47 protein-coding genes and 4 tRNA genes (2 of these 51 cut by a window edge) are annotated in these 57,671 nt (G+C 68.7%); 19 read left to right on the top strand and 32 right to left on the bottom strand.

Features of this window, described 5'->3' with window-relative positions; all coding sequences use genetic code 11:
• The 19 genes from rpoB to Strain318_RS03275 form a co-directional block, all read right to left on the bottom strand.
• Window positions 1–115, bottom strand: partial view of a DNA-directed RNA polymerase subunit beta gene (gene rpoB, locus Strain318_RS03365; RefSeq protein WP_367887118.1) — the beginning only. 4,454 nt of this gene lie to the left of the window's left edge; the window shows 115 of its 4,569 coding nt (coding positions 1–115); its start codon is at window positions 113–115; the stop codon falls past the left edge of the window.
• A gap of 196 nt (window positions 116–311) precedes the next feature.
• Window positions 312–704, bottom strand: a complete 393-nt coding sequence (gene rplL / locus Strain318_RS03360; protein ID WP_367887117.1) for a 50S ribosomal protein L7/L12 — start codon at window positions 702–704, stop codon at window positions 312–314.
• 72 nt (window positions 705–776) lie between these two features.
• Window positions 777–1,262 carry a 50S ribosomal protein L10 gene (rplJ, locus tag Strain318_RS03355; RefSeq protein WP_367887116.1) on the bottom strand — a complete coding sequence of 162 codons (486 nt, stop codon included), beginning with the start codon at window positions 1,260–1,262 and terminating at the stop codon, window positions 777–779.
• 7 nt (window positions 1,263–1,269) lie between these two features.
• Entirely contained in the window at window positions 1,270–1,959 is a 690-nt protein-coding gene (rplA, locus tag Strain318_RS03350) for a 50S ribosomal protein L1 (protein WP_367887115.1), read from the bottom strand.
• Window positions 1,956–2,378 carry a 50S ribosomal protein L11 gene (gene rplK / locus Strain318_RS03345; protein ID WP_367887114.1) on the bottom strand — a complete coding sequence of 141 codons (423 nt, stop codon included), beginning with the start codon at window positions 2,376–2,378 and terminating at the stop codon, window positions 1,956–1,958. Before rplK ends, rplA begins: the two co-directional genes overlap by 4 nt.
• A 249-nt stretch (window positions 2,379–2,627) precedes the next feature.
• Entirely contained in the window at window positions 2,628–3,173 is a 546-nt protein-coding gene (gene nusG / locus Strain318_RS03340; protein WP_367887113.1) for a transcription termination/antitermination protein NusG, read from the bottom strand.
• A gap of 2 nt (window positions 3,174–3,175) precedes the next feature.
• Window positions 3,176–3,409, bottom strand: a complete 234-nt coding sequence (gene secE, locus Strain318_RS03335; protein ID WP_367887112.1) for a preprotein translocase subunit SecE — start codon at window positions 3,407–3,409, stop codon at window positions 3,176–3,178.
• Window positions 3,410–3,562, bottom strand: coding sequence for a 50S ribosomal protein L33 (gene rpmG, locus Strain318_RS03330; RefSeq protein WP_367887111.1), 153 nt, complete (start codon window positions 3,560–3,562; stop codon window positions 3,410–3,412).
• 238 nt (window positions 3,563–3,800) lie between these two features.
• Window positions 3,801–3,873, bottom strand: a tRNA-Thr gene (locus tag Strain318_RS03325).
• 32 nt (window positions 3,874–3,905) lie between these two features.
• Window positions 3,906–3,978, bottom strand: a tRNA-Gly gene (locus Strain318_RS03320).
• A gap of 39 nt (window positions 3,979–4,017) precedes the next feature.
• Window positions 4,018–4,100, bottom strand: a tRNA-Tyr gene (locus Strain318_RS03315).
• Between the two features lie 30 nt (window positions 4,101–4,130).
• Window positions 4,131–4,203 (bottom strand) — tRNA-Thr (locus Strain318_RS03310).
• Between the two features lie 59 nt (window positions 4,204–4,262).
• The gene (gene cysS / locus Strain318_RS03305; protein ID WP_367887110.1) at window positions 4,263–5,675 is read right to left on the bottom strand and encodes a cysteine--tRNA ligase; all 1,413 of its coding nucleotides are present in this window, start codon (window positions 5,673–5,675) and stop codon (window positions 4,263–4,265) included.
• 9 nt (window positions 5,676–5,684) lie between these two features.
• On the bottom strand, window positions 5,685–6,578 hold the full coding sequence (locus tag Strain318_RS03300) for an ATP-binding cassette domain-containing protein (RefSeq protein ID WP_367887109.1): 894 nt from the start codon (window positions 6,576–6,578) through the stop codon (window positions 5,685–5,687).
• A gap of 196 nt (window positions 6,579–6,774) precedes the next feature.
• Window positions 6,775–7,536, bottom strand: coding sequence for a PspA/IM30 family protein (locus Strain318_RS03295; RefSeq protein WP_367887108.1), 762 nt, complete (start codon window positions 7,534–7,536; stop codon window positions 6,775–6,777).
• 2 nt (window positions 7,537–7,538) lie between these two features.
• Window positions 7,539–7,940, bottom strand: a complete 402-nt coding sequence (locus Strain318_RS03290) for a type III secretion system chaperone family protein (RefSeq protein WP_367887107.1) — start codon at window positions 7,938–7,940, stop codon at window positions 7,539–7,541.
• A 282-nt stretch (window positions 7,941–8,222) separates the two neighbouring features.
• A complete protein-coding gene (locus tag Strain318_RS03285) occupies window positions 8,223–9,530 on the bottom strand; it encodes a carboxypeptidase-like regulatory domain-containing protein (RefSeq protein WP_367887106.1) in 1,308 nt (435 codons plus the stop codon).
• Window positions 9,531–9,701: 171 nt separating this feature from the next.
• On the bottom strand, window positions 9,702–11,021 hold the full coding sequence (locus Strain318_RS03280; RefSeq protein WP_367887105.1) for a carboxypeptidase regulatory-like domain-containing protein: 1,320 nt from the start codon (window positions 11,019–11,021) through the stop codon (window positions 9,702–9,704).
• 154 nt (window positions 11,022–11,175) lie between these two features.
• Window positions 11,176–12,354 carry an NHL repeat-containing protein gene (locus tag Strain318_RS03275; protein ID WP_367887104.1) on the bottom strand — a complete coding sequence of 393 codons (1,179 nt, stop codon included), beginning with the start codon at window positions 12,352–12,354 and terminating at the stop codon, window positions 11,176–11,178.
• Window positions 12,355–12,422: 68 nt separating this feature from the next.
• On the opposite strand from Strain318_RS03275, the gene Strain318_RS03270 reads away from it, so the two are divergent.
• From Strain318_RS03270 to Strain318_RS03260, 3 genes are read left to right on the top strand one after another with little or no spacing between them, the layout of a single operon-like run.
• A complete protein-coding gene (locus Strain318_RS03270) occupies window positions 12,423–13,757 on the top strand; it encodes a HupE/UreJ family protein (RefSeq protein WP_367887103.1) in 1,335 nt (444 codons plus the stop codon).
• 3 nt (window positions 13,758–13,760) lie between these two features.
• A complete protein-coding gene (locus Strain318_RS03265; protein WP_367887102.1) occupies window positions 13,761–14,177 on the top strand; it encodes a c-type cytochrome in 417 nt (138 codons plus the stop codon).
• A 31-nt stretch (window positions 14,178–14,208) separates the two neighbouring features.
• Window positions 14,209–16,425, top strand: coding sequence for an outer membrane protein assembly factor BamB family protein (locus Strain318_RS03260; RefSeq protein WP_367887101.1), 2,217 nt, complete (start codon window positions 14,209–14,211; stop codon window positions 16,423–16,425).
• Here Strain318_RS03260 and Strain318_RS03255 read toward each other — a convergent pair.
• Complete coding sequence (locus tag Strain318_RS03255; protein WP_367887100.1) at window positions 16,422–17,489, bottom strand: NHL repeat-containing protein; 1,068 nt, start codon at window positions 17,487–17,489, stop codon at window positions 16,422–16,424. The genes Strain318_RS03260 and Strain318_RS03255 overlap by 4 nt on opposite strands.
• Entirely contained in the window at window positions 17,486–18,985 is a 1,500-nt protein-coding gene (locus Strain318_RS03250; RefSeq protein ID WP_367887874.1) for an FAD-dependent oxidoreductase, read from the bottom strand. Before Strain318_RS03250 ends, Strain318_RS03255 begins: the two co-directional genes overlap by 4 nt.
• A 53-nt stretch (window positions 18,986–19,038) precedes the next feature.
• On the opposite strand from Strain318_RS03250, the gene Strain318_RS03245 reads away from it, so the two are divergent.
• Together Strain318_RS03245 and Strain318_RS03240 are read left to right on the top strand one after the other, a co-directional pair.
• A complete protein-coding gene (locus Strain318_RS03245; protein WP_367887099.1) occupies window positions 19,039–19,485 on the top strand; it encodes a c-type cytochrome in 447 nt (148 codons plus the stop codon).
• Between the two features lies 1 nt (window position 19,486).
• On the top strand, window positions 19,487–19,924 hold the full coding sequence (locus tag Strain318_RS03240; protein ID WP_367887098.1) for a RidA family protein: 438 nt from the start codon (window positions 19,487–19,489) through the stop codon (window positions 19,922–19,924).
• 14 nt (window positions 19,925–19,938) lie between these two features.
• On the opposite strand, the gene sdaAA is transcribed toward Strain318_RS03240, so the two are convergent.
• Complete coding sequence (gene sdaAA / locus Strain318_RS03235; protein WP_367887974.1) at window positions 19,939–20,817, bottom strand: L-serine ammonia-lyase, iron-sulfur-dependent, subunit alpha; 879 nt, start codon at window positions 20,815–20,817, stop codon at window positions 19,939–19,941.
• Window positions 20,817–21,491, bottom strand: coding sequence for an L-serine ammonia-lyase, iron-sulfur-dependent subunit beta (gene sdaAB / locus Strain318_RS03230; RefSeq protein ID WP_367887096.1), 675 nt, complete (start codon window positions 21,489–21,491; stop codon window positions 20,817–20,819). The genes sdaAA and sdaAB overlap by 1 nt, the downstream gene beginning before the upstream one ends.
• A gap of 12 nt (window positions 21,492–21,503) precedes the next feature.
• On the opposite strand from sdaAB, the gene Strain318_RS03225 reads away from it, so the two are divergent.
• Complete coding sequence (locus Strain318_RS03225; RefSeq protein ID WP_367887095.1) at window positions 21,504–21,785, top strand: hypothetical protein; 282 nt, start codon at window positions 21,504–21,506, stop codon at window positions 21,783–21,785.
• 10 nt (window positions 21,786–21,795) lie between these two features.
• Here the strand turns inward: Strain318_RS03225 and Strain318_RS03220 are convergent, their stop codons facing one another.
• Both Strain318_RS03220 and Strain318_RS03215 read right to left on the bottom strand, forming a co-directional pair.
• Entirely contained in the window at window positions 21,796–23,115 is a 1,320-nt protein-coding gene (locus Strain318_RS03220) for a M20/M25/M40 family metallo-hydrolase (protein WP_367887094.1), read from the bottom strand.
• Complete coding sequence (locus tag Strain318_RS03215) at window positions 23,112–23,945, bottom strand: MBL fold metallo-hydrolase (protein ID WP_367887093.1); 834 nt, start codon at window positions 23,943–23,945, stop codon at window positions 23,112–23,114. The genes Strain318_RS03220 and Strain318_RS03215 overlap by 4 nt, the downstream gene beginning before the upstream one ends.
• Window positions 23,946–24,255: 310 nt before the next feature.
• Between Strain318_RS03215 and Strain318_RS03210 the strand changes: the two genes are divergently transcribed.
• Together Strain318_RS03210 and Strain318_RS03205 are read left to right on the top strand one after the other, a co-directional pair.
• Window positions 24,256–27,249 carry an amidohydrolase family protein gene (locus Strain318_RS03210; protein ID WP_367887092.1) on the top strand — a complete coding sequence of 998 codons (2,994 nt, stop codon included), beginning with the start codon at window positions 24,256–24,258 and terminating at the stop codon, window positions 27,247–27,249.
• 1 nt (window position 27,250) lies between these two features.
• The gene (locus Strain318_RS03205; RefSeq protein ID WP_367887091.1) at window positions 27,251–28,603 is read left to right on the top strand and encodes an amidohydrolase family protein; all 1,353 of its coding nucleotides are present in this window, start codon (window positions 27,251–27,253) and stop codon (window positions 28,601–28,603) included.
• A 93-nt stretch (window positions 28,604–28,696) separates the two neighbouring features.
• On the opposite strand, the gene Strain318_RS03200 is transcribed toward Strain318_RS03205, so the two are convergent.
• Window positions 28,697–30,976: a protein kinase domain-containing protein gene (locus Strain318_RS03200; RefSeq protein ID WP_367887090.1), complete on the bottom strand. Its 2,280-nt coding sequence runs from the start codon at window positions 30,974–30,976 to the stop codon at window positions 28,697–28,699.
• Window positions 30,977–31,235: 259 nt separating this feature from the next.
• Between Strain318_RS03200 and Strain318_RS03195 the strand changes: the two genes are divergently transcribed.
• A complete protein-coding gene (locus Strain318_RS03195) occupies window positions 31,236–33,884 on the top strand; it encodes a protein kinase domain-containing protein (protein WP_367887089.1) in 2,649 nt (882 codons plus the stop codon).
• Between the two features lie 16 nt (window positions 33,885–33,900).
• Here the strand turns inward: Strain318_RS03195 and Strain318_RS03190 are convergent, their stop codons facing one another.
• Both Strain318_RS03190 and Strain318_RS03185 read right to left on the bottom strand, forming a co-directional pair.
• Complete coding sequence (locus tag Strain318_RS03190) at window positions 33,901–36,573, bottom strand: protein kinase domain-containing protein (RefSeq protein WP_367887088.1); 2,673 nt, start codon at window positions 36,571–36,573, stop codon at window positions 33,901–33,903.
• Between the two features lie 12 nt (window positions 36,574–36,585).
• Entirely contained in the window at window positions 36,586–39,273 is a 2,688-nt protein-coding gene (locus Strain318_RS03185; RefSeq protein ID WP_367887087.1) for a protein kinase domain-containing protein, read from the bottom strand.
• A gap of 104 nt (window positions 39,274–39,377) precedes the next feature.
• Between Strain318_RS03185 and Strain318_RS03180 the strand changes: the two genes are divergently transcribed.
• The 3 genes from Strain318_RS03180 (at window position 39,378) to Strain318_RS03170 (ending at window position 46,086) form a co-directional block, all read left to right on the top strand.
• Complete coding sequence (locus tag Strain318_RS03180) at window positions 39,378–41,651, top strand: serine/threonine-protein kinase (protein ID WP_367887086.1); 2,274 nt, start codon at window positions 39,378–39,380, stop codon at window positions 41,649–41,651.
• 44 nt (window positions 41,652–41,695) lie between these two features.
• Window positions 41,696–43,369: a gamma-glutamyltransferase gene (gene ggt / locus Strain318_RS03175; protein WP_367887085.1), complete on the top strand. Its 1,674-nt coding sequence runs from the start codon at window positions 41,696–41,698 to the stop codon at window positions 43,367–43,369.
• 71 nt (window positions 43,370–43,440) lie between these two features.
• Window positions 43,441–46,086 carry a protein kinase domain-containing protein gene (locus tag Strain318_RS03170; protein WP_367887084.1) on the top strand — a complete coding sequence of 882 codons (2,646 nt, stop codon included), beginning with the start codon at window positions 43,441–43,443 and terminating at the stop codon, window positions 46,084–46,086.
• An 8-nt stretch (window positions 46,087–46,094) separates the two neighbouring features.
• Here Strain318_RS03170 and uvrA read toward each other — a convergent pair whose 3' ends face one another.
• Window positions 46,095–48,902 (bottom strand): excinuclease ABC subunit UvrA, encoded by a 2,808-nt coding sequence (gene uvrA / locus Strain318_RS03165; protein ID WP_367887083.1) that lies wholly within the window; start codon window positions 48,900–48,902, stop codon window positions 46,095–46,097.
• Between the two features lie 186 nt (window positions 48,903–49,088).
• Here uvrA and Strain318_RS03160 point away from each other — a divergent pair, with 186 nt between their 5' ends.
• Genes Strain318_RS03160 through Strain318_RS03135 form a run of 6 tightly spaced genes read left to right on the top strand, consistent with a single transcriptional unit; the run spans window position 49,089 to window position 54,985 of the window.
• Window positions 49,089–49,994, top strand: a complete 906-nt coding sequence (locus Strain318_RS03160) for a tetratricopeptide repeat protein (protein WP_367887082.1) — start codon at window positions 49,089–49,091, stop codon at window positions 49,992–49,994.
• Window positions 49,991–51,577, top strand: coding sequence for a transglutaminase-like domain-containing protein (locus Strain318_RS03155; RefSeq protein WP_367887081.1), 1,587 nt, complete (start codon window positions 49,991–49,993; stop codon window positions 51,575–51,577). Before Strain318_RS03160 ends, Strain318_RS03155 begins: the two co-directional genes overlap by 4 nt.
• A complete protein-coding gene (locus tag Strain318_RS03150) occupies window positions 51,574–52,332 on the top strand; it encodes an ABC transporter ATP-binding protein (RefSeq protein WP_367887080.1) in 759 nt (252 codons plus the stop codon). The genes Strain318_RS03155 and Strain318_RS03150 overlap by 4 nt, the downstream gene beginning before the upstream one ends.
• Window positions 52,333–52,344: 12 nt before the next feature.
• Window positions 52,345–54,093 (top strand): putative ABC transporter permease subunit, encoded by a 1,749-nt coding sequence (locus Strain318_RS03145; protein WP_367887079.1) that lies wholly within the window; start codon window positions 52,345–52,347, stop codon window positions 54,091–54,093.
• Entirely contained in the window at window positions 54,090–54,557 is a 468-nt protein-coding gene (locus Strain318_RS03140; RefSeq protein ID WP_367887078.1) for a GNAT family N-acetyltransferase, read from the top strand. Before Strain318_RS03145 ends, Strain318_RS03140 begins: the two co-directional genes overlap by 4 nt.
• Before the next feature lie 11 nt (window positions 54,558–54,568).
• Window positions 54,569–54,985: a hypothetical protein gene (locus Strain318_RS03135; protein ID WP_367887077.1), complete on the top strand. Its 417-nt coding sequence runs from the start codon at window positions 54,569–54,571 to the stop codon at window positions 54,983–54,985.
• Here Strain318_RS03135 and Strain318_RS03130 read toward each other — a convergent pair.
• A complete protein-coding gene (locus Strain318_RS03130) occupies window positions 54,956–55,675 on the bottom strand; it encodes a YIP1 family protein (RefSeq protein WP_367887076.1) in 720 nt (239 codons plus the stop codon). The two genes, Strain318_RS03135 and Strain318_RS03130, sit on opposite strands and share 30 nt — an antisense overlap.
• A 108-nt stretch (window positions 55,676–55,783) precedes the next feature.
• Entirely contained in the window at window positions 55,784–56,398 is a 615-nt protein-coding gene (locus Strain318_RS03125; protein WP_367887075.1) for a hypothetical protein, read from the bottom strand.
• A gap of 91 nt (window positions 56,399–56,489) precedes the next feature.
• Between Strain318_RS03125 and argJ the strand changes: the two genes are divergently transcribed.
• Window positions 56,490–57,659: a bifunctional glutamate N-acetyltransferase/amino-acid acetyltransferase ArgJ gene (gene argJ, locus Strain318_RS03120; protein ID WP_367887074.1), complete on the top strand. Its 1,170-nt coding sequence runs from the start codon at window positions 56,490–56,492 to the stop codon at window positions 57,657–57,659.
• A 7-nt stretch (window positions 57,660–57,666) separates the two neighbouring features.
• Here argJ and Strain318_RS03115 read toward each other — a convergent pair whose 3' ends face one another.
• A protein-coding gene (locus Strain318_RS03115) for a hypothetical protein (RefSeq protein WP_367887073.1) crosses the window boundary here: on the bottom strand, window positions 57,667–57,671 show its end. It continues 616 nt past the right edge of the window; only the last 5 of its 621 coding nucleotides appear in the window; its start codon lies off the right edge, out of view; its stop codon occupies window positions 57,667–57,669.

The raw sequence follows: 57,671 nt of genomic DNA, 5'->3' as shown, positions 1-57,671 counted from the left end.
CGTGCTTCGCGGCGTCGAGCTGGAGGAGCGACTGGAAGGCCTGCGTCTGGATGTCGAGCAGGTGCGGCATCTGCATGCCGTGCTCGAGCTTTCCGAAGGAGATCTGCGTGATCATGTCGACCCGGGCTGTGCCCGTTTACAGGCGAAAACCGCCCCGCCTCCGTCCGGTGGCACCGGACGGGGCGAGGCGAAAGGAGCTTCAGATGTTGAGCGAGAGGTACGTCAGGTGCATCGCAAGGCCGAGTAAGAGGGAGTGAGTCGCGGGCCGGGCGGCGGGAATCCCGCGCGCCCGGACCGGAAACCCATCCGCCTTACTTGACCTCGACCGCGGCGCCTTCGGCCTCGAGCTTGGCCTTGATCTGCGCGGCTTCGTCCTTCGAGACGCCGGCCTTCAGCGTCTGCGGGGCGCCGTCCACCATGTCCTTGGCTTCCTTGAGGCCAAGGCCGGTGAGCTCGCGCACCACCTTGATGACCTGGATCTTCTTCGCGCCCGCGTCCTTGAGCACGACGTCGAACTCGGTCTTCTCTTCGGCGGCGGCACCGCCGGCACCCGCGCCGCCGGCAGCCGGCGCGCCCGCGGCCACGGCCGCGATGGTGACGTTGAACTTCGTCTTGAACGCCTCGATCAGGTCGGTGAGCTCGATGACCGACATGTTGCCGATCGCTTCGAGGATCTCGTCCTTGGAAAGGGTCGCGTTAGCCATTTTGGTAATTCTCCAGAGTGTTCCCCCAGGTGATCCTGGGGCGTGTGTGATCAGGCAGACGCCTGGGGGATATCAGTTCGAACCTTCGAGCTGCGTCTTCTTGGCCTCGAGGGCCAAAGCGAACATCATGAGCACGCTGTTGAACGTGCCGACGAGGATCGACAGCGCCTCGTCGCGGGTCGGCATCGAGGCGAGCTTCTTGACCGTCGCCTCGTCCACCACCTTCCCTTCCCAGAGGCCGCCCTTGATGGACGGCTTGGCGTCGTTCTCCTTCGCGAAGTCGGACAGGAGCTTGGCCGCGGCGATGGCGTCCTTCGCCACCACGACGCCCGTCGGGCCCTTCAGCGTCTGGCCCGTCAGCCCCGCCTCGTTCACCGCGCGCAGCGCGAGGGTGTTCTTGATGACGACGTACTCCACGCCGGCCTTGCGGAAACGGCGGCGGAGGTTCGTCATGGACTTCACGTTCAAGCCGGTGAAGTCGGTATAGTAGACCGCAGCGGCGCCCTCGAGCTTGCCCTTCAGCTCGGCGACGAGCTGGTCCTTGTCGGATCGCTTCATCGTGGGATTACCGGTACGGGGTGGTATCGATGCGCACGCCAGGCCCCATCGTGGAGCTGACGGCGACGGTCTTCACATACACGCCCTTCGAGGCCGCGGGCTTGGAGCGGACGATCTGCTCCATGAACGCGCCGAAGTTCGTTTCCAGGGCCTCGAGCCCGAACGAGACCTTGCCGATCGCGGCCTGGACGTTGCCCGCCTTGTCGACACGGAACTCGATCTTGCCCGCCTTGGTTTCCTTCACGGCCTGCGCGACGTTGAACGTCACGGTGCCGGCCTTCGGGTTCGGCATGAGGCCACGGGGACCGAGCACGCGCCCCAGCTGACCGACCTGGCCCATCTGGTCCGGCGTCGCGATCATCACGTCGAAGTCCGTCCAGCCGTCCTTGATCTTCTGGATGAACTCCGTGCCGACGAAGTCGGCGCCGGCGGCCTCGGCTTCCTTCGCCTTGTCGCCGACCGCGATCACGCACACGCGGACCGTCTTGCCCGTGCCCGCCGGGAGGACCACCGTGCCACGGACCACCTGGTCCGCGTGGCGGGGATCGACGCCCAGGCGCACCGCGACTTCGACGGTCTCGTCGAACTTCGCGAACGCGGCGGTCTTGACGGCCTCGAGGGCCGCCTTCGGGGTGTGCAGCGTGCCCGCCTGGATCTTCTCCGCGGCGGCGCGATACTTCTTGCCGTGCGTCTTCATCCCTTCACCTCCACGCCCATCGACCGGGCCGCCCCGGCGACCATCGCCATCGCGGACTCCAGGTTGTCGGTGTTGAGGTCGGGCATCTTGAGTTCGGCGATCTTCCGGACCTGCGCCTTGGTGATCGAGCCGACCTTGTTGCGGTTCGGCTGACCCGAGCCCTTCTCGATACCAGCTTCCTTCTTCACGAGGAACGCCGCAGGCGGCGTCTTCAGGATGAAGGTGAAGGACTTGTCGGCATAAATCGTGATCTCAACCGGCAGGATCGAATCCTGGCCCTGTGTCTTTGCATTGAACTCCTTGCAAAAGGCCATGATGTTGATGCCCTGCGGACCGAGAGCCGTACCGACCGGCGGGGCCGGATTCGCCTTGCCTGCAGGAATCTGCAGCTTGACGAAACCGGTGACCTTCTTGGCCATCTCTCCCTCTGGGAAAACGTGAAGCGGGCCCGGGCGCCGTCCCTACGACGGGGCTGGCGAGGCACGCTGACTCCCACGTTGCTGTTTAAAGACGGTGTGGTGGTCCGTCTGGGCGCTCCTCGATGGCGACTGTGACCTCAGCCATCTGCCCCGCGCAAGGGCATCTACACACTGCCAACTGCAGTTACGAGTCGGGAGTTGTGAGTAGGGAGACTTCCAACTCACGACTTCCAACTCCCTACTGCAGTTCTAGTGCGCCTTCAGCTGCAGATAGTCGAGCTCCACCGAGGTGGGCCGCCCGAACAACGACACGCTGACCCGCACCTTCCCCTTATCCGCCATCACGTCCTCCACCGTCCCGTTGAAATCCGAGAACGGCCCGTCCGTGATCGCCACCGCCTGACCGACGAGGAACGGAATCTCCTCCTTCGGGGCGGCCACTTCCTCTTCGACCGCGATGCCCAGCAGTCGCTTCACCTCGTCGTCACGGAGCGGCTGCGGTTCGCGGTCCTTCGTCCCGACGAACTTGATCACGCCCTGGATGGCGTTGATCGTGTGCAGCGTCTCCTCCGAGATCGCCATCTCCACGAGCACGTAGCCCGGGTAGACCTTGCGATCCACGGTCACCTTCTTGCCGTTCTTGATCTCGACCACCTGCTCGGTCGGGACCAGCGCCTGCCGGATGCGCCGCTCCTCGGCCGCCGCCGGATCCGCGTCGATCTTCCGCTGGATCAGCGTGCGCACCTTGTTCTCGTGCCCGGAGGTCGTCTGGACCGCGTACCAGCGATGCGTCACGCTTACGCTCCGAAGAGCGCAGGAATGCCGCGCACCAGCACGCCCTGCAGGATCAGGTCGAGCAGCCAGATCACGCCGCCGACGAACAGCGACACGGCGATCACGCCCAGGGACATCTGGACGATCGTCGGGCGCTCCGGCCACGTCACCTTGCGCATCTCCGCGACCACGTCGTTCCAGAAGGTCACGACGCGCGTCACGAACGAGCCGCGCACCTCCACGGACACGCCGGCCACTTACTTCGTCTCCTTATGGAGCATGTGCTTGTTGCAGCGCGGGCAGTACTTCTTCCACTCGACGCGCTCCGGATGCAGGCGCTTGTTCTTCGTGGTGAAGTAGTTGCGGTTCTTGCACTCACTGCACGCGAGGATGATCTTGTCGCGCGGCATAAGTCACTCTCAGGTCAGGCGGTTACACGCATCCCCGCAGGGACGCGACAGGCCACCCTGCCCCCGGACTTGGGCGCATGGCGGCGAGCCTTGAAACGTAGACCCCGCCCGACCCGTGTGCAAGTCCCGAGCCAGCAGCGATTTGTGAGCTGCCGCGGATACCGAACAGAAGCCAAAAGGGGTGCCCCGAGCCAAGCCCGAGGCACCCCATGCTCCATCCATCCTCTCACCTGCCACAAGCACGCGACCGGGATTGAACCGGTGACCTCACCCTTACCAAGGGTGTGCTCTACCGACTGAGCTACGCGTGCAACCACTTCCAGCGTCCAGCTTAGAGCTTCAGAGCGGGAGACGGGGCTCGAACCCGCGACATCAAGCTTGGAAGGCTTGCGCTCTACCAGCTGAGCTACTCCCGCACTCTTCCGTCTTACATCTCACATCTTACATCTGCAGTATGGTGGGGGAAGGATTCGAACCTTCGAAGGCATAAGCCGGCAGATTTACAGTCTGCTCCCGTTGGCCACTTGGGTACCCCACCCGATTCCCGCGCGACCACCGAAAGCCGCGAAGCTGACGGCGAGGATCGAACTCGCGACCGCCCGATTACAAATCGGGTGCTCTACCAGCTGAGCTACGTCAGCGAACCCTGCATCCAGCGCAGACCGGGAAAAATAAGGAGCGAAGCGCGAGGAAGGAAGAGCTAGCGACTCTTCTTCCACTTGGTGCCCTGCGGCCCGTCCTCGATCACGATCCCCCGCGCATCGAGCGCCGCACGGATCGCGTCAGCCGCTGCGAAGTCCCGCCGACTCCGCGCGTCCTTCCGCGCCGCGATCTGCGCCTCCACCCACTCGGCGAGCTCCGTATCGACCGCCGCGGCGCCGGGGACCAAGTCGAGCACGCCGTCGACCATCCGGAACACCTCACGCGCACGCCGCAGCGCCGCCACGTCGGTGCCACCGGTGTCGAGTTCCTTGTTGGCCGCACGGATGAACTCAAAGAGCGCCGCCATCGCCTCCGGCGCATTCAAGTCGTCGAACAGCGCCGTGCGCACCGCCGTCTCCAGCCGGTCCGCCGCGTCCTCCAGCCCGCGCGTGCCGCCCTTCGCCGCCTGCAGCCGCTCGGCGAAATCGCCGATGCGACGCACCGCTTCCATGCTGCCCTCGAGCGCATCGCCGCTCAGGTTGAGCTGCTTGCGGTAGTGCGTGCTGAACACGAAGTGCCGCACCGCCGCGCCGCTGATGCCCGCCTCCTGCAGTCCCGCGACGTTCTGCACGTTGCCCACGCGCTTCGCCATCTTCGCGCCGTCCGTCAGCAGGAACTCGCCATGGCACCAGCAGCGCGCGAACTCCTTGCCCGTCGCCGCCTCGCTCTGGGCGATCTCGTCCTCGTGGTGCGGGAACACCAAGTCGATGCCGCCGCAGTGCAGGTCCAGCGTCTCGCCGAGGATGCTCATCGCCATCGCCGAGCACTCGAGGTGCCAGCCGGGCCGTCCGCGGCCCCACGGCGAATCCCAGGCCGCGCCGCAGGCCTCGTCCTCCGGCTTCGCCGACTTCCACAGCGCGAAGTCCTGGGCGTTCTCCTTCGAGTAGTCGTCCTGCGCCACGCGCGCGCCGCTCTGGATCTCGCGCGTGTCGAGCCGCGAGAGCTTGCCGTAGCCCGCGAACTTGTCGATCGCGAAATACACCGACTTGTCCTCGGCCACGTACGCCACGCCGTTTGCGATCAAGCGCTCGACCAGCGCGATCATCTGCGGGATGTACGCCGTCGCACGCGGATAATGCTCCGCATCCTCGATGCGCAGGTACTTGCGGTCGGCATGGAAGATCTCGACGATCGGGTCCGTCACTTCGCCGATGGTCTTTCCCTGCTCCGTCGCGCGCTTGATGATCTTGTCGTCGACGTCGGTCAGGTTCATCACCTGCTCGATCTTCCAGCCGCGCAGGCGGATCGTCCGCCGCATCAGGTCCTCGAACAGGAACGTGCGGAAGTTGCCGAGGTGGGCCGGATTGTAGACGGTCGGCCCGCAGGTGTAGAGGCGCACGGTCTCGCCGTCCGCCGGCGCGAACGGGGCGACCTCGCGGGTCATCGTGTTGTAGAGGCGGAACTCCGGCATGGCAGAAACCTATCGGGGCACCAGTTCCTCGGCTACGCGCGAGGCGCGCACCGCGACCCCCACGTCGCGGCAGAGTGCGAGCACCGACTCGGGCGAGGTACCGGCGCCCAAGGGCACGCGCAGCCGACGACCGCGTCGAGCGAGGCTCGGCAGCTGCGGCAGCAGGCGCCGCATCGCATCGTCGGGGCTCGGGACCGCCAACTCCAGCACGTTCCGGCGCGGCCTCGCGAGTCCGTCCACGCGGCCGGCCACCAAGCGCAGGACCTTGTCGGCCACGCCTTGCCCGCCGCAGGCATCGCCGTCGCGTCCCGCGACGATCACGCCGACACCGCCCGCGGCGATCGAGCGCAGCAACGACATCGCCACCGTGCGATCGGCCGGCCCGAGGTAGGCGAACGGCTCGTCGCAGCAGAGCAGGCGTGGCTGCGCGAGCAGCGCCTGCGCGACGACCACGCGGAACTGGTCCAGCGGCGTCAACGCGCCGAGCCGCACGCGCGACATGCCGTAGAGCCCGACGCGATGCATGAGCGGCAGGAGCCGCGACGGCGCGGGGATCGAATCGTCCGCGAGCGCGAGCACGTCGGCGTGGAAGGCGATCGCCTGGCGCACCGTGAGGAAGTGGTACTCCCAGGGCCGCGCCTTGATGAGCTGCGGACGCAGCGGGCGGTGGTCGCCGACGCCATTCCACCGGATCTCGCCGGCGCTGGGCCGCACGCTGCCGGCCGCGAGCAGCAGCAGCGTGCTCTTGCCCGCTCCTCCAGCCCCCGTGATGGCCATCACCTCGCCCGCGTGCAGCGTCAACGACGCATGCGAGACCGCAAGGATGTCGGTGTTCGTGCCGAGCACGCCGGTGCGCCAGCGGCGCGTGACTTGGCGGAACTCGAGGAGGGGCGTCGCTCGCATGGCGGCTACGGTAGCGGTGCGGCCCGTGACGCGTGGTATCGGTTCCGCGCCGAGCCGCACAATCGAGCGCAGGGCGCCCTCTCGCGCGCGCAGTACACGCTGAAGCGTCGGCGCGGCTTCATCGCGCCCGCCTATTGACGACGACGGCGTACCGCGCCTGGTGCGGTACGCCGTCGTGCCGTCGAACTCGCGACGACTACTTCTTCTCGTCGATCTCGGCGTCGACCGTGTCGCCGGCACCGATCTGCTTCGCCGGTCCACCGGACGCACCCGGTCCGAGCAGGCCCATCTTCTGCTTGAGCGCCAGCAGCTGCTGGTCCGCCGTCGCCGAGCCGACCGCCTTCTCGAGGCGCTTGAAGTCGCCGGCGAGGCGATCGCCCGAGAACTCCTCGTCGATCTCGGTGCTCGCCTTCAGCATGCGCTCGTTCTGATCGATTTTCTCTTCCATGCGCGCGAAGGCCTCGAAGGCGCTCTTCTCGCTCATCGACGACATCGTCTCCTGGATCTTCGCCTGCGCCTGCGCACGGCGCTGGCGGGCGAGGAGGAGGTTCTTCTTGCGCTTGGCTTCCTGGATCTTGTCGTTCAGGTCACGCAGCGAGTTCTTGAGCTTCTCGGTCTCGAGCACGTGCGCCTGCCACGTCGACTCGAGGGTGGTCGCGTGCTCATAGTGCTCCTGCTGCCGCACGAGGGCCTGCTTGGCGAGATCGTCGCGGCCTTCCTTGACCGCGAGCATCGCCTTCGCCTCCCAATCCTGCGACTGCTTGTACTCCGCCTCGAACTGGTCCTTGAGGCGCTTCTCGTCGGCGATCGCCGCCGCGACCTGTTGCTTGGCGCGGGCGAGTTGGTTCTGCATGTCCACGACGATCTGGTCGAGCATCTTCTCCGGATTCTCGGCGCGCGAGATCAGGTCGTTGATGTTCGACTTCAGCAGCGTGGCGAGGCGGTCAAAGATGCCCATGATCAGCGGGCCTCACGGAAAGTGGCGAGCTCGCGGAGATGGCCGGCGAGCGAGAGCGTGATGCTTTCGAACGAGGCGAGGAACTCCTCGTAATCGAGGTGGGAGAGCTCGAGCGCCTCGGTGAGGACGACCTCGTCGCCCTGGATGCCATAGGAGCCGTGGAGCAGGTCGGTGGCGTTGAGCTCGAGGAGCCGGCGGCAGAGCTTGTCGGCGTGGCCGTTCTTCGGGAGCTCCATCACCTTCACGCGCAGCACGACGACCGGCGGCGAGTGATGGACGACGACCGTGAGGTCGAGGGCACCACCGGGATGCACCTTCCAGAGGCCGGGTTCGATTTCCTCGTACGTAACGCCTTCGGAGGCGAGGCGGCCGAGGAAGCCATCAAGGATTTCGGGCGTGACCATGCGTGGGTCCCCAGGGGTGAGCATTCACCCCCGGTACGGGCGGGGTGTGTCGGAAAGTTTCACTGAGTGACGGGACTTCGGAAGGGCCGTCGCCCGTGCTCCGGCATCGGAGTGCTCACACGTGGGAGAAGGGAGACGAGGGTACGGGCGGAGATGGAGAGAGGGGAATGGGGGAGATGGGGGGCAGACGTCTCACGAACGTCCGGCGTCTCCCCCCCGTCTCCCGCATTCCCGCATCTCACCCCCCGCCCGTACCTCCGTCTCCCGTCGTCCTGCAGTCGCTCAGATGATCCAAAGCACCAGTGATCCGCATCCGTCGAAGTCGTTGAACTCCGGCGGCGCATTCGCCGCCCGATACATCTCGATGCGACGCGCGAACTGCAGCAGCGACTCGATCTCGTTGTCCGGCGTGCGGTTCCCCCAGTCGCTGCCGTCCACGAAGAGGCGCGGCTTGCATTCCACGCCGCCGTAGATGCTGGCGAGACCGCGGAAGAGGAGCCGCCCGTTGGCCGCGCGCACCCACGGCGCCGACATGCCGGCCACGGCATTCACGGTCGCACGCGGCAACTTCCGAAGGGTCTGTTCGTCGAGGAAGGCACCGATCTGCGTTCGGCGGCGCTGCTCGAACTCGAGTTCCTGCACCGTCAGCGGGGCGGCGCGAATGACCATCGTGTCGAGGACCGCGGACGCGGGCTGCAGCGCGACGTCGCCGATCTCCGTCATCGACTCGCCGGCGCGCACGTCGAGCAGTCGCGGCTGGAAGCCGAGCGCACGGATGACGACCTGGCGGCTGCCCTCCTCGAGCTGCAGCTCGAAGCGTCCGGTGGAGTCCGTGCGTTGGACGCCAGACCTCGACGCCGATGCCAGGATCTCGGCGCGCGTGACCGGTGCGCCATTGCCGTTCGTGACGCGCCCTCGCAGCCGGACGACCCGCGACGGCGCACCGATCACGAGGTCATGGGCCAAGACGCCGGGGTTCACCACCAGGACGACGGCTCCCGTGCTGCGCCCGTCGGGATGCCGAGCCCCGACCACGACCTCGGCGTTGTCGGGCATGCCGCAGAGCGCGTAGCGACCGTCTGCGCCAGTGGTGTCGACGGCGGCATACTCCTGCGGATCGGCGTCCGGTGCGCCGCCAACCACCAGCTCAGACCAGCGCGCGACGACGATGGCGCCCGCGAGCGGCACCGCCGAGACGTCACGCAGCTCGCCGACCACGAGCCCACGCCCGACGTCCATTGCACCGCCGCAGCGCTGCAGCGCCAACGCAGCGCGCGTGCCTGTGAGGACCGTGACGGCGGCGCTGCCGCGCGTACCCACGTCCAGTCCAGCCGACGCCGGTGCGACGCCGACGGAATCCAGCCACAGTGCCGCATAGGTGACGCGATACGCGCCTGCCGGGACGTCATCGAAGGCAAAGCGCCCGCGGTCGTCCGTCCGTGCGCGGCGACCACCGGGCATGAGCACCACGTCCGCGCCGGCGAGCGGTCCCATCGCGCGCAGCGAGTCGAGCAGCACACCGCGGATCGAGCCCTGAGCGTGCGCGGCCGTGGATGAGAGCATCAGGAGTGCAAGGATCAGGAGGCGCATCGGACTGGGAGAGGGGAGAGGGCGGTACGGGCGGAGATGGAGAGAGGGGAATGGGAGAGACGGGGGGGGAGACGTCAAACGTTCGTGAGACGTCTGCCCCGCGTCTCCCCTCTTCCGTCTCCCGTCGTCCCACCCCCGCCCCTACCTCCCTCTCCCCTCTCCCAGCCGGTCTCAGTACGTCCATATAACAATGGACCCACACCCATTGAAATCATTGAACTGCTGCGGCGCATTGTTCGCCGTATACATCTCGATGCGTTTCGCGACGCGGAGGAAGCTGTTCTCCTCATCCGCGGTGATGTCGCGGAAGTCGTAGCCGTCGATGAAAAATCGCGGGCGGCAGAACTCGCTGCCGCGGCGCATCATCATCATTGGGCCCTGACGTGTCTGCTGCACGGCGACGCGCGGGTTGAAGGTCGCGACGTTCGACGCGTTTGGCATGCCGAGCTTGCTGAGCTCGCCTTCGTCGACGAACACACCGCCGGAGGCCCGCGCGCGGCGCGTCTCGAATTGGGCCTGGGACGCCGTCATCGCCTGGCCGGTGACGGTCACGGTCGCGAGTTCGCGGGGCGCGACCTCCAACGCGATCTCATCGAGATCGAGCTCGGCGTCGAACGGGTCGATGGCGCGCACCACGGGCACGTAGCCCAGGGAACGCACGACGAGTTGGCTCGAGCGGCGCGCCATCGCCGGGATGGCGAATCGCCCCGAGCTGTCGCTGCGGACGGCAACGCTGCTGTCGCCGGCGACGAGGACCGTGGCGTCGGGAATCGGATCGCCATTCTGCTTCACGACGCGCCCGATCACGCGCAGGGTGGCGCCCGGCGCACCGACGACGATGTCGCGCCGCGCAATCGAGCCGCTGGCCTTCACGAGGAGCTCGCCGCTTCCGACGCCGTCGCGTCCAACAGCGCGGAGCGTAAACTCGGCGTCGAGCGGGACACCGCAGAGCACGAAACTGCCCGCCGCCGACGCGGTATCGGTCGCCGCCATCGTCCCCTGCGCCACCTCGTTGCCTTGGATGACCGTCTCCAGCCAACGGGCGTACACGCCGATCCCCGCTCCCGGGTTCCCCTCCCCATCGCGTACCTCACCGATGAGGATGCCCTGCTCGTCGGAGAGCACATCGCCGCAGACGGCGCGCTGCACCGTCGCACGCGACGGTGTCGAGAGCGTGATCGACTCCGTTCGCGACCCGCGCAGTTGGACCTGCCGCTGCAGCGCCGGCAATCCGAGCGAGTCCAGCCACGGCGCCCAGTAGGCGACGGTGTACTGGCCCGCAGGCAGATCCGTGAACTCGAATCGCCCGCCGCGCTCCGTCGTCACACGACGATTGGCGCCCATGAGCACAACGGACGCGCCTTCGACGGGGCCGCCGGTGCGCAGCGAATCGACCAGGACCCCGCGGAGTGTCGCCTGCGCTGCCAGCGGAACGAGAGGAGGCAGCGTGCCGCCGATGCACAGCGCTGCGAGGAGTGAGAAACGTCGCACGGGGACAGGGGCGGAGGTGGAGATATGGAGTTGGGGGAGATGGGGGGCAGACGTCACAGGACCGTCAATCTTCTACCCCACGTCTCCCCCATTCGCTTCTCCCTATCCCCGCCCGTACCGCCGTCTTCCCTCTCCCACCCGCCGGAAAGACGGTCTATCGGCTCGGCCAAGGCGGCCCTTGGTCTCGCCGCGTGACCGCCCGCACCCCCCGGAAGACGAAGCGCTGCACGCGCTTCCCTTCGTAGGTCTCGGTCGTGAAGATGTTGCCGCGCGAGTCCGTCGCAATCGAATGCACGGCGAAGAACTGGCCGGGCTGCCGTCCGCCGCCGCCGAAGCTCGTCAACACCGTCAGCGACTTCCGGTCCAGCACGTACACCCGCTCGTTCTTGCCGTCGGCGATGTACAGGTACCGCTGGTCGGCGTCGCGCGAGAACGCGATGTCCCACACGGCGCCGTCACCCAGCGTGCGCGGCGCGATGCGCACCTCATTCACGAACTCGCCGCTCTTCTGGAAGACTTGGATGCGGTTGTTCGGGCGGTCGCAGACGTACACGAGCCCATCGTTGGACGGCTCGGCGCAGTGCACGGGGTTGCGAAACTGCGGTGCGAGCGGTGCATCCGGATTGTAGGGCCCGAGGTTCGAGTCGCTGGGCACGTTGCCGTAGGCGCCCCAGAAGCGCTTGATGGCACCCGTGGACATGTCGAGCACCGCGACGCGCTTGTGGCCGTAGCCGTCGGCGACGAAGGCCTCGTTGGCGCTCGCATCGAAGGAGATCTTCGCGACGCGACCGAACCACTCGCGACTGTTGCTGTTCACGGGCCGGCCGGGGCTGCCGTGCTGCTTCACGAAGCGCCCGTCGCGGGTGAACTGCAGGATGTGCGAGTCGCCCTGACCGTTCCCGCCGATCCACACGTTGTCGCGATGGTCGATGGCGATGCCGTGGTTGGAGTTGGGCCACGTGTAGCCCTCGCCCGGACCGCCCCAGGCGCGCACCAGGTTCCCTTCGGGGTCGAACTCCAGCACCGGCGGCGCCGGCGCGCAGCACTCGCCCGTCGGCGGATCCTGCGCCGCGCCGATCTCGGTGCGCGCGTTCAGCGAGGCCTGCCGATGCACGATGTACACATGGTCGCGCGAATCCACGCCCACGCCGATCACCGAGCCGATGACCCATCCGTTGGGCAACGGCTTGGGCCAGAAGGGATCGACCTCGAAGTGCGGGGCCTGGACCGGCTGCTGGGCCAGCGACGCGCTGAGCTGCCGCTCGCCGATGCTGAGGGCGACGATGGCGAGCCCGAGGACGAGGGCGACGGCGGACTTCGAGCGCAGAGACATGCTGGATCCCGGCTGAGTTGGCGGATACGGGCTGTGGCCGCGTGCGCCAAATGCTATATCTCTCCGCGATGATGCACCAGCCACGCCGCTTGATCGTCGCGCTGCTCGCCGCGCTCGCCCTGTTCGGCGCGCCGCGACCACTCGACTCGCACGAGATTCCCGAGCGCGTCGCCCTGCGCGCCTGGGCGCTGCCGCGCGGCGATTCGCTCGTGCTGCTGCTCCGCGCGCCGCTGGAGTCCATGCGCGACCTCGACTTCCCCGAGCGCGCGGACGGCGCGCTCGACCTCGGGCGCGTGCGCCCACTGCTCGACGACGCGGCCCGCACCTGGCTCGCCCCGTTCGTCGTGCTCCGCGCGGATGGCACGGCGCTCGACGCGCCGCGCGTGGCGGCGGCGCGCATCGCGCTGCCGGACGACCGGAGCTTCGATGATGCGGCGAGCGCGGAGCGCGGATTCGGCGCGGCGCCCCTCGCCGATACCATCGCGATTCCCTGGCGACAGGCGCAGTTCGACGTCGCACTGGTCTTCGCGGTGCCGGACGCAGGCGCCGCGCTTGCGCTCGACCTGCGCCTCGCGCGGCTTGGGGTGCGCACCTACAGCGTGCTGCATCTCGTCGGCGCCGACGGCGGCGTGCGCACCCTCTCGTACGTCGGTGACCCCGGCAGCATCCCGCTCGAGCCGCGCTGGTGGGAGAACCTCTGGCGGTTCCTGTCGGAGGGATTCCGCCACATCCTCGGCGGCATCGATCACCTGCTCTTCGTATTCTGCCTCGTGCTGCCCCTGCGGCGCTGGCGGCCGTTGGTCGCGATCGTGACGGCGTTCACCGTGGCGCACTCGATCACGCTCGGCGCGGCGGCGCTCGGCGTCGTGCCGACCGCGCTGTGGTTCCCGCCGCTCATCGAGGCGGCGATCGCGCTGTCCATCCTCTGGCTGACGGTGGAGAACGTGCTGCTGCCCACGGCGCGGCTCGAAGGGCGCTGGCGCACCGCCTTCGCCTTCGGGTTGATCCATGGCTTCGGGTTCTCGTTCGCGCTGCGCGAGCAACTGCAGTTCGCCGGCGGCGATCTCGTCGTGGCATTGGCGGCCTTCAACCTCGGCGTCGAGGCCGGACAGCTCGCGGTCGTCGGCGTGGCATTGCTCGCGCTCGCCGCGCTGCGGCGGCAGATACCCGAGGAGCGGCAGCACCTGATCACCTGGGTCGGCAGTGCCTTCGTCGCCCACACGGCGTATCACTGGGCGGCTGCGCGCGTGGCGGACTTCTCGGCGCACGACGTGGCGCTGGCGTGGCCGAGCGTGGATGGGCCGTTCGTGCTCGCGTTGGTGCGGGCGGCGCTCGTGGCCTGCATCGCGCTAGCGGCCGCGCTGGGCCTGCGCCAGCTCTATGACCGCTTGCTGCGTAATTAGGCGATGCGAGTTCTCCTCATCTTGGCGACCGCGGGGCTCCTCGGTGCCGCCGCGACCCTCGACGATCCGACCACCGCCAACGGCGTGTACACGCGGCGCCAAGCGGATGAAGGCCGCGACCTCTTCGCGCTGGCCTGCCAGAACTGCCACGCGCCCACGCAACATGCGGGCAACGACTTTCGCAGCAAGTGGTTCGGCCGCTCGCTCGGCGAGTTGTTCGGCTACCTGCGCCGGGAGATGCCGAAGACCGATCCCGGCACGATGAGCGACGAGGAGTACGCGGCGCTCGTGGCGTACCTGATGCGCATCAACCGCATGCCGGCGGGCCAGAACCCCCTCGCGGCGGACTCCGCCGTGCTGCATCGTATCCGCATCGATTCGATTCCGTCGGCGCCGGTGCCGCACCCGGACACCCGCTGACGTCGCACCCGCCCCCACCCGGGAGTCGTCCGTGAAGCCTGTCGTCCTGCACCACGTCATCCGCGCCGCGTTGGTCGGCGCGCTCGCGCTCCGCGCCGTGGACGCACAGCATGTGCGGCCCAGCACCGCGCCAGGCGGCGTCGGACGCGTGGCACTGCCAGATGCCCGCGGCAACGTCGCCGGCGAGTGGCGCGTGTGGGGCGCCGACGCGTGGAGCTCGCGCTATTCGCCGCTCGACCAGATCAACGCGCAGAACTTCAATCGCCTCGAGCAGGCGTGGGAGTGGAGCGCCGCGCCCTTCGGCGCGGATGAGTACTACCGCACCACGCCGCTCTATGCGAACGGCCGGCTGTTCACCGTCGCGACCACGCGGCGCATTGCGGCGGCCATCGATCCCGAGACGGGCGAGACGCTGTGGTCGTACCGGCTGGAGGAAGGCATCCGCTGGCAGAAGGCGCCGCGGCAGTTCGCCGGCCGCGGGCTCACGTATTGGACCGACGGCACGATCGAGCGCATCATCCTCGTGACGCCGGGCTACCACATGGTGTCGCTCGATGCACGGACCGGCATTCCCGACCCGAACTTCGGCGTGAACGGCGTGGTCGACCTGCAGGCCGGCCTCGGCTTCCCGCTCGTGCCGCTTGCAGTGGATGACACCGGCTCGCTCGTGATTTCCGATGCGGCACCGCTGCGCCGCGCGCGGCCCGGCGAAGGGTGGGATCCCGTGAAGCGCATTGGCGCCGACGGCAGCGTCGGCATCGATCCCGTGCACGGCCAGATCGCCAACAGCTCGCCGGCCATCATGGTCAACGACGTCATCGTCGTCGGGAACTCGAGCATCCACGGCTACTACCCGATCCGCGTGCGCAACCTGCCGGGCTTCATCCGCGGCTATGACGTGCGCACCGGCCGTCAGCTGTGGAAGTTCAACCTCGTGCCGCAGCCGGGCGAGTTCGGCGCCGAGACCTGGGAGCGCGGCTCCAAGATCGGCGACGAAGGCGTCGGCAAGAACGACGCGTGGGCCACGTACTCGGCCGATCCGGCGCTGAATCTCGTGTACATCCCCGTCGGCATGCCGCTGATGGACGAATACGGCGGCCATCGCCCGGGCGACAATCTCTACGGCAACTCGCTGGTCGCGATCGATGCGAAGACCGGCCAGCGGAAGTGGCACTTCCAGATGGTGCACCACGACATCTGGGACTACGACAACCCGGTCGCGCCGAACCTCTTCGACGCGACGGTGAACGGTCGGCGTCGGCAGATGATCTCGCAGCCGACCAAGCAGGGCTGGCTGTATGTGTTCGACCGCGCTACCGGCGAGCCCATCTGGCCGATCGTCGAGCGTCCGGTGCCGCAGAGCAACGTGCCTGGCGAGAAGAGCTCGCCCACGCAGCCGATTCCGACGCGCCCCGCGCCGTACGCGCAGCAGGGTCTCGAAGAAGAGGATCTCATCGACTACACGCCGGCCATCCGCGACTCGGCGCTGGCCATGGCCCGGAAGTGCCGCATGGGTCCGTACTACATCCCAGCGGTGCTGAGCGATGGCACGAGCGATGGCGGCCTGCGCTGCGCGTGGTACGCCCCGGGCGCCTCGGGCGGCGTGAACATCGACGGCGGCGCCGCCGTGGACCTCGAGACGGGCATGATGTACGTGGCCGCGCTGAGCGGGCTCTCGACGATGTCGCTGCAGAAGGATCCCTGCTCGGAGTTCCGCTACAGCTCGCCGCGCGACAACTGCGGGCTGATCGGCGCGCTGCCGCCGCCGCCCGGGTACGTGGCGCCGGAATCCCGCGGCGGTGGGTTCGCCGGCCGCGCCAATGCCTCGATGCTGCACGGCGTGTCGATCCTGAAGCCGAAGGAACTCGGCGGCATCACCGCCTACGACATGAACACGGGCGACAAGCGCTGGTGGATTCCCAACGGCGGCATGGTGCCGGTCACCAGCAACGATCCGCTCTTCCGCGGGGTAAACCTGCCGCCGCGACCGGCGGGCGGGCAGGCGCAAGTGATCGTGACGAAGTCGCTGGTCATCTACGGCACGGGTCGCTCCGGCGGCGTTCCGAATACGCCGCCGCGGCTCTTCGCGGTCGACAAGGCCACGGGCCGCGAGGTCGGCGCCGTCGAGATTCCCTCGCGCACCACCGCGGTGCCGATGACGTTCATGCACCGCGGCAAGCAGTACATCGTGTTCGCCACGGGGGCGGGTCGCAGCACGTCGCTCGTGGCGCTGCGACTGCCGGACTAGCGCCGCACGTAGCGCTTGAGGGCGCGTGGACCGACCTCGGCACCGTAGATGACGCCGTTGCGGTCCACCGCCACGCCCTCGGCGGCGCTGGTGTTCCGCGTCGTTTCCACGGGGTCGGGAATGAATGCCGTCACCTCTCCGGTGCGTGCATTCCCGATGCGGATGCCGCGCTTCCACTCTGGACGCTCGGGCGCAATCGAGCCCGATTCGGAGTCCGCCACGTAGATCACGTCGTTGGCGTCGATGAAGATCCCGCTCGCCCGCGAGAACTGGTACCAGGTGTCGAGCGTGCGCCCCTGCTGGTCCATCACGAGGATGCGGTTGTTCGTGCGATCGCCCACGAAGAGCCGGCCCTGCGAGTCCATGGCGAGCGCGTGCGGCTGATCGAAGCGGTCCGGGCCGTTGCCGACCGTGGAGCCCAGCGTGAGGAGCAGGCGGCCGCTGCGATCGAACTTGAACAGCCGTGCGTTCGAGCCCGGGCGCGACGAGTGGCCCTCGGCCACCCAGATGTCGCCGTTGGGCGCGACGAGCACCGCGTTCGGCTGGTAGAAGTAGCCCGGCTCGCGACCACCGCCGCGTGAGCCAAGGGTCATCAACAGGACGCCGTCCGGCGAGAACTTGAAGATCTGATGGCCGTAGAGCCGCGTCGAGTCGATGCGACCGCCTTCACCGGCCGCCGTGCGCAGCGCCGCCAGGTTGTCGCGCGCGTCGGTGACCCAGACGTTGCCTTCGTGGTCCACCGTCATGCCGTGCGGCCAGGCGATGAGTCCCTTGCCGAACGACTTCACGAGATTGCCGTTCGCATCGAACTTGAGGATCGGGTCGAGGTCCGACGTCGAGCAATCGTTGGCACCGCAGCGCTCACCGACCCACACGCTCACGCCGTCGCGATCGATGGCCACGGCGCTGGTTGCACCCCACGTGCGGCCAGCGGGCATCTTGGCCCACCCTTCCTGCGTCACATACGGGTTCGGGCGATCGTTCACCGGCGCCATCGTCGCCTGCGCCGCAACGGCACTCGCGCCCACGGAGAGTCCAAGCAGCGCGCATAGGAATCGGCTCATTCGTCGTCATCTCCGCGGCCGGTGCCGCCAAAGTCCTGCGTGGGGAATGCGAAGGCTTCGTTGAGCGTCGCGTCCGTCGATTCACCGAGCACGCGCTTGGCCCCGAACTCACCCAGCAGCGGCGCGAACTTGAAGCCCTCGGCCTGCCCCGCGCCCGTGACCCACGCGTTGTCGGCGCCCGGGAGGCGATCGACGATGAAGTTGCGATTCGAACTGCTCTCGTAGTGACAACTGCGCGTCTCGAGCAGCGGCATGTCGGCCAGCGCGGGAAAGACCTGCTGCAGCACACGACGCGAGCCCTCGATGCGATCCTCGTTCGACCACCGCGGACTCAGGTCCGGATCCTGCAGCCGCGGATCCGGCGCAGCAGGCGGTGGCGGCGGCGCGGCGTCAGCACCCGACGCAGGCTGCGGCCGCGGCGCGGCGAAGGCCCCGCGCACGCGGAATCCGCGCGCATCCACGGGTAGCGCGCCCCAGCCCGTCACGCCGGGCACGTTCCAGCTCGGGATGTTCGGCGCGAAGTACCGCGTATCGCCGATCGGCGTGCCGAAGTAGCACACGTGACCCAGCGGCAGGCGCATGCGGTTCTCGAGCAGTTCGGAAAACACCTTGCGCAGCCACGGACCGCAGGCGAAGACGAAAGCATCGGCGCCAAGGGTGCTGCCGTCGTCGAGACGCAGGTCCTGCATCTTGCCGCCGACGATCGCGCCCGGCGTCGCGCGCGAGAGCCGGAAGTCGACGCCGGCATCGCGGGCCAGCGCGACGAGTGCATGCACCGACGCGCGCGCCCGCGCGACGCCCGCATCGGGCTCGTAGAGAATCTCGGAGTAACGATCGGCGGCGAACATGGGCCAGCGGCGGCGCACGTCGTCCGGCGTGAGGCGATCGAACTTTACGCCGAGTTGCGTCCAGAGCTCGGCCGTGCGCGTGGTAAACGGCTCGGCGCGCTCGCGCAGGATGATGTCGCCGGTTTCGTAGAAGAAACGCGTGCCGAAGCGTGGCCCATGCTCGGCGTCGAAGGCCTTCCAGCGCGTGATGGCCTCACGGGCCCAGCGCGTCCAGAGTTCGCCCGTGGCGCCGGCGCGGTCGCCATAGGACGAGCGGATCCCGCGCGTTTCGTCGCCGCTGGTGGAGCGTGAGTTGCCGGGGCCGTATTGGTCGACGAGCGTGACCGACGCGCCGCGGCGTGCGAGCTCGAGAGCGGTGCTCGTGCCCCACACGCCCGCACCTATGACAACGACGCGCGTGCTGCGGCGGATCGCGCCGCCACTTGAGGGCGTGGCGGGCCGTTGCGCGCCGAGCTCCGACACACCGACGCCCGAGATGAGCGCGCCCGCGCCGAGCCCGGCGAGGCGGAGAAAATCCCGCCGCTGCAGCTCGGCGGGGGAGAGCGTCGAGGAGTCGTTCTGATCCGACATGCGGTCGTGGGCTTGGGACCGGGCGAAGATGCCCGCGCGAGCGGCGATGCGCAATCGTGCGCGGCCTGCGGAGCCCATCACGCCGTCACCGGAGGCTTGCCGCTCACGGCGTCCTGCGTCAGCTTCCCGCGATGCGTCGATTGAATCCCCTCGCCGTGGTAGCCGCGATCTGCGCCGTTGCGGGCGTGACCGCCGTCGGGACCGCTGCGCCGACGTCGTATTCCGGCGTGCGCCGGCTCGAGACTCCCATGCCGTCCGCACACTCCGACTCGCAGGCCGAGGTTGGCCGTCGCTGGTTCGCCGCCAGCTGCGAGGAATGCCACGCCGTGGACGAGATCGCGTCCGCGGACTTCAAGGCCAAGTGGGGCGGCCGCACGGCGTTCGACCTGTTCGAGCAGATTGCGCGCACGATGCCCGAGGCGGAGCCCGGCTCGCTGCCGCGCCGCGCGTACGTGGACATCGTCGCGTACCTCATGAAGCAGAACGGCGTGGTCGCCGTCGCGCCGCTGGCCGACGACGATGCCGCACTCGCCGCCACCATCCTGCAGTTCGCCCCGCCCCCAGTCGCCCGGAGATGACATGATCCGCTCGCTCGCCGCTGCACTGCTCGTCGCGGCCATTGCGTTGCCGCTCGGCGCGCAATCCGCCCCCGCCCGCGAACCCATCGGCACGCCGTCGCGCACCCTGACGCCGGCCATTCGCATCGGCCACATGGTCTATGCCTCGGGCCAACTCGGCATGCGCCGCAACGAGGCGGACAACTCGATCGGCGCGCAGACGCGTGCGGCGCTCGAGAACACCAAGCGCGTGCTCGAGCAGGCCGGTACGACGATGGAGAACGCCGTGCGCTGCACCGTGTTCCTCGTCGAAGCGGCGGACTTCCAGGCGATGAACGCCGCCTACAGCGAGTTCTGGCCCAGCAATCCGCCGGCCCGCAGCACCGTGGTGGTGAAGGCGCTGGTCGTGCCCGGTGCACTCGTCGAGATCGAGTGCATGGCGGTGATGCCGGGCGCCTAAGGCGCCCGCGGCCGCTAAGCGCGCTTGATCTGCGTCAGCCGTTCCTTCGCAAGTCGACGGCCGGTGGGTGTGGCGGCAAGCCCACCACCGGCCGTTTCCCTGTAGCGCACGTCCATCTCGCGGCCGATCTCGCCCATCGTGTCGATGACTTCGTCGGCGGGAATCGCGAACTCGATGCCGGCAAGCGCCATCTCGATCGCGGCCATCGCGATCGCCGCGCCTGTGGCGTTGCGGAACACGCAAGGGAGTTCGACCAGTCCGCCGAGCGGATCGCAGACGAGTCCGAGCGTCCCTTGCTGCGCGAGCGCGACGGCGAAGCCGACCTGCTTCGGTGAGCCGCCAAGCATCTGCGTCGCGGCGCCGGCGGCCATGCCGGCGGCAGCCCCGGTTTCCGCTTGGCAGCCTCCTTCCGCGCCGCTCAGCGACGCACGATGTGCGACGACCGCGCCGATGAGGCCGGCGGTGGCCAATGCATCAACAAGTTGATCGTCGGTGAGCCGGTGCTTGGTCGCGAGGCCGAGGAGCACGCCAGGCAAGACGCCCGCGCCACCAGCGGTCGGCGCCGCGACGATCACGCCCATCGCCGCATTGACTTCCTGGACCGCCAGCGCACGCATGAGCACTTCCCGGAACACCGTGCCCGCGAGCGGGCCTGCGGCACCGTGCCTGAGCTTGGCGGCGTCTCCGCCGACGAGTCCGCTCGTCGCGCGGAGGTCGCCCGTGAGGCCCTGCTCGATCGCGTGGCGCATGACCTCGAGCGCGCGATGCAAGGCGGCGCGGATGTCCTCGACACTGCGTCCCTGATCGCGCGACTCGATCTCCAGCGCGACCTGCGCGAGCGACTTCCGCTGCGCCTCGGCGTCGGCGATGGCTTCTGCGAGCGACGTGTACATCAGCCGCCCACCTTGTCGATGCGGTGCGTCCACTTCACCCACGGCAACGCCTTGAGCGCCGCACCAACGGCGTCATCGGGGCGCTCGTCCACCTCAATCACCATGAACGCGTCGCCGCCGCGGTGCTTCCGCGTGAGCCGCAGCGTGGCGATGTTCACGTCGTTGTCGCTGAGGATGCCCGAGATGCGCGCGATGCTGCCCTTGATGTCCTCGGCGACCATCACGATGGTGTGGTGCGAGCCGTCGACCTCGACCGGATAGCCGTCGATCTGCGACACCTTGATGCGGCCGGCGCCGAGCGACGCTCCGACCATCACGTGATGGCGATGCTCGCGCGTGACCGTGATGCGCACCGTGTTCGGATGCACCTCGGGCTCGTCGCCCAGCGTGGTCTTCTCGAAGCGCCAGTCGAGGCCTTCCTTCTCCATGATGCCCAGCGCGTCGCGCAGCCGTTCGTCGTCGGGGCGGAAGCCGAGCAAGCCGCCGACGATGGCCTTGTCGGTGCCGTGGCCTTCGCCGGTGCGGGCGAAGGAGCCGTGGAGCTCGATGAGGGCCTTCGTGGGCGTGCCGGCGACGAGATCCCGGGCCACGAGGCCGAGGCGGCAGGCGCCGGCGGTGTGGCTGGAGGACGGGCCGACCATCACGGGGCCGATGATGTCGAGGATGGAGACCATACCTTTAAGCTAATGTCACGGGCATTCGTCAACGACGATCACGAACCACCCCGCAAGACGGGGCGCTACGAGCGGCCGCCTGATGACGCGCCCGACTTCGCCGTGCGCGCGGCGCGGCTGCTGCTCGAGGCCGCGCGGGTCTCCGAGATCGCCGATTGTGAGGCCGCAACCGGCCTGCGGTGGGCGGACCCGCAGTTCGCGGCCGCGGTGGAGGCGATCCGCGCCGAGGCGGAGTTGTCGGGCGACGACCGCCTGGAGACGGTCGCGACCCGATACCTGCGCGGCGTCGGCTGACCGCCGCTGGCTACGGCACCACCCGCGGCGGCACCGCCCGAATCCCATCCCCGAACGTCGTCGCCAGCAGCAGCGTGAGCTTGGTGCCCTCCAGCGCGCTCGGCCAATGCGCCCACTCCGTCAGCGTGTGGTTCTCGCCCCCGTACGAGCGCCCTATCGAGATGCTCGGAATGCCCATCACCACGCCGACGTTCGCATCCGTGCTGCCAGTCGCGAGCGCCTCCGACGCGCCGGGCATGCCGACGCGCACGCCCAAGTGGCGCTGGATGTCGATGGCCGTCTGCACTAACGGATGGCGGCGCGCACCCGCAAGCATCGCCTCGGTGCCACCCGCGCCGTTCTTCTGCTCGACCTCCACCACCAGCTCGACGCGCTCCCGCGCCGCCGACTCCTGCGCGATGCGCGTGATCTGGCGGTCGAGCGAATCGAGCAGCGCCGGATCGCTCGAGCGCAGATCGACGGTGAAGAACAGATCCTGCGGGATGCCGTTGAAGATCTCGCCGCCGTGCACCTGGCCGACGTTGATCACCGCGCCGTTCGGCAGCGGCGGTGGCTGCAGCGCATAAATGCGCTGGATGGCGTCCGCCAAGGCGCGCACGGGCGTCGGCTCGCCGCGCGAGCGTAATGTGTGCGCCCCCGCGGCCTTGTAGCGATAGCGCGTCCAATAGATGCCGAGCGCGCCATAGCTGATGGGCCCGAGCCCGCCGTCCATCGCGATGAGCAGGTCAGGGCGCGGGTTGTTGGCGAGCCAATGGGCCATCCCGCGCAGCCCGACTTCCTCCTGCACGGTGCCGACGAACACGAGGTCACCCTTGGTGCGGATGCGCGCGGCGTTCAGCGCGCGGATCGTCGCCAGCATGTTCGCGACGGACGCGCTGTTGTCGAACACGCCGGGCGCGCGCAGCGTGTCGCCGTCGCGGCGCACGCGCGTGTCGGTCTCCTTGGGGAACACGATGTCCATGTGCGCGGCGAAGACGATCGTCGGGCCGCCGCCCGTGCCGGCGCGCACACCGGTGACGTTGCCCATCGAGTCCACGCTGACGCGCAGGCCGGCCTTCTCCATCTCGGCCTTCACGTACGCGCCGCGCTCTTGTTCGAAGCCCGGCTGGCCGGGCATCTGCGCGATGTGGATCCACTCCTCGACCTGCTTCGGCATGCCCTGCTCGAGGTGCGCGAGCGCCGCGCGGATGTCCGGGCGATTCAGCAGCGCGGGGTCCCAGGCGGTGGGATAGCTCTGCTGGGCGTCGAGACCGATCGCCGCTGACAAGAGCAGCGTGAGTCCCGCGACGAAGTGGCGCGCGTCCGCGCGCGGCATGAACCAAGGCATCATGAGCCGGCAATCTCCCGCATCCACGCGCCGATGGCGCGCTCGAAATAGCGTGGGTTGAAGAGCGTCCAGTCGGACATCGCCGCAGGCATGCGGAACGCGGCGCCTGCCGCCTCTGCACTGATCCCACGCGCCTGCGCATCGCGCGCGGCGCGCTCGACGAGGGTGAGCAGTTCAATGTATGCGTCCATCCCCGCCGCATCGGTGGTCCCGCCATGTCCAGACACGTAGACGCGCGCATCCAGCCCGCGGAGACGGCGCACCGCCGCCGTCAGCCGCGACGGCCGCGCGTCCACGAAGTTCGGGAACATGCCATACCACACGAGATCACCGCCGAACACGACGCCGTCGTCCTCGACGACGACCGCCACGTCCGACGCGGTGTGGCCGCCCAGTGAGAGCAGGCGCACGCGGCGCCCGCCGAGGTCCAGCACCTGCTCGCCCTCCGCGGGGATGACCAGCGCATCGCCGAGGAGATGCACGGGGGCGTTCTGGTTACGCTCGAGGACGTCGTCGCGTGTCTGCGCCGTGCAGTGCAGATCAGCCCCAGCCTCGCGGGCACCGGTGAGCCCGCCCGTGTGGTCCGCGTGGTAGTGGGTGAGCACCACCTGCGTGGGTTCGCGACGGGTCAGCGCCCGGGCGCGTTCGCGCATCCAGCGCGCGCCGGCGTCACCCCCGAAGGCCTCCACCATCAGCACGCCATCACGCCCGGCGATCAGGCCGCCGTTGCAGAGCGTCGTGCGGTCCGCGAGCGGCGTCGAGAGCATGGCCCACACGTCCCGGCCAACCGGGGTCAGGGTTCCCCATGGCTCCACGGCGGCCGGCGCGGACATCGGTGACATCCCATGCGCGGCGGCCCAGCCCGCGGGCGGACGCAGCGATCCCAGCAGGGCGCCCGCACCCGCGGACGCCGTCCAACGAAGAAAGTCCCGACGGGTACTCGCGGAGTCGCTCGGCATGGGCGTATATGATAGGGGCGCGCCTCGGGCTTCAACACCCATGCGCCCCTCGCGCGTAGTCTGGAGGTACGCTCGCCCACTGCGACCGGTGGACGGGACTCGGCGTTTGCGATGTGGTCGGACCTGTTCCCTTTCCCTGACCGTTCCGCCGCGGCGGCGGTCATCACCGGAGTTCGATGTGAAAGTGATTCGCTCCCTCCTGGGCCTCAGCCTGCTGGCGGCTACGGCACTCCAGGCCCAGCAGACCTCCCGCACGGAACCCATCACCGCGCTGCGCGACAACGGGTCCGGCTTCCACGCCTTGGTCGGCGCCCGCGTCGTCACCGCGCCGGGTCAGGTCGTGCAGAACGCGACCATCGTCATCCGCAACGGGCTCATCGTCTCGGTGGCGGCCAACCAGGCGGCGCCGGCCGGCGCCCGCGTGTGGGATCTCAAGGGTCAGACGGTCTACCCCGGATTCATCGACGCCCACGCCGATCTCGGTGTCGGCGAAGTGCCGGAGGGCGGCGACATCGGCCCCACGCACTGGAATCCGCAGGTGCGCGCCTGGTACAGCACCGCCTCGACCTTCCGCGACGACAGCACGCGCCGTCGCAGCCTCCGTTCGCTGGGCTTCGGCACGGCGCTCGCGGTGCCCAAGCAGGGCATCTTCCGCGGCAAGGCCTCGGTGGTGAACCTCGGCGAGGTCGGAAGCCGCGAACGCCTGCTGCGCGGCGACCTCGTGCAGACGCTCGGATTCAACCGCTCCTTCCAGCTCGGCGGCGGCTATCCGAACTCGGCGATGGGCGTGTCGGCCCTCATGAAGCAGACGTTCATGGATGCCGAGTGGTACATCCGCGCGTGGGCCGCGTATGAGCGCAGCGGCCGCGCGATCCTCCCGCCCGAGACCAGCGAAGCGCTGAACTCGCTGAAGGACGCCGTGCAGGGACGCCAGCCGGTGCTCTTCCAGACCGCCAGCGAGGAGGAGTACCTCCGCGCCGCGGCCATCGCGGCGGAGTTCAAGCTGACGCCGTGGTACCGCGGCAGCGGCGACGAGTATCGCATCGTCGACGTGCTCCGCGGCCGCACGAATCCGCTGATCATCCCGCTCAACTTCCCGGACGCGCCGGAACTCGGCAGCCCCGAGGCCGCGCTCAATGTGTCGCTCGGTCAGCTCCGGCACTGGTACCTCGCGCCGACCAATGCGGCGCAGCTCGCCAGCGCCAACGTGCCGTTCGCCATCACCACCGACGGTCTCTCGTCGCTGAATCAGTTCCTGCCGAACCTGCGCGTCGCCGTCGCGCGCGGTCTCGCGCCCGATAAGGCGCTGGCCGCCCTCACGACGACGCCGGCCGGCTGGCTGGGCATCGAGCGCACGCACGGCACCATCGCCGCGGGCAAGGTCGCGAACCTCGTGATCGCCGACGGCGACCTGTTCACCGAAGAGTCGAGCATCGTGGACGTGTGGGTGCAGGGCACGCGCTACGGCGTGACGCGCCCGCCGCAGATCGATCCGCGCGGTACCTGGAGCATCACCACCGAAGACGCCGCGGGCTTCGCGGCCACGCTGCGCATCGAGGGGCCGCTGAACCGCGTGCGCGGCACCATCGAAGTCGGCAACCGCCGCCCCATCAACCTCGCGACCGCGCGCATCATCACGGAGACGGGCCGTCTCGAGGCGACGTTCAACGGCGAGGCGCTCGGCTACCAGGGCACCATCCTGCTCACCGGCTCCGTGCGCGGTGAGGAGTTCTTCGGCTGGATGTCGCTGCCGAACGGCGCCGACCCCGCCTACCGCGGCACGCGCACCGAGACCTTTGAAGGTCCGGCCCGCGGCGCCGTGGCGTCGCGCGTGCCGGCAATCGACTTACCGTGGGTGCGCCCGTCGATGGAGTTCGGCCGCGCTGCGCCGCCGGAGCAGCCGGCTGCCGTGCTCGTGCGCAACGCGACGGTGTGGACCTCCGGCCCGCAGGGTCGCCTCGAGAACGCGGATCTCCTCGTGCGCGCCGGCAAGGTCGTGCAGGTGGGGCAGCGCCTGGCCGCGCCGGCTGGCGCCGTCGTCATCGACGGCACGGGCAAGCACGTCACGCCGGGCCTCATCGACCCGCACACGCACACCGGCGTCAGCGCCGTGAACGAGAGCGGCTTCGCCATCGTGCCGGAAGTGCAGATGGGCGACGTGCTCACGATCAACAACATCTGGATGTACCGACAGCTGGCCGGCGGCCTGACGATGCAGATGGTCAAGCACGGTTCGGCCAACCCGATCGGTGGCGAGAACGTGTTCGTGAAGAACCGCTGGGGTTCCCTGCCCGACCAGCTGCGTCTCGAGAACGCGCCGCGCACGGTGAAGTTCGCGCTCGGCGAGAATCCGAAGCGTAATCCGAATCGCTATCCGAACACGCGCATGGGCGTGCAGGAGATCATCCGCGACCACTTCCTCGCCGCGCGCGACTACAAGGCCGAGTGGGACCGCTGGAACGCCGATCGTACGAAGGCCGGCATTCCGCCGCGCCGCGACCTCCGCATGGAGGCGCTGGTGGACATCCTCGAGCAGCGTCTGTTGGTCTCGTCGCACGGCTACCGCGCGGACGAGTTCCTGGCGCTGGTGCGCCTCGCTGAGGAGTTCGGCTTCAAGGTCCAGACGCTGCAGCACGGCGTCGAAGCGTACAAGATCGCCACGGAGCTCAAGAACTCCGGCGTCGCCGCCGTGGTGTGGAGCGACTGGGGCGCGTTCAAGCTCGAGTCGTACGACGCCACCAACTACAACGCGCGCCTGCTGCTCGAGGCGGGCGTGGTGACCTCGCTGCACTCGGATGACGCCGAGATCTCCACGCGCATGAACTGGGAGGCCGGCAAGCTCCTGCGGTCGGGCGTGGAGGAGGTGCAGGCCTTGCAGACCGTGACGATCAACGCGGCGCGCGCCGTGGCGATCGACAAGCGCGTCGGCTCGCTCGAGCCGGGCAAGGATGCCGACTTCGTGATCTGGAACGGCAACCCGCTCTCGCAGTTCACGCGCGCCGAGCAGACCTGGGTGGACGGCCGCCGCTACTTCTCGTTGGAAGAAGACGCGCGGCTGCGCGCCGAGGTCGATCGCCAGCGCAACCAGCTGATCCAAGCCGTGCTCGCCGCCGGCGGGAACGATCCCAACGTCAACAACCGTCCGGCCCAGCGCGGCGGCGGACAGGAGCGCCACTAACATGAAGAGCATGCAACGCATCCTCGGAGGCGCCGCCGCGGCGCTCGCCTTGAGCGCGACGGTCGCCGCGGCGCAGGTGCGCATGACGGTCCCGCCGCAGTCGCAGCCGGTCGTGCTGCGCGGTGCCACCATCCACACCGTGACGAACGGCACCATCACCAACGGCAGCATCGTGCTCGACGGCGGCAAGATCATCGCCATCGGCCAGAACGTCGAGGTGCCGCGCGGTGCGCGCATCGTCGATGTCTCGGGCAAGCACATCTACCCGGGCCTCATCGACGCCTACAGCGCGGTCGGCATCACGGAGATCGGCGCGGTCGACGTCTCGAATGACATCAACGAGATCGGCGACTTCAACCCGAACGTGCGCGCCGAAGTCGCCGTGAACGCCGAGAGCCGGCACATCGGCACGACGCGCTCGGCGGGCGTGCTCGTGGCCATGACCACGCCGGGCGGTGGTGTGATCTCGGGGCTGACCTCGGCGATGTCGCTCGAGGGCTGGACCTGGGAGGAGATGTCGATGAAGGGCGCCGCGGCACTCAACGTGAATTGGCCCGACCCCAACGCGCGTCCGCGTCGCTTCGGCGGCGGTGGCCCGCCGGGTGGCTTCCCGGGCGCGGGTCCGCGTCCGGCGCCGAAGACCTACGCCGAGCAGGTGCAGGAGCTGCGCGACTTCTTCGCCGAGGCGCGGGCGTACCGCGATGCCAGGGCGGCGAACCAGCAGATGCGCACGGACACGCGCTATGCGGCGATGATTCCCGTGCTCAACCGTGAGATTCCCGTCGTCGTCGCGGCCGAGGGCGTGGCGCAGATCAACGACGCCATCACCTGGGCCAAGGAAGAGAACGTCCGGCTCATCATCCGCGGCGGGCGCGATGCAATCCACGTCGCGGACCGCCTCAAGGCAGAGAACGTGCCGGTGATCCTCACGGCGACGATGGCCGCGCCGAACCGCGACTACGAAGGCTACGACGGCGCGTACAGCACGCCGGCGCAGCTCTTCCGCGCGGGCGTGAAGTTCGCCATCGCCGGCGAGTCGGGCGGCCTCTATAGCAACCGCCTACCCTGGGACGCCGGCGTGGCCGTCGCCTTTGGCCTGCCGGAAGAGGAGGCGCTCAAGGCGGTGACGATCAACGCCGCCGAGATGCTCGGCGTGTCGGACAAGGTCGGCTCGCTGGAGGTCGGCAAGCAGGCGACGCTGCTCATCACCACGGGCACGCCGCTGGACATGACGACGAACATCGAGCAGGCCTATATCCAGGGCCGCGAGATCGACATGAACGACATCCAGAAGCACTTCTTCCGGAAGTACATGGAGAAGATCAAGCAGCAGCAGGGGAATATCGCGATGTAGGGGCGCAGGCGGCACCATGTATCGCTCCGCGCAAGGGAGAGGCCCGGACACCGATTGGTGCCCGGGCCTCTCGCTCTTCGCGACAGCCTGCGGTCAGTTCTCGATCGCCTTGAGGAACGTCTCGCGTCGTTCACGTAGCCGAAGCATTTCGGCTTGAAACGCCGGCGCCTCACGCTGTGGATTCCACACCGCGCTGAGTTCGGCGGTGTACCGCCAACTGACGAGCCCCACGTCGATGGCGTGGCGCAGCATATCCAGTGCCGCATCCTGCTCACCGGCGATCGCGAGGATTTCGGCCAAGAACAGCGTCCACTGCGAATCCTCGCTCACGGTCGGGTTGTCCCGCCAACTCCCGACCATCGCGAGCGCGCGTCGGCCGTCGCCTCGCACGGCATCGCGCGCCGCACGCAGCAGTTGCCAGCCCAGATCCTCGGAGGTCGAGTCGCCGAGGCTGTCCCAGATGCGGATCGCGGCCTCGCGATTGTCCATCCACGCGTAGGTGAGCCCCGCGACCACGGAGGCCATCGGCGTCGGGGCAATCTTGACGAGTCGCTCGCAGTGGGAGGCCGACGCACGGAGGTCGCCTGCGGCGAACGTCTCGAGGGCGCGGCCGTACGCACCCCACATGTCCCACGGATCGATCGCCTCCAAGCGGTCGAGCGCGTCGCGTGCCTCGTCGAGCAGCTCAAACCACGCACACAAGAAGCCGAACAGAGAGAGCGAAAAGGCGTGATTCGGCTCCGCCGCGAGCGCGCGACGTGCGAGCCGCACGGCACCCGCGGAATCGGCATCGCTCGCCGAGATCCATGCGAGCGTCGCGAGCGCATCCGCATTCTCGGGATCTATCTCCAGCGCCCTCGTGAGGAGCCGCGACGCCTCCGCCCGATGCGCGCGGCAGCGCGCCGGGTCGGGTTCGAATCCGCCATTCACAATCTGGAATTCGGCGTTGGCCATCGCGACCAAGAGGGGGACCTGTTCCCCCAGCAGCGCGATTCCGGATTGTAGTAGCGCCTGCGCCCGCTGCAGGCCCTCGAACGAGAACTGCATGATGTCGAGATTGGCTCGCCGAGCGATGTCCAGCACGCGTGGATCGCGGATTGGACGCGCTGCCAGCTTGGCGTCCTCGCGCGGCGACAACGCCACGTGCAGGGCCTCGACGATGCCGCGAGCGACTTGCTCCTGCAAATCGAACGGATCGTCCAGCGCGCCGTCGAACCGCTCGCTCCACACGGCGACGTCCAGCAGGGCATCGACGATATCGGTCGTGACGCGCACGCGTTGGCCCGAGCGGCGCACGCTGCCGGACACGATGTAGCGGACGCCGTACTCGCGGCCAATCTCGGCCGTCGTCTGCGCGCTGCCACGCAGGCGCGCAGAGACCGAGCGCGACATCACGCGCAACCCCGAAAGCTTCGACAGCGTGCCGATCACTTCCTCGCCGAGCCCATCGGCGAACTCCGTCGTCTCGGCGGCATCGCCCACCGCGCTGAACGGCCGCACCACGAGCGAAAGGAGCGTCGGCACAGCGACCCTCGCGCCACTGAGGGCATCGAGCATCGCGGCGCTGAACGCCGCGGCAGAGCTGTGCCGATCGCGAGGGTCCAGCGCCAAGGCGCGACCAACCGCGTGGTCGAGCGACTCCGGGATATCGCTGCGGATTGCGCACAGACTCGGTACGGTGCCCGTGAGGCGGCGCGCAAGCGTGGCCTGCGCGGTTGCGGCACGGAACGGCGGAGTCCCAGTGAGCATCTCGAACAGCATGCAGCCGAGGGCGTACACGTCGGCCGCGGGGCCGACGTCGCTGCCATCCGTCAGCTGCTCCGGGCTGATGTAGTCCGGCGTGCCCACGAAGAGACCGGTGCCCGTCAGCCCCTGCGCCGCGCCATCGGATGGCAATGCGATGCCGAAGTCGGCCACAAGCGAGTGACCGTGGGAGAGCAGCACATTCTCCGGCTTGATGTCCCGATGGACGATGCCCCGGCCGTGGGCATACTCGAGCGCGTCAGCGACCTCGCGGGCAATCTGCACAGCCGTGCTCACCTCGAGGCGCGTCTCGCGTTGGAGTCGCGCCCGCAGGGTCTCTCCCTCGATCAGCGGCATCACGAAGTGCAGGCGGCCCGCCGCGATCCCAGAGTCGAACACGGGCACGATATGCGGGTGGCTGAGGCTCGCCGACAGCCGAATCTCGCGCGAGAAGCGTTCTCCCTCGCGCAGCTCTGACTCTTGGGTCGTCAGCACTTTGATGGCCACGCGCCGCCCGTGCCGCGTGTCGTCGGCCGCATAAACCGCGGCCATTCCCCCGCGTCCGATCTCTTCGCGGAGGTCGTAGCGGCCTCGGAGCGCATCCCGCAAGGCAGCGGCCGGATCAGACATGTAGGAACATGAGAGAACCGGAACCTAGCCCTGTCGCCTCTGGGTACGCCACAGCGGCGTTCAGATCGCTCACGGTCCCTACCGGCTGCCGCGCAGGTGCTCGGCGACGAGCACGGCCGCGCGACTCTGCTCGATGGCGGGCGTCAACTCCGTGGCGGTTTGGGCGGGACCAACTCATGACGAGAAGCTCGCCGTCGCGGGGCAATGGCGGAAGGGCCGCAGGCTCGCGGAGTGCCGCGCACGCCCGTAGGTTCTCCGGATGTCGCTCTCGACGGAACGCCTCTCCGCCGCCCTCGACGGTCGCTACCGCATCGAGCGCGAACTCGGCGCCGGCGGAATGGCAACCGTGTATCTCGCGCACGACCTGAAGCACGATCGCAAGGTAGCGGTGAAGGTCCTCAAGCCGGAACTCGCCGCCGTGCTCGGCGCCGAGCGTTTCGTGGTCGAGATCAAGACCACGGCCGCGCTGCAGCATCCGCACATCCTGCCGCTCTTCGACAGCGGCGAGGCGGGCGGCTTCCTCTACTACGTGATGCCCTTCATCGAGGGCGAGACGCTGCGCGACCGCCTGAACCGCGAGTCGCAGCTCGGTGTGGATGAAGCCGTACGCATGGCCTGCGACATCGCCGATGCGCTGCACTACGCGCATGAGCACGGCGTCATCCACCGCGACATCAAGCCGGAGAACATCCTGCTGCAGAACGGCCGCCCGATGGTGGCCGACTTCGGCATCGCGTTGGCGGTGAGTGCGGCGGCGGGCGGGCGGATGACGGAGACCGGCTTGAGCCTCGGGACGCAGCACTACATGAGCCCCGAACAGGCGACCGCCGAGAAGGAGATCACGTCGCGTAGCGATGTGTATTCGCTGGCGAGCGTGCTGTACGAGATGCTGACCGGCAACCCGCCGCACACCGGCGCGACGGCGCAGCAGATCATCATGAAGATCATCACCGAGCAGGCACAGGACGTGACGGCGCTGCGCAAGTCGGTGCCGGCGCACGTGGCGGATGCGGTGGCGCAGGCGTTGGAGAAGCTGCCGGCGGATCGATTCAGTTCGGCGTCCGCCTTCGCGGCGGCCTTGCAGGGTGGCAGCGCCCCGGGCACGCGGGTCCGGGCGCACGGGGGAAGCCGCGTGACCGCAGGCGGGACGGCCGCAGTCACCGGCGGCCCTTGGCGCAGCGTGGCGCTCGTTGCCGCAGCGCTGGCGATTGCTGCATCGCTGACCGCGTTCTGGGCGCTCGGCCGCGCGCGCCCCGCCGAGCGCGTCAAGTTCACGTATCGGCCCATCCTGCCCGGCAATGACCGCCAGTGGGTGGACATCTCCAGCGACGGCCGCAGCATCCTGCAGGTCGTGCGCGACTCGAACGGTACGGATCTCGTGGCCATCCGCGACCTCGCGTCGGCGACGATGCGCCTCGTCGCGGGCACCGAGGGCGCGCGTGATCCGACGTTCACGCCCGACGGCGCATCGATCGTCTTCCAGACCCAAGGCACCATCCGCCGCGTGCCCGTCGGTGGCGGTCCGTCCTCCGTGTTGGTGGACTCCGGCTACACCTCCGGCCTCGGGATCCATCCCGATGGCAGCCTGCTGCTCTCGGCGCTCGGCCGCGGATTGATCCGGGTACGGCCGGGCCAACGCACGCAGGAGACGATCACGGTCCTCGACAGCTCGCGACGCGAGTTCGCGCATTGGTACCCGGAGGCCCTGCCGGGCGGTCGCGTCGTGATCTACACCTCGTACAGCAGCCCGGCGAATCAGTCGCGCATCGAGGCGGTGGATCTGGAGTCCGGCGAGCAGACGGTGCTCGTCCGCGACGCCGTCTTCGGACGCTACGTACACACGGGCCATCTCCTGTTCGCCCGCGCCGGTGCGGTCTTCGCCGTCCGCTTCGACCCCAAGACCTTGCAGACCGTCGGCGAGGCGGAACCGGTCATCGAGGATGTGTACTGGAGCCTGACCAACGGCCTCGCCGGGTTCGGCGTCGCGGACAACGGCACGCTCGTGTACATCCGCGCCTCGGAGGCCGTCGTCACCAAACAGGTGGTGTGGGCCGACCGCAGCGGCCGCGTCACCCCCGTGCTGCAGGAGCCGGGCAGCTGGTCCGAGCCGCGGCTCTCGCCGGATGGGCGCTGGATTGCCCTCACCCGCACCTCGCCGGACCAGCAGATCTGGCTGTTCGACAACACGCGGCGCGTGCTCTCGCAGTTCAGCCGATTCTCCGACGGCATCGCGTTCGGGCCGGTGTGGACGCCGGACTCGCGCGCCCTCGTGTTCGCCCGCGAAGTGCCGCAGTACAACATCCATCGCCAGCGCCTCGACTCACAGGCCGACGAGGCGCTGATCGACACGCGGCATGACAAGGTGCCGTCGAGCGTGTCGGCTGACGGCCATCGAGTCGTGTACTACGAGGTCGTCAGCGAGACGCGTTTGACCGTGACGGACCTTCGCACGGGAGCCTCGCGGCAGATCGGCGACAGCAACCTCGACGGGTACACCGCCGATTTCTCCCCGGACGGCCGCTGGATTGCCTATGACGAGTTTGACGCGGCTGGGACGGTGAACACCTATGTGCGTCTGGCGGACGGAACCGGCGGACGTCGCCAGGTTTCTGCTGACGGTGGCGACCAGCCGATCTTCGCGCGCAACGGCCGCGAGATCACGTATCGCAAGGGCGATGCGGTGTACGCGGTGTCCTTCGAGTCCACGTCGGGGGAGATCGGCACACCGACCCTGCTCTTCCGACTACCAGATGGCGGGCGGCTGAACGGCGGACGGACACGAGGCTACGACGTGACGCCGGACGGCCAGCGCTTCCTGTTGATCCGCCCCATCGACCGGCCTGGGGCGGCGCCGAACGTCGTGATCACCAACTGGACGGACGAGCTGCGGAAGAAGTTGCCGCGCTAGACAGAGCGCCGGCGCGTCAGCGCCGCGTCCCCTGCACCGCCGACAGCCAGTTCTCGATCACGCGCACTGAGAGGATGCTCTCGTCCGCGATGCGCATCGTACTGCGCACCATCACGAAGCGGCCATCCGGCGTCACGTCGTACGGCGTGAACCAACTGGAAGCGATCTCGGCCATCGCGCGGGGCAGCTCGAACAGTGCCTGCGGCTCGTCGGCCTCGGGTGACGCCGCGCCGCGGAACCGAGCCGCCATCAACCGGAACTGCGGATCGACGTAGTAGAGCTCGAGTCCGTCGCGCGACCAGCGCGGCGCCGCACCGCCGGCGACCGAGACGGGCAACTTCGCCCCGCGCACATCGGGAAAAGGGCGTACCAAGACCTCGTCACGCCCACTCTCGTTCGAGACATACACAATCCACCGCCCGTCGGGCGAGAGTTCGAACGAGTGCTCATCAAACTCGGTCGCGAGGAGCGGCGTGAGTGTATCGGCGACGTCGAGCCGGCGCACCAAGATATCGCGCCCGCCGGCGACGGCACCCTGCGCCCCGCGCCGCACGATGAGCCACCGGCCATCGGCGCTGATCGACGCCTCGTTGAGCTCTCCGCGCAGCAACAGCGAGTCGCCACCCGCGCCGTCCGCGCGGCGCAGGTACACGCCATCGTCCGCCACGAAGACGATATGCTGACCGTCCGCCGTCCAACTCGGTCGGCGTTCCGCCGTCTGGCCGAACGTGACGCGAGCCAGCGACCCACGCGGCAGCGCCTTGCGCCACACATCGTCGCCGGACTCCGTGCGCAAGCCGATCGCGAGACTCCGCCCGTCTGGCGACACGCGCCAGCCGAAATCTCCCGCCGTGGCGGTGAGCCGGAAACTGAACGACGAATCGATCGCGGACACGCGGCCCGTGCGGTCGATGGACACCAATTCATAGATTCCGCTGCCCGGCGCAGCGCCGCGCCGATACACCAGGGTGCCGCTCTTCGACAGCGCTAGGTACGACGACGCCCCGATGGTGCCGACAGAGTCAAGCACGGGCCGCCGAGCGACGCCGACGCTGAGCGTACGTGGGTCGAAGCTCGCGATCCACCCGACCTGCGTCAGGCTACTCACGAGCAGCAGCTCGCCATTCGGCAGCGGCTCGACGAAGCGGATATCGGGGGTCACGAACGTCGCCGAACGGGTCTTGAGGTCGAGCGCCCAGAGCGAGGGCACGGCACACGGCGCCGCGCACCCGGTGAAGAGCACGAGCGAGCTGCCCGGGAGCGGCGCGAGCCCCGAGACGTTCAGGGTGTCGGACGACCACAGGTCGTCGACCTCGCCGCCTTCGCTGGAGACGCGACGGACCATCCGACCCGGGTGCGCCACGTAGAGGATCGTGCCGTCCTCGAGCCATGCCACGCCGCGCGGAACGTTCGCCGCTTGGCGCGCGAGCACCGTGGACGCACCCCCCGACAGGTTCACGCGCGTGAGCGACCGCCCGCGGATGAGCGCGAGGGACTGGTTGTTCGGCGAGACGGCGACCGCCGTCACCAGATCGGTGCCGGGAATGAGCACGGCGTCGACGCTATCGCGGCGCTTGATCCACAGGTGCGGCACAGCCGAGCCCACCCCGCCGCTCGCTGCGTAGATCACTTGTTCACCGTCCGAGGTGATGGCGACGGGCCCGCGATCGTCCGGGAGCGCGTCCCCTGCCGTGGCGAGCCGATACGCAACCACGGGAGGCGCCACGGTGGGTCGAGCGGCGATCCATGCCGCGAGCGCCACCACCGTAACGCTCGCGACCGCCAGCGCCACGCGCTCAATCCGCCTGGTGCCCGACGGCGCTGACACCGCCGCCACTGCAGCGCCCGTGCCCCGATAGTGCACGTTCCCCAACGCATCGCTGAACGCGCGCGCCGTCGCGAACCGATCCGCCGGCACCTTCTCCAATGCCGTCGCCAACGCCGCCGTCACATGAGCCGGCACGTTCCGCCGCAGTTTGTCCACGCGCGGCGCCGGCTCGGCGATGATCTTCATGATGATCGCCTGCGCCGAGCCCCCGCCGTGCGGCGGCTCGCCGGCGAGCATCTCAAAACACACGCTGGCGAGCGAGTAGACGTCTGAGCGCGCCGTGAGGTCCTTGTCCGCGGTCGCCTGTTCGGGGCTCATGTAGTGCGGCGTGCCGAGGCTGAGCCCCGTCTCGGTCATCCGCCCGCCCGCGGCCGCACTCACCGCCAGCGCGATGCCGAAGTCCATCACCATCGCGCGCCCATCGTGCAACAGGATGTTCTCGGGCTTGATGTCGCGGTGGATCACGCCATGTCGGTGCGCGTAGTCCAGCGCGTCGGCAATCTCCCGGGTGATGCGCAGCGCCTCGTCCACGCTGAGCTGCGTCTCGCGGTTCAGGCGCTCGCGGATCGTCTCGCCTTCGATGTACGGCATCACGTAGTACAGGAAGCCGCCCGCCTCGCCCGAGTCGAACAAGGGCAGGATGTGCGGGTGGCTGAGCGCGGCCGTGGTCTTGATCTCCTGCACGAAGCGCTCGGCGCCGAGCACGGCGGCCAGCTCCGGCTTCAGGACCTTGATGGCGACTTTTCGGTCATGCTTCAGGTCGGCGGCGAGGAAGACCGTAGCCATGCCGCCCGCACCGAGCTCGCGCTCGATGCGGTAGCGGTCTTCCAGAGCGGTCGTCAGGCGATCAGGGATGTTCATGGCCAGTGGACGCTAGCGCGGCAGCAGGCGCCGAAGCTCCGCAAAGAGATTGTAGGTGACGATCGGCACCGGCGCATCGCCCTCACGGAGCCCAAGGCTCCGCGTCATCAGGAATCGCCCGTCCGGCGCGACATCCCAGGGCGTGTAGAAGGCCGTCTCGACGGCAAGGAGCTCCCGCGGCACAGGGAATAGGGCACGCGGCTCGCTGACCACAGGTGTGGTGCCTGCGGTGAAGTCGACCGCCATCATCTGCCGGTCGAGCGACAGGAAGAAGATCTCGCGGCCGTTGCGTGACCACAGGGGGGCTTCACCCCCGCCGAGCGACACCTGCACGCGAACGCGGTCGACGTCTGGAAATGGGCGGACAAACAGTTCACGTCGGCCGGATTCGTTCGACTGATACAGCAACCAGTTGCCGTCCGGCGAAAGCGACGGGGCCGTCTCATCGTACTGCTGCGTCGCCAGCAACGGACGAAGCGCCGTGTCGACGCCGATGCGCATGGCAAGGATGTCGCGTCCACCGTCGACAGAACTGGCCGCGCCGCCGCGTGCCAACAGCCACTTCCCGTCGGGAGACATCCGGACTTCGTTGAGCTGGCCGCGCAGGATGACCGAGTCACGTCCCGTGCCGTCTGCGCGACGCACACGTACGTCCGTTACGGTGGGGAACACCAGCGATTTGCCGTCCGGCATCCACCGCGGCCGGAACTCGCCCGCCGCATCGATCGTGGCACGAGTGAGCGGACCGCGGGGCAACTGCTTGACCCAGATGTCGTCGCCAGATGCGGTGGCGAGACCGATGGCGACGCGCGAACCGTCGGGGGAGAGAGACCAGCCGTGGTTGCTGCCGGTGACGGTCATGCGCAGGGGACCCATCGCCGGGTCGACTTGCTCCTGACGGCCGTTCCGGTCGACCCAGACGAACTCCTGCGTGCTCCCGAACCCGGCGCTCCCGCCGTTCATCGCGATCATCGTGCCGTCTGCACCGATCGAAGCGGAACCGGGCGCTTGGATGCTCAGCGTGCTGAAGAGCTGCACGGGGTCACCCCGCATCTCCAGCGACGAGGCGTCGAACCGCACGGCCAGGAGCGCGCCGCCCCGTTCGAACAGCAAGTGCCCGCTCGCGGCATGTACACCGAGCAACGAGCCCGAGACCAAAGCCTTCGCGCTGTCAGTCCGAAGGTCGAACACGTGCAGGTCGCAGTCGATCACCGAGGCGCAGCTGAGGAACAAGAACGCGTCGCGCCCGGCGATCGGAGAGGGAAGGACCGCGGCGCGACCTTCCCTGAGCAGCCCGAGCCGCCGCGATTCGCCTCCGGACGCCGGAACAAGGAAGATCTCCATCAAGCTCGGGTTGTCTGCCGGGGCGGCGGTATACAGCACGCGCTCGTTGTCGAGCCAGGCGATTCCGAACGGCAGCGCCGTGGGTTCTGCGACGACGACAGACGCCCCACCGGTGACCGGCATGATCCGGACTCGTCCCGAGTTGTCGAAGGCGAGGCGCCTGCCATCGGGCGAGATGGCTATGTAGCCCGCACCGACACTCCCGGGAATCGGATCAGCGGTCGCCTGATCGCGACGCTTGATCCACAGTTGCGGGACCGCCGGATTCCCGGGCACCGGGCCGTGGTACACGAGGAACGAACCATCGGGAGCGGGCACCGGCGCGGGGTATCCCGGCACCAGCATCTGCGAGTCCGGCAACGCGAGCTGGAAGCGCGTGACCGGCTGCTCCGGCTGCGGTCGCAGGGCGAGGAACACCGCGGCGACCGTGGCCACCGCGGCAATGACACTCGCGGCGAGCAACGGCGCGCGCGCGGCGGCGCGCGCGGCCATCGCCTGCGCGCCAACGCCTGTCATCGTCGTGAACGCAGGATTCGCCAACGCCTCGGCGAACTTCTCCGCGCTCTCGAAGCGATCCGCCGGCAACTTCTCCAACGCCTTCGCCACCGCCGCCGCCACGTGCGGTGGCACGGTCTTGCGATGCAGCGTCACCGGCTCCGGCTGCTCGGTGATGATGCGCATGATGATTTGCTGCGCGCTCGAGCCCACGTGCGGCGGGTTGCCGGTGAGCATCTCGTAGCAGACACTCGCCAGCGAGTAGACGTCGCTGCGGCCCGTGATCTCCTTCTCGGCCGTCGCCTGCTCGGGACTCATATAGTGCGGCGTGCCGAGCGAGAGGCCGGTCTCGGTCATCCGCCCGCCCGCCGCCGCGCTCACGGCCAGCGCGATGCCGAAGTCCGCCACCATCGGGCGGCCGTTCGCCAGCAGGATGTTCTCCGGCTTGATGTCGCGATGGATCACGCCGTGCGCGTGCGCGTAGTGCAGCGCCTCGGCGATCTCACGCGTGATGCGCACCGCCTCGTCCACGCTGAACTGCGTCTCGCGGTTCAGCTTGTCGCGCAGTGTCTCGCCGTCGATGAACGGCATCACATAGAACAGGAAGCCGTCCGCCGTGCCCGAATCAAAAAGCGGCAGGATGTGCGGATGCTGCAGGGCCGCCGTCGTCTTGATCTCCACCACGAAGCGCTCGGCGCCGAGTACGGCGGCGAGCTCTGGCTTCAAGACCTTGAGCGCGACCTTGCGGCCGTGCTTGAGGTCTTCGGCGAGGTAGACGTTGGCCATGCCACCCGCGCCGAGCTCGCGCTCGATGCGGTAGCGGTCCGCGAGGGCGGCCTGCAGGCGTTCGGGCGTGGGCATCGTCGTGCAAAGGTCGCCGCCGTGCGCGGTCACCGCCAGAGCAGTTCGCGAGAATATGGCTGGAGGTGCGCGCGGTCCCGTTCCCTGCCATCTTCCCCGACACGATGTCGCCCGCGTCCGCCGTTCCCGCTTCGCTCGCCGATCGATACAGCATCCTCCGCCCCCTCGGGTCCGGAGGCATGGCCACCGTGTACCTGGCCCGCGACCTCCGCCACGATCGCGACGTCGCCCTGAAGCTCCTGCGGCCCGATATCGCCGACGCCCTCGGACGCGAGCGCTTCGTCCGCGAGATCCGCGTCGCCGCACGGCTCACCCATCCGCATATCCTCCCGCTCTACGACTCGGGTGAAGCCGATGGTGCGCTGTTCTTCGTGATGCCGGTCATGGAGGGCCTGACCCTCCGCGCCCTCATGGACCGCGAAGGACCGCTGCCCGTCGAGACCGCGGCGCGGATCGCCAGCGAAGTCGCCGACGCGCTCGACTACGCGCATCGCCAAGACATCGTGCACCGCGACATCAAGCCGGAGAACATCCTCCTGCACGAAGGTCATGCCCTCGTCGCCGACTTCGGCATCGGCAAGGCCATCGCTGCCGCTAGCGGGCAGGCGCGCACGCTCACCCAGATCGGCGTGACCGTGGGCACGCCCGCGTACATGAGCCCCGAGCAGGCGTCAGGGGAGTCGCTCGACGGCCGCAGCGACCTATTCTCGCTGGGCTGCGTGCTCTACGAGATGCTCACCGGCGAGGTGGCGTTCGAAGCGGCCAGCGTGCCGGCCACGATCGCCAAGCGGTTCATCCATACGCCGCCGGCCGTGACGCAGCAACGGAAGGATGTCACGCCCATCGTGGCGGAAACCGTGGCGCAGCTCCTCGCCAAGGAACCGGCCGAGCGTCACCCCACGGGCGCGGCCGTCGCGAAGGCGTTGCGCACGCCCTCCGCGCCGGCGGCCGCGCAGCCACGCACAGAGGTGGCCGAGAACGCCATCGCCGTCCTGCCCTTCGTGAACATGAGCACCGACGCCGAGAACGAGTACTTCAGCGACGGACTCACGGAAGAGATCATCACGGACCTCTCGCGCATCGCGGCGCTCCGCGTCACGTCGCGCACCTCATCGCAGCAGTACAAGGGCAGCGCGCTCGGCGCCCGGGAGATCGGCCGCGCCCTCGGCGTGCGCCACATCCTCACGGGCAGCGTGCGCCGAGCCGGCAACGCACTCCGCATCTCGGCGCAACTCATCGATGCCGCCGACGACAGCCAGCGATGGGCCGAGAAGTACAGCGGGACGATGGACGACGTGTTCGACCTGCAGGAGCGCGTGTCGCGCGAGATCGTCGCGGCGCTTGGCGTGTCGCTCGCACCGGACGAGGACCGGCGTCTCGCCACGCGTGGCTTCAAGCATGTCGAGGCCTATGAGCTGTTCCTCGAGGCGCGCGAACGGCTGCGGACCTTCGTCGTCGCCGACAAGGACTGGGATGCCCTCGTCGCGCGGGCAATCTCGATCGAGGGGGAGGTCCCGCCGCTCGTCGCGCTGCGCGTCTGGGGCGAGCTTTCGAAACTCAAGGCAGGCATCGGTGACCACCACAGCCTCGATCGGATCGAACGCCAGGCGCGCGAACTCGTGGCAGCCGCTCCGGATGAGCCCTGGGGACACGGCGTGTTGGGCTACGCCGCCTTCGAGCGCGGCGAGCCGGTGCAGGCCATCATCGGCTTCCAAGAGGCAATCAACCGCGACCCTACCGACACGCAATCGCGGTTCTTCCAGTGCGTCGCGCTGACGTACACGGGAATGATTGATGAGGGCATCGCCGCGACCCGCCGGATGGTCGCCGTCGATCCCCTCGCACCGCTCGGGCTCCTGATGGACTCGATCAAGGAGTGGTTCATCGGCGGCGCGCCGGCTTCGATTCCCGCCGTGCGCCGTGCCGTGGCCTCAGATCCGCAGAATCTGATGATGCGCTGGACGCTCGCGTACGGGCTCACGATCGTGCGTGACTTCGATGCTGCGGCGCAGGAGGTCGACATCATGCGCCGCGCCATGCCCGAGTTGCCGTACGGCATCCAGGCGGATGCACTGTTGCGCGCGGCGCGCGGCGACACCGCAGGCGCGCAAGGCTTGGTGGAACACCTCGACCTCGCGCCGTTCGATGCGCACCTGACGTTCCACTTTGCTGAAGTGTGGGCCGTCTTGGGAGACTTTGACCGAGCGCTGGACGTGATGGCGCTGGGAATGCGCAAGGGATTCTTCCCGCCGACCTACATCGGTACGCACTGCCGATTCATCGATGGGCTACGGAACCACCCGGGCTTCGGCTCGCTGCTCCAGGAAGCCGAGCGGCGCTCAGCCGAAGTACGGGCGCGCGTTGCCGGCGTCCTGTAGCGCCTCCCGATTGACTTGCTGACGACACCTACCTCGGATACCCCGTGCACGCGAACCCCCGCGCCCTCGCGCTGACGCTCACACTCGCCGTCTTGCCGCTCGCGACGGCTGCCGCACAGCGCCCGACGACGCTCGCCGGCCGCTCCACCGTCTACGCTCCGCAGGGCATGGTGGCCACGAGCCAACCCCTCGCTTCGGCCGCAGCCCTCGAAGTGCTGCGCACCGGCGGCAACGCCGTCGACGCCGCGATCGCCGCGTCTGCCGTGCTCGGCGTCACCGAGCCGCACATGACCGGCCTCGGCGGCGACATGTTCGCGATCGTGTGGCTGGCCAAGGAGCAGAAGCTCGTCGCCATCAACGCCAGCGGTCGCGCCGGTTCGCGCATGCTGCGCGACACGCTCGTCGCCCGCGGATTCCGCGCCGGCTCACAGCAGGGCGCGATGTCCGTCACCGTACCCGGCGCGCTGGCCGGCTGGGACCTGCTCGCCCGCACGCACGGCACGCGGAGTCTCGCGCAGTTGCTCGAGCCCGCCATCGGCTACGCGCGCGACGGATTTCCCGTCACGCCGATCATCGCCGCCCAGTGGGCCGAGCAGACCGACCTGCTGCAGCGCGATGCCGCGGCATCCGCGACGTATCTCCCCGGCGGCCGCGCGCCGCGCGCCGGGGAGTGGTTCCGCAATCCCGACCTCGCGCGCACCATGCAGGCCATCGCCGACAGCGGCGTCTCGCATTTCTATACCGGCACGCTCGGTCGGCGCATCGTGGAACACGTGCAGCGCCTCGGCGGCTTCATCACCGTCGACGACATGCGCGCCAACGCGCCGACGTGGGTCACGCCGATTTCCGTACCGTTCCGCGGGTATCGCGTGTGGGAGCTGCCGCCCAACAACCAGGGCATCGCGGCACTCGAGATGCTGCGCATCCTCGAGCCGTATGACCTGAAGTCGATGGGCCACAACTCGCCGACGTACCTGCACCACCTCATCGAGGCCAAGAAGCTCGCCTACGCCGACCTCGACCGCTTCGTCGGCGACGCGGACCATCTGGAGCTGACGGCCGAGCAGATGCTGAACGACGCGTTCATCACGGCGCGGCGGCAGTTGCTCAACCCCACGCGCGCGCAGGAGCGCGTGGAGCCCGGCCCGAGCCGCACGCGCAGCGAGACCGTGTACCTCGCGACGGCGGACGCCGAGGGCAACATGGTCTCGTTCATCAACTCCATCTACGACTACTTCGGATCGGGCGTGGTCGTGCCGGGCACCGGCTTCGCGCTGCACAACCGCGGCGCGGGCTTCACGCTCACCGAGGGGCTACCCAACACGGTCGCGCCGGGCAAGCGACCGTTCCACACGCTGATTCCGGGATTCGTGACGCAGACGGTGAACGGACGCGAGCAGGCGTACATGAGCTTCGGCCTGATGGGCGGCGGCGTGCAGGCGCAGGGGCACGTGCAGATGCTGCTCAACCACTTCGTGTTCGACATGGATGTCCAGGCGGCGATCGATGCGCCGCGGTTCCGGCACTACAACGGCTATCGCGTGGCGCTCGAAGCGCCGTTCAGCGACGCGGTGCGCGCGGGCCTCGAATCGATGGGCCATGTGCTCATCAACCAACCGCCGATCGCGTTCGGTGGGGCGCAGGCGATCATTCGCTTGCCACGCGGCTACTCGGCGGGCAGCGATCCACGGAAGGACGGGTTGGCGATCGGGTACTGAGTCTATCGCTGGACCGGCGCCCGCTGCATACTCATCCGACTGCAGGCAGGCGCCCCCGACCGGACGGTCCCGTGTCACACACCGATCGACTCACGCTCGCCCTCGCGGACCGGTACCGGATCATCCGGCACCTCGGGACCGGCGGGATGGCCTCGGTGTACCTCGCCGAGGACCTCAAGCACGAGCGGCAGGTCGCGATCAAGGTGCTGAAGCCCGAACTCGCGGCCGTCCTCGGCGCCGAGCGGTTCGTCGTCGAGATCAAGACCACGGCGGCGTTGCAGCACCCCGGCATCCTGCCGCTGTTCGATTCGGGCACGGCGGACGGGTTCCTCTTCTACGTGATGCCGTACATCGAGGGCGAGACGATTCGCGATCGCCTCAACCGCGAGACGCAACTCGGCGTCGACGAAGCGGTCCGCCTCACGCGGGAGATCGCCGATGCCCTCGACTATGCACATCGCCGCGGCATCATCCACCGCGACGTGAAGCCCGAGAATCTCCTGCTGCACGATGGGCGCGCGCTCGTGATGGACTTCGGCATCGCGCTCGCCGTCAGCGCCGCCGCTGGCGGACGGATGACGGAAACGGGGCTCTCGCTCGGGACGCCGCACTACATGAGTCCCGAGCAGGCCACCGCTGACAAGGACCTCACGGCGCGCAGTGACGTGTACTCGCTCGCCAGCGTGCTGTACGAGATGCTCACCGGCAACCCGCCGCACACGGGTTCGTCCGCGCAGCAGATCATCATGAAGATCATCACCGAGCCGGCGGCGCCGGTGACGCAGTATCGCAAGACGGTGCCGCCGCATGTGGCGGCGGCCGTGGCGCGAGGGCTCGAGAAGCTGCCGGCCGATCGCTTCGCGACGGCGAAGGAGTTCTCCGATGCCTTAGGCACGGTCGGGTTCACGCAAACGGTGGCGTCCGCTGCATCGAACACGCGAGCAGCCCTTGCCGCGCCGCGGACGAGGATCGCGCTCGCGGCCCTCCCGTGGCTGGTGACGGCCGCAGCGCTTGCCTGGGGGCTGACACGCGACACGGCATCGTCGCCGCCGCCCGTGACCCGATTCGCCATCGCAAGGAGTGGGAACGGCGAGCCGCGGGATGCCGCTGGCTCACCCATCGCCGTCAGCCCGGACGGTCGAAGCATCGCCTACGTCGGGAGCGACTCGCTCGGCGGCCTCTGGCTCTACTTGCGCGCGATTGACAATCTCGTGCCGCAGCAGCTTGCCGGGACGAACGGCGCGACGGCCCCCGTGTTCTCTCCCGATGGGCGCCAACTCGCGTTCCTGCAGGAAAGCCGAATCAAGGCGATCGACCTCGGTTCCGGCAGCATCAGCCCACTGCTCACGCAGCTGTCAACGAATTCGCTCTCGTGGGGCAGCGACGGCCATTTCTACTTTACCGACGGCGGACAGCTCCTGCGGACTCCGGTTTCCGGTGGCGCCGTTGACACGCTGCTCAAGACGCTCCCGCATCCGGATGATCTCCTGCGGTGGCCCGACGTACTACCCGACGGGCGGGGCGTGCTACTGACGCTCGTGCGCGGGGGCTCACCGATGCTCGCGCTGTACCACAGCGGTGAGAATCGTCTCATTGAGTTCGGCATCGGCGGGATGTATCCGCGTTGGGTTTCGCCGTCATGGGTCGTGTACGCCGTGTCGGGCGGCACCGTGGTTGCTGCCTCGTTCGATGTGAAGACGATGGCGTTCACCGGCCCCGCCAGCCCAATCGCCGATAACGTTCGCACGGGACCGGCATTCCCCATCAAGGGCGGCGTCGGCCGCGACGGTACGATTGCATTCCTGCCGGGATCGGAAGGAGGTTCCAATGAACTCGTCGTCACGGACCGCAGCGGTGCCGTGCAGCAACGCTTCGTCGCCCCCGATCGGTCGTTCTTCGGCGAGGCGCGCTTCTCCCCCGATGGCCGACGGGCGCTGCTGGCAGTCATTGAGCTTGCCCAGACGAATCGCCGTGCGCTCTGGACCGCGGACTTTCAGGCCCGGAGCCTGTCACGCCTGACCTTCGACTCCGCGGCGTTCGGGCAGGCGTGGTCGCCGGATGGGCGATACGCTTACTACTCCACCGGCGCGACGCTGCGCCGTGTCGCGACGGATGGCAGCGGCAAGACGGATTCCCTGTTCACGTCTCCGGCGGGTGGTATCTCGGAGATCGAAAGCACACCCGACGGGGCTGCCGTCGTGATGCGCTACTACAAGGTGAGCAGCGGATTTGACCGCGACATCGGCCTTGTCCCGCTGGATGGTCGGAGCCCGCTCCAGCCGTGGCTGAACACCACCTTCAATGAGAGCGCCATTGACCTCTCGCCCGATGGACAGTGGCTCCTGTACTCCAGCAACGAGTCGGGACAGTCTCAGGTCTACGTGCGGCGCGCGAGCGCCGTGTCGGGACGGTGGCCCGTGACGACGGGACGCGGCGGAGCGACTGCGAGGTGGGGCGCACGCGGTCGCGAGATCGTGTTCGCCAGTGGCGACTCAATGACTGCCGTGTCGTTCACCCCGGGCGAAGAGCCCACGATCGGCCCCGCGCGCAAGCTCTTCGCGGATCAGACGTTTCTCCTGGGCGGCAATGCGACACCATGGGATGTCAGCCCGCAAGGCGATCGACTCCTCACCGCGCGACGGTGGACTGAGGACGGCCGCCTGCAGATCGAAGTGATCGCCAACTGGTTCGCGCAGCGGTCACCAACCGGCAAGTAGAGCGGGCGCTACAACACCTTCTTGAGGTAGTGCCCCGTGTGCGAAGCCTTCACTTTCGCCACGTCTTCCGGCGTCCCCGCCGCCACGATCTGCCCGCCGCCGGATCCACCCTCAGGGCCAAGGTCGACGATCCAGTCCGCCGTCTTGATCACATCCAGATTGTGCTCGATGACGAGCACCGTGTTCCCGCGGTCCACCAGCTGGTGCAGCACGTCGAGTAGCACGCGCACGTCCTCGAAGTGCAGGCCCGTCGTCGGCTCGTCGAGGATGTACAGGGTGCGCCCCGTATCGCGCCGCGCGAGCTCCGTCGCCAGCTTCACGCGCTGGGCCTCGCCGCCCGAGAGCGTCGTCGCGCTCTGGCCGAGGTGGATGTAGCCCAGGCCCACGTCGTTGAGGACCTGCAGCTTGTGATGGATGCGCGGCTGGTTCTCGAAGAGCTGCAGCGCGTCTTCCACCGTGAGCTCCAGCACCTCGCTGATCGAGAGCCCGCGGAACTTCACGTCCAGCGTCTCGCGGTTGTAGCGCTTCCCGCGGCATTGCTCGCAGGTCACATAGACGTCGGGCAGGAAGTGCATCTCGATCTTCACGAGCCCGTCGCCCTGGCAGGCCTCGCAGCGTCCGCCCTTCACGTTGAAGCTGAAGCGGCCCGGCCCATAGCCGCGCAGCTTCGCCTCCGGCATCTCGGCGAACAACTCGCGGATCGGCGTAAACAGCCCGGTGTACGTCGCGGGGTTCGAGCGCGGCGTGCGCCCGATCGGCGTCTGGTCGATGTCGATCACCTTGTCCAGGTGCTCGAGCCCCGTGATGCGCTCGTGCGCACCCGGCACCACCCGCGCGCGGAAGAAGTGCCGCGACAGCGTCTTCTGCAGGATGTCCTCGACCAACGTGGACTTCCCCGACCCCGAGACGCCGGTGACCGCGACGAAGCAGCCCAGCGGGAACTCGGCCGTCACGTTGCGGAGGTTGTGTTCCTTCGCACCCTCAACGCGCAGCATGCGCGCTTTGTCGACCGGCCGGCGCCCCTCGCGGCGCTCGATCTTCTTCTTGCCGGTGAGGTACTGCGCGGTGATGCTCGACGCGACCTTCTTCACCTCGCTGACCGTGCCCTCGGCGATGACCTCGCCGCCGTGCTTGCCGGCGCCGGGGCCGAGGTCGATCAGGTGATCGGCTTCGAGGATGGTTTCTTCGTCGTGTTCGACGACGAGCACCGTGTTGCCGAGGTCGCGCAGGCGCTTGAGCGTCTCGAGCAGGCGCGCGTTGTCGCGCTGATGCAAGCCGATGCTAGGCTCGTCGAGGATGTACAGCACGCCGACGAGCCGTGAGCCGATCTGCGTCGCGAGCCGGATCCGCTGCGCCTCGCCGCCCGATAGCGACTCCGCCGAGCGATCCAACGTGAGGTAGTCGAGCCCCACGTCCACCAGGAAGCGTAGGCGCTCACGCACTTCCTTGAGGATCGGGCCCGCCACGCCGGGGTCGAGCCCCGGACGCCCGTTCCCGCGCACCGGCACCGACTCGGCGAACGCCAGCGCATCGCGCGTCGAAAGCTCCGTGAACGCGCCGATGTTCTTGTCGTTGATCGTGACCGAGAGCGAATCGGGCTTGAGGCGCCGCCCGCTGCAGGCCGGGCATACGCCCACGACCATGTACGCCTCGAGTTCCTGCCGGATCGTGTCCGACGTCGTCTCGTTGTAGCGGCGCTGCACGTTGGAGAGGATGCCTTCCCAGCGCGCGGCGTCGTCGCCCTTCTTCTTCGCCGAGCCGAACAGCAGCTCGAACTTCACGCGGTCGGGCAGCTGCCCCCACGGCGTGTTCAGTTCGAACTTGAGCTGCTTGGCCAGCCCGGGCAGGATCACGCGCCGCAGGTAGCCGTCCGGCTCGCCCCAGGGCAGGATCACGCCCTCGAGGATCGAGATGCTGGGATCGCCGAGCACCAACTCCGGGCTCGCCGTGCGCTTGGTGCCGAGACCGGAGCACTCGGGGCAGGCACCGAAGGGCGAGTTGAACGAGAAGTGCCGCGGTTCGAGCTCCGGCAGCGAGATGCCGCAGTCCGGGCAGCCGTACTTCTCCGAGAACAGCTGCGGCGCCCGCTTGCCGCCGTCGTGCTTCACGACCTCGACCAAGCCCTCGGCCAGGCGCAGCGCCGTCTCGATCGAATCGCTGAGGCGATTGCGATCCTCGGCGCGCACCGCGAGGCGATCCACCACGACGGAAATGTCGTGATTCACCTTGCGGTTGAGCTTGGGCGGCTCGGCGAGCTCGATTAGCTCGCCGTCCACTATGGCGCGCACGAAGCCCTGCTTGCGCGCGTCCTCGAAGAGGTCGCGGAACTCTCCCTTGCGCCCGCGCACCAGCGGCGCGAGCACCTCGAGCTTGGTGCCCGCCGGCCAAGCGAGCACGATGTCGGCGATCTGTCCCGCCGACTGCCGCGCCACGGGGCGTCCGCAGTTCGGGCAATGCGGCGTGCCGGCGCGCGCGTAGAGCAGGCGCAGGTAGTCGTAGATCTCCGTGACCGTGCCGACCGTCGACCGCGGATTCGCACCGGCGGTCTTCTGTTCGATCGAGATGGCCGGGGAGAGCCCCTCGATGACGTCCACGTCGGGCTTCTCCATCAGCCCGAGGAACTGCCGTGCGTAGGCCGAAAGCGACTCGACGTAGCGGCGCTGGCCTTCGGCGAAGATCGTGTCGAAGGCCAGCGACGACTTGCCCGACCCCGACAGCCCGGTGATGACCGTCAGTTTGTCACGGGGAATCGTGACGGAGACGTTCTTGAGGTTGTGTTCGCGGGCTCCGCGAACGATCAGGGCATCGCCGGGCATAGTCAGGTAAGTTCGCGTATCAGCGCGATTTATGGAACGGGGTCCCTCCCTCCTGCGCTGACCCGTGACCAACCAGTAGATTCCCTGTTCGGTTCGTGAGCCTGGGAGAATGCCTGAGGAACCGAGTCTCCCCACTCCCAACTCACCAACCCCAACTGCCGTCTTAGCCTGTCCCCAGCGCCGCCCGTGGACCGCGAACCCTCCTCCGCCCCCGACCCGTACCAGCTCCCGCTCGGCGTCTTCGGCGCCGAGCCCCCCTCGGCCGACCCCGACCTGCCAACGGAAGAGCTGGTTAGCGTCCCCCTCCGGGAGCCGCCGGTCTGCGGGGAGTGGTCCTACGACGACAGCGAGCTCGAGGAGACCCGCTTCGTCGCCCGCCGCATCGACGGGGTGAGTGCCCCGACGTCCAAGGCGACCCCCATCCAGCCGATCCGCGTAGTCGTGGATCCGAAGGCGATGGCCGCTCGGGCCGCGGCGCAGCAGCCCGCCTCGAGCGCCGTCCGCCCGCTCGCCGAACCCAACCGGTCGGCGCGGCCGACCATCGAGGCCCTGCGCCTCGCCTTCGAACAGACGCCGTCGGATACCGCCCGCGCGCTGGCCTACATCGCCGCGCAGGAACGCTCGAACGACGCCGCCAACGCCCTCAAGACCATCGAGAAGGCGGAGGCCGCCGGCGCCGACGCTTTCGCCATGACCTGCGCCCGCGCCTCGGCGCTGGGCGCCATGCTCAAATACGACGACGCCGCCAAGGCCATCAAGGCGGCGCACAAGCTGAAGCCCGACCACCCCGAGGTCCTCGTGCAGACGGGCATCCTGGCCTGCCGCCGCGCCCGGTGGAAAGACGCCATCGACCCGCTGCAGCGCGGCGTCGCCGGCGCCCCCGACCATGCGCAGGCGCACTACTACATCGGCGAGGCGCTGAACCACGCGGATCGCCTCGACGATGCGCGCGCCGCCTACGAGCGCGCCGCGACCCTCGATCCGGAGAACTGGCGCGCGCTCAAGGGCATCGGCATCGTGCTCGACCGCCTGGGGCGGTCGCCGGAAGCCGCCGAGTGGTACCGCCGAGCCCGCGAGGCCCAGCGCCAGTGACGACCCGCAGCAGCATCGCCGCCGGGAAGCGCCGCGGCCGGAGCATCGCCGCGGCCCTCATCCTCGTCGCGTGGGCCGGCGGCCTCGCCGCCCTTGTCGCACGCGAGTTCTTCCGCGAGCGCTCGGCCATTATCGCCGAAGCCGCGATGCGCCTCGGCCCCAGCGCCACGTATTTCACCGTCGAGCAGGACGGCCGCCAGATCGGCTTTGCCTCGACGACAATCGACACCACGGGCACCACGTTCCAGGTGGTGGACTATTTCATTGCCGACCTGCCCGTGGCCGGTCAGCAGATCCGCGCGAGCGCGCGCAGTGTCATCACGCTCTCCCGCTCGCTGGCGCTGCGGCGCTTTGACGTCGAGATGGATGTTCCGGGCACGCCGATGAGCGCGGCGGGCACGGTCGAAGGCGACAGTGCCGTGAAGTTCGTGCTTCGCCTGCCCGGCCAGCCGACGGATACGCAGCGCGTCGCCGTGGACGGCCCGATCCTCGTCCCGACGCTGCTGCCGACCGCCGCGATGCTCATCGGCGACCCCGAGGTCGGCAAGGTCGTGACGCTGCCGAGCTTCGACCCCCGCATCATGGCCGCCGCCGATGTGCAGTTTCGGTTCGCGGCTGAGTCGCTGTTCGTGGTCACGGACAGCGCGCGCTACAGCACCGAGCAGGATCGGTTCGTGAGCGCGCGCGAGGACACGGTGCGCGCGTGGAAGCTCGAGCCCGCCGATGGCGCCGGCTTCAGCGGTTGGGTGGACGCGCAGGGCAACGTGGTCCAGACCTCGCAGCCCGGCGGCATCACGCTGCGGCGCATGGCCTACGAGATTGCCTTCGAGAACTGGCGCCGCGTGCGCGACGGCACGGCCGTCACGGCGGCGGGCAGCCGCGGCGACTTGCTCGAGAGCACGGCGATCGCCGCTGGCGTGGTTCCGGACGCGGCGAGCCTCCGCACGCTGAGCGTGCGCCTGCGCGGCACGCCGCTGGAGACCTTCGACCTCGCCGGCGGCCGGCAGGCATTGCGCGGGGACACGCTCACGATTCGCGTCGAGGAACCGTCGACGCTGCTCGCCAGCTATCGACTCAACGAGCGTCCGCGCAACTTCCGCGAGCGCTTCCGAAATGAACTCGCCGAAGAACCGCTGCTGCAGGTCAACAACCGGCAGATCACGTCGCTGGCCGTGCGCATCGCCGGCACCCAGCGCGATCCGCGCGTCGTCGCCGAGCTGATCAACCGCTGGGTGCACGACTCGATCGCCAAGGAGATCACGGTCACGATCCCCAACGCGCTGCAGGTGCTCACCGAGCGCCGCGGCGACTGCAACGAACACACGCAGCTCTACGTGGCGCTGGCCCGCGCGGCCGGCATCCCGGCGCGCATCGCCACGGGCCTCGCCTACGTGAACGGGAAGTTCTACTACCACGCGTGGCCCGAGGTGTGGCTGCGCGACTGGGTCGCCGTCGACCCGACGTTCGGCCAGTTCCCCGCCGACGCGGCGCACCTGCGCTTCGTCAGCGGCGGACTCACGCGCCAAGGCGAGCTCCTGCGGCTCGTCGGCACTCTCCAGCTCGAGGTCCTGGGCACCCGATGATCGAGATCAGCAAGCTGGTGAAGCGCTACGGCGACTTCACCGCCGTGAAGGGCATCGACCTCGTCGTCCCGCGCGGCGAACTCTTCGGCTTCCTGGGCCCCAACGGCGCCGGCAAGACGACGACCCTGCGCATGATGGCCGGCATCCTCAAGCCGACCAGCGGCAGCATCCGCGTCGCCGGCGTGGATCTCATCGCCGATCCGGCGGGTGCGAAGAGCAAGTTGGGGTTCATCCCCGACCGCCCGTTCATCTACGAGAAGCTCACGGGCGCCGAGTTCCTGCGCTTCGTCGCCGGCCTGTACGACCAGAAGGGCGATGATGTGGAACACCGCGCCCGCGAGCTGCTGGCCCTCTTCGACCTCGAGGAGTGGCGCGACGAGCTCGTCGAGAGCTACTCGCACGGCATGCGCCAGAAGCTCATCATCTCGAGCGCCTTCGTGCACCGGCCCGAGGTGATCATCGTCGACGAGCCGATGGTCGGCCTCGACCCCAAGGCCGCGCGCATCCTCAAGGACCTCTTCCGCGAGTACACGCACCGCGGCCACACCATCATCTTCTCGACGCACACGCTCGAGGTGGCCGAGTCGCTCTGCGACCGCCTGGCGATCATCGTGCATGGCGAGATCAAGGCCTACGGCACGATGAGCGACCTGCGGCAGCAGCTCGAAGGCGGCGAGAAGGGCCTCGAGGAGCTGTTCCTGCGGCTCACGGGCGAGAACGCCGCGCGCGACCTCATGGACGTCCTCGATGCGTAAGGGAGCCCCGCGATGAGCGCGACCCCCGACGTGATGCGGCCGCCAGTGGTGGCTCGGCACGACGCCGAGGCGCCGCTGCCCGATCCGCCGCTGCTGCACCTGCTGTTGCCGAAGTGGCTCACCGCCCGCGCCCGTACCGTGGCCGGCGAGAAGGGCCGCGGCGCGCGGTTCGCCGTACTCGGATTCGTCGGCCTCATGTTCTGGGCCTTCATCTTCGGCGTGCTCTACCGCCTGCTCACGTATTTCCGCGGCGTCGAGGAGATCGGCGCCCTGCTGGCCGGCAAGCTGCTCGGCCTGCTGCTGCTCGGCTTCACGAGCATCCTGCTGCTCTCGAACGTGATCACGGCGCTGTCGAGCTTCTTCCTCGCGAAGGACCTCGACATGCTCGTCGCGGCGCCGGTGGATTGGCTGCGGCTCTACGGCGCCAAGTTGCTGGAGACGATCATCGCGTCGAGCTGGATGGTCGCGCTGGTCGCCATCCCGATGTTCACGGCCTACGGCATCGCCTACCGCGGCGGCTGGCTGTTTCCGCTGGTCGCGACGGCACTCATGCTGCCGATGTTCGTGATTCCCGCCGTCATCGGCTCGGCCGTCACGCTCACGCTGGTGAACGTGTTCCCGGCCCGTCGCACCCGCGACATCCTGAGCGTCATCGCGGTGCTCGCCGCGGGCGGCATCGTCCTGCTGTTCCGCCTGATCCGGCCCGAGCGCCTCGCCCGCCCCGAAGGCTTCCGCTCGCTGCTCGACTTCATCGCGGTGCTGCGTACGCCGACGTCGCCGCTGCTGCCCAGCGAGTGGGTGCAGAAGGCGACGATGGGCTACCTGACGGGCGAGCCCGATTGGCTCTCGATGTACGTGCTGTGGACCACCGCGCTGGCCGTCTTCGTGCTCGGCGCGATGCTGCACCGCTGGCTGTACCACACCGGCTTCAGCAAGGCGCAGGAGAGCGCGCAGCGTTGGGTGAAGAAGGGCGGCCTCCTCTCGACGCTCGGCGACACGATGCTCAAGCCCTTCGGCATCCTGCGGCGCGAGCTGGTGCTCAAGGAGATCCGCCTGTTCTTCCGCGACACGACGCAATGGTCGCAGCTCATCCTGCTGGCCGTGCTCGTCGTCGTGTACGTCTACAACATCAAGTTCCTGCCGCTTTCCGGCGAAGGCATCACGTTCTTCCTCGTGAACGTCGTACCGTTCCTCAACCTCGTGCTCGCCGGCTTCGTGCTCGCCTCCATCGCGGCACGCTTCATCTTCCCCGGCGTGTCCCTCGAGGGCCGCACGCTGTGGCTGCTGCGCTCGAGCCCGATGGCCGTGCGCGACTTGCTCTGGGCCAAGTTCTGGGTCGGCACGCTGCCGCTGCTCGCGCTGGCGATCGCCATCGTCGGCGTCACCGACTACTTGCTGCAGGTCAGCGAGTTCATGTTCTACGTCTCGGTTGGCACCATCGCGCTCATGACCTTCGCGCTGAGCGGCATGGCCATCGGCTTCGGCACCATCTTCCCGCAGTTCGAGACGGAGAACGCCGCGCAGATCCCGACGAGCTTCGGCGGCCTGCTGTACATGATGGCCTCCGTGACGCTGATCGGCGGCGTCATCGTGCTCGAGGCGCGTCCCGTGTACGGCTACCTCGCCGCGCAGGCGTTCCAACAGCCCATCGAGCCGACCGAGATGATCGTCGGCTTCGGCCTTGCCGCCGCGCTCTGCGTGGCGGCCACCCTGATTCCCATCCGCGTGGCGCTGAAGCGCCTCGAGGCGGTCGAACGATGAACGCACACATCGGCCCGGCACACGAAACCGACATCGGGCAACTCCTTTCGCTCAACAACCGCTACTCCGCGTCGGGCCTCACGCTCGTTCGCACGCCGGACTTCGCGGCCAACCACCTCGCGGACTACCGCGTGCTGCGCGACGGCCAGGGCGGCATCATCGGCTGTGTCGCGCTGGACGAGTACTCGCCGAGCGTCGCCGAGCTGATCTCGCTGGCCGTCGATGAGGACTTGCACGGCAGCGGCTATGGGCGTCAGCTCATCGCCGCGGCCATCGACCTTGCGCGGACGCGTGGCTATACCGATCTCTTCGCCGTGTCCTACTCCGACGAGCTCTTCCTGAGCTGTGGCTTCTCCCGCGTGCCGCTTGGCACCTATCCCGAGAAGATCACGCGCTACGCGAAGGACAAGACGGAGATCGAAGTCGGCGAGAAGCACTGCTTCGCCATCCGCCTCGCACGGTAGCATCCGGCCGCATGACCCTCTGGTACATCGACATCCTGTGGGCGCTCATGCTGCTCGGCGTCGCGCTGTTCACGGGCTGCTGCCTCGTCTTCAACCCCGTGCTCAAGAGCGTACGGGTGATGGGCATCGCCACCGCGTACGCGATCGCCCTGTGGATGGCGATTACGCTGCCGTGGCAGGTCGCGCTGGCCACGTGGTGCATGTTCGCCTCGTTCGGCGGCGCCGTCGCGCTCGTGTACGAGCTGTGGGCACGCTGGCGCTACCGCGGCAGCGGCCGCAAGCCGCGGCCGCTGGTTCTCCTGCAGGGCTTCCTCCTCTGGCCGACCATGGTGCCGGAAGCCGTCGAAGGCGTGCTCATCGACGCCGGCGTGCTCGAGCCGAGCTGGAGCGCCGCTGGGTCAGCCGAACGCCTGGAGCAGGGCCGGTAGGCCGCCGATGATCCACAGGGCGACGCCGCCGGCGATCGCCTTCGACCGCTCGACCTTCGCCGTGTGGATCAGGCCAAGGGTTATGAGTACCGTCACCCAAATCGTGAAGAGGTCGACGCGGCCAAGCAGGTTGTAGACGCCTTGGTTCATGGTCGGGTCGAGGAAACGACCGACGCCGACCGAGTACTGGAACCGCGCCGTCGCGTCGCCATCGAGCACGAAGCCCTGCCCGATGAACACCAGCAGGTCTAGCGCCTTCGGCAGATACGCGAACGACGCGATCATGATGCCGCCGCCGAACGAGAGCGTGCCGCCGAGTACCTTGGCCGCCAGCCACACGATGACTCCAAGGCCGACGAGCACGATCGGCATCGCCACCAACCCGCCGTAGCGGATGCTGCCTTCCATGATGCCCTGCATCTGCGCGGCCTGTGCATCGGTCATCTCTGGCGTCGTCGCCCGCGCCTCCGCCAACGCCTTCGCGAGCTCGGCGTCGAAGATGCCCTGCATCGATCCCATTGCCGCGTAGAACAGCACGCAGAGCAGGATCGCGGTGATGAGGAACGGCCCCCACGCGCCGCCGTTCACGCGCCGGGCAAAGACCGTGGACGGCGTGAACCAGATGTCGATGAAATCTTCGGCGAGGGACGCCGACGCCGGCGGCGACGGCGAGTCAGCGGACGCGAACATCAGGACACTCCTGGCGCGGGTGCGGAACAAGTCCGGGGGGACGCCGCTAAAGTGCGTCCCCCCGGCACCTCGCGCAATACGAACAGGGTCCGAGCGCTTGACGACGCCTCAGGCGTCCGGCGCGGGCCGACGCATCTGTGGATTCATCGGCGGATTCATCGGCGCCCGCGGCCCCTGCGGGCCACGCAGCATCCCGGGACGCCCCTGCCCGGGCCGCCCCTGCAGCGCCGGGCCGCGACCCGGTCCACGCCCGGCGCGCATGCCGCGCGCGAACCCGCGACGCTCGGCCTGCATCTCGCGCCACTTGCCGCGCTGTGTGTCGTTCAGCAGCCGCTCGGCGGCGGCCGTCGCGGCCGAATCGCGCTGGCGCAGCTGCTCCATCTGCGGGCGCATCGCGGCGCGACGCTGCGCGGCCTGCTGCTGCCACTGCTGCCGCTGTGCGGGATCACGCGGGACGCCCTGCGTGCGCACGCGCTGCCGCAACGAATCCATGGCCGGGCGCATCGCGGCGGTCACACGCTGGCGTTCGGCGTGCAGCCCACGTTCGATCGAATCGAGCTGGGCCACCTGCCGCGGCGTGAGATCGAGCGCGCGTCGGGCATTGAGGATGGCGGTGACACCACCGCGGGCGCGGGGCGCGGCTGGTGCCTGCTGGGCGGTGGCGACTCCACCGAACCCGGTGACGAGCGCGGCGAGGGTGAGGACCTTCAGGGTGCTACGCATACGGATGACTCCTGGTGAACGGGTACCGGTGGGGACGGTGTGATCACCCTGTCAGACGCCGCATCCCGGGACACGTTAAGATTCCACGCCTATGCCCGCGTTCCACGACCGCCCCCGCTTTCCGCGCGGCTTCCGCTGCGCCTCCCGCAACGTCGGACTCAAGCCCGAGGCCAAGGACCTCACGCTGTTCGTGAGCGAGGTCGAGGCCAACGCAGCCGCCGTATTCACGCGCAATCATTTCCCCGGTGCGCCGATCATCCTCGGCCGCGAGACGATCAAGGGCGGGCGCCTCCGCGCGATCGTCGCCAACAGCAAGGTCAGCAACGTCGCCACGGGTGCGGCGGGTGTGGAGAATGCACGGCGCATGGCCGCCGCGGCGGCGAAGGAGCTGGACACCGATGCCGGGCGCGTGCTCGTCAGCTCGACGGGCGTGATCGGCGTCCCCTTGCCGATCGAGAAGATCGAACGGGGCGTGGTGGGCATGGCGGGCGAGCTGCAAGACGATCCGCTCGTCGGCGCCGAAGGCATCATGACGACCGACAGCTTCCCCAAGGCGTTCTCGTGCAGTGTCGGCGACGCCACCATCACGTGGGTGGCGAAGGGCTCGGGGATGATCGAGCCCAACATGGCGACCATGCTCGCCTACATCTTCACCGACGCCGCGCTCGACGCCCCCACGCTGGACCGGCTGCTGCGGTCCGCGGTGCAGCGTTCGTTCAACATGCTGAGCGTGGACACGGACACGTCCACCAGCGACACCTGCGCGATCCTCGCGAACGGCCTCGCCGGCCCGGTGGACGAGACCACCTTTCGCGAGGCGCTGGTCGCCGGCTGCATCAAGATGACCGAGACGCTGGGACGCGACGGCGAAGGCGCCGAGCACCTGCTGCGCGTGACGGTGCGTGGCGCGCTGAACGACCACGAGGCGCGGCGCGTGGCCAAGAGCGTGCTCAATTCGCCGCTCGTGAAGACGATGGTGCACGGCGCCGACCCGAACGTCGGCCGCCTCCTCATGGCCGTGGGCAAGTGCTTCGAGTGCACCATCAAGCCCGCGAGCACGGATGCCTGGATCAACGGCTTCCAGGTCGTGAAGGGCGGCGAGCGCCTCAGCTTCGACGACGACACCGTGCGCCAGGCGCTCAAGCGCGAGGTCGTGGATCTCGAGATCGCGCTGGGTGTGGGTGACGCGCGCGCGGTCGCCTACGGCTGCGACCTGACCAAGGGCTACATCGAGGAGAACGCGGCGTACTACTCGAGCTGAGCGGCCGTCAGC

This window comes from Pseudogemmatithrix spongiicola (assembly GCF_030623445.1).
Classification (GTDB): domain Bacteria; phylum Gemmatimonadota; class Gemmatimonadetes; order Gemmatimonadales; family Gemmatimonadaceae; genus Pseudogemmatithrix; species Pseudogemmatithrix spongiicola.
Note: the sequence above shows the minus strand (reverse complement) of the source record. Positions and strands in the feature narration are given on the sequence as shown.

Coding starts and splice junctions, on each gene's coding strand:
- rplL (WP_367887117.1), bottom strand. CDS start 704: ATGGCTAACGCGACCCTTTCCAAGGACGAGATCCTCGAAGCGATCGGC.
- rplJ (WP_367887116.1), bottom strand. CDS start 1,262: ATGAAGCGATCCGACAAGGACCAGCTCGTCGCCGAGCTGAAGGGCAAG.
- rplA (WP_367887115.1), bottom strand. CDS start 1,959: ATGAAGACGCACGGCAAGAAGTATCGCGCCGCCGCGGAGAAGATCCAG.
- rplK (WP_367887114.1), bottom strand. CDS start 2,378: ATGGCCAAGAAGGTCACCGGTTTCGTCAAGCTGCAGATTCCTGCAGGC.
- rpmG (WP_367887111.1), bottom strand. CDS start 3,562: ATGCCGCGCGACAAGATCATCCTCGCGTGCAGTGAGTGCAAGAACCGC.
- cysS (WP_367887110.1), bottom strand. CDS start 5,675: ATGCCGGAGTTCCGCCTCTACAACACGATGACCCGCGAGGTCGCCCCG.
- Strain318_RS03300 (WP_367887109.1), bottom strand. CDS start 6,578: ATGCGAGCGACGCCCCTCCTCGAGTTCCGCCAAGTCACGCGCCGCTGG.
- Strain318_RS03295 (WP_367887108.1), bottom strand. CDS start 7,536: ATGGGCATCTTTGACCGCCTCGCCACGCTGCTGAAGTCGAACATCAAC.
- Strain318_RS03290 (WP_367887107.1), bottom strand. CDS start 7,940: ATGGTCACGCCCGAAATCCTTGATGGCTTCCTCGGCCGCCTCGCCTCC.
- Strain318_RS03285 (WP_367887106.1), bottom strand. CDS start 9,530: ATGCGCCTCCTGATCCTTGCACTCCTGATGCTCTCATCCACGGCCGCG.
- Strain318_RS03275 (WP_367887104.1), bottom strand. CDS start 12,354: ATGTCTCTGCGCTCGAAGTCCGCCGTCGCCCTCGTCCTCGGGCTCGCC.
- Strain318_RS03270 (WP_367887103.1), top strand. CDS start 12,423: ATGATGCACCAGCCACGCCGCTTGATCGTCGCGCTGCTCGCCGCGCTC.
- Strain318_RS03265 (WP_367887102.1), top strand. CDS start 13,761: ATGCGAGTTCTCCTCATCTTGGCGACCGCGGGGCTCCTCGGTGCCGCC.
- Strain318_RS03255 (WP_367887100.1), bottom strand. CDS start 17,489: ATGAGCCGATTCCTATGCGCGCTGCTTGGACTCTCCGTGGGCGCGAGT.
- Strain318_RS03250 (WP_367887874.1), bottom strand. CDS start 18,985: ATGGGCTCCGCAGGCCGCGCACGATTGCGCATCGCCGCTCGCGCGGGC.
- Strain318_RS03245 (WP_367887099.1), top strand. CDS start 19,039: ATGCGTCGATTGAATCCCCTCGCCGTGGTAGCCGCGATCTGCGCCGTT.
- Strain318_RS03240 (WP_367887098.1), top strand. CDS start 19,487: ATGATCCGCTCGCTCGCCGCTGCACTGCTCGTCGCGGCCATTGCGTTG.
- sdaAA (WP_367887974.1), bottom strand. CDS start 20,817: ATGTACACGTCGCTCGCAGAAGCCATCGCCGACGCCGAGGCGCAGCGG.
- sdaAB (WP_367887096.1), bottom strand. CDS start 21,491: ATGGTCTCCATCCTCGACATCATCGGCCCCGTGATGGTCGGCCCGTCC.
- Strain318_RS03225 (WP_367887095.1), top strand. CDS start 21,504: ATGTCACGGGCATTCGTCAACGACGATCACGAACCACCCCGCAAGACG.
- Strain318_RS03220 (WP_367887094.1), bottom strand. CDS start 23,115: ATGATGCCTTGGTTCATGCCGCGCGCGGACGCGCGCCACTTCGTCGCG.
- Strain318_RS03215 (WP_367887093.1), bottom strand. CDS start 23,945: ATGTCCGCGCCGGCCGCCGTGGAGCCATGGGGAACCCTGACCCCGGTT.
- Strain318_RS03205 (WP_367887091.1), top strand. CDS start 27,251: ATGAAGAGCATGCAACGCATCCTCGGAGGCGCCGCCGCGGCGCTCGCC.
- Strain318_RS03200 (WP_367887090.1), bottom strand. CDS start 30,976: ATGTCTGATCCGGCCGCTGCCTTGCGGGATGCGCTCCGAGGCCGCTAC.
- Strain318_RS03195 (WP_367887089.1), top strand. CDS start 31,236: ATGTCGCTCTCGACGGAACGCCTCTCCGCCGCCCTCGACGGTCGCTAC.
- Strain318_RS03190 (WP_367887088.1), bottom strand. CDS start 36,573: ATGAACATCCCTGATCGCCTGACGACCGCTCTGGAAGACCGCTACCGC.
- Strain318_RS03185 (WP_367887087.1), bottom strand. CDS start 39,273: ATGCCCACGCCCGAACGCCTGCAGGCCGCCCTCGCGGACCGCTACCGC.
- Strain318_RS03180 (WP_367887086.1), top strand. CDS start 39,378: ATGTCGCCCGCGTCCGCCGTTCCCGCTTCGCTCGCCGATCGATACAGC.
- uvrA (WP_367887083.1), bottom strand. CDS start 48,902: ATGCCCGGCGATGCCCTGATCGTTCGCGGAGCCCGCGAACACAACCTC.
- Strain318_RS03150 (WP_367887080.1), top strand. CDS start 51,574: ATGATCGAGATCAGCAAGCTGGTGAAGCGCTACGGCGACTTCACCGCC.
- Strain318_RS03145 (WP_367887079.1), top strand. CDS start 52,345: ATGAGCGCGACCCCCGACGTGATGCGGCCGCCAGTGGTGGCTCGGCAC.
- Strain318_RS03140 (WP_367887078.1), top strand. CDS start 54,090: ATGAACGCACACATCGGCCCGGCACACGAAACCGACATCGGGCAACTC.
- Strain318_RS03135 (WP_367887077.1), top strand. CDS start 54,569: ATGACCCTCTGGTACATCGACATCCTGTGGGCGCTCATGCTGCTCGGC.
- Strain318_RS03130 (WP_367887076.1), bottom strand. CDS start 55,675: ATGTTCGCGTCCGCTGACTCGCCGTCGCCGCCGGCGTCGGCGTCCCTC.
- Strain318_RS03125 (WP_367887075.1), bottom strand. CDS start 56,398: ATGCGTAGCACCCTGAAGGTCCTCACCCTCGCCGCGCTCGTCACCGGG.
- argJ (WP_367887074.1), top strand. CDS start 56,490: ATGCCCGCGTTCCACGACCGCCCCCGCTTTCCGCGCGGCTTCCGCTGC.